This is a genomic window from Alloacidobacterium sp. (genome assembly GCF_035631355.1).
Lineage (GTDB): Bacteria > Acidobacteriota > Terriglobia > Terriglobales > Acidobacteriaceae > Alloacidobacterium.
Genome location: NZ_DASQIX010000021.1, coordinates 1 through 57671, shown reverse-complemented (window position 1 = coordinate 57671; position 57671 = coordinate 1). Strand labels below are relative to the sequence as shown.

Annotated in this window: 42 protein-coding genes (1 of these 42 running past the window's edge); 19 read left to right on the top strand and 23 right to left on the bottom strand. The window is 56.7% G+C overall.

Annotated elements, in window-relative coordinates; translation table 11 throughout:
• The 4 genes from VEV40_RS04970 to carA all read right to left on the bottom strand — a co-directional run.
• Nucleotides 1-978, bottom strand: partial view of a dihydrodipicolinate synthase family protein gene (locus VEV40_RS04970; protein WP_324830598.1) — the 5' portion only. The gene continues 81 nt to the left of window position 1, outside the view; only the first 978 of its 1059 coding nucleotides appear in the window; it begins with the start codon at nucleotides 976-978; the stop codon falls past the left edge of the window.
• Between the two features lie 78 nt (nucleotides 979-1056).
• Nucleotides 1057-1821 carry a hypothetical protein gene (locus VEV40_RS04965; RefSeq protein WP_324830597.1) on the bottom strand — a complete coding sequence of 255 codons (765 nt, stop codon included), beginning with the start codon at nucleotides 1819-1821 and terminating at the stop codon, nucleotides 1057-1059.
• 111 nt (nucleotides 1822-1932) lie between these two features.
• A complete protein-coding gene (gene carB / locus VEV40_RS04960) occupies nucleotides 1933-5217 on the bottom strand; it encodes a carbamoyl-phosphate synthase large subunit (RefSeq protein WP_324830596.1) in 3285 nt (1094 codons plus the stop codon).
• Nucleotides 5218-5285: 68 nt separating this feature from the next.
• Nucleotides 5286-6416 (bottom strand): glutamine-hydrolyzing carbamoyl-phosphate synthase small subunit, encoded by a 1131-nt coding sequence (gene carA / locus VEV40_RS04955; RefSeq protein ID WP_324830594.1) that lies wholly within the window; start codon nucleotides 6414-6416, stop codon nucleotides 5286-5288.
• 356 nt (nucleotides 6417-6772) lie between these two features.
• Between carA and VEV40_RS04950 the strand changes: the two genes are divergently transcribed.
• The 6 genes from VEV40_RS04950 (at nucleotide 6773) to VEV40_RS04925 (ending at nucleotide 18075) form a co-directional block, all read left to right on the top strand.
• Nucleotides 6773-8116, top strand: a complete 1344-nt coding sequence (locus VEV40_RS04950) for an MFS transporter (RefSeq protein ID WP_324830592.1) — start codon at nucleotides 6773-6775, stop codon at nucleotides 8114-8116.
• Nucleotides 8117-8297: 181 nt separating this feature from the next.
• Nucleotides 8298-11315, top strand: coding sequence for a M14 family zinc carboxypeptidase (locus VEV40_RS04945; protein ID WP_324830591.1), 3018 nt, complete (start codon nucleotides 8298-8300; stop codon nucleotides 11313-11315).
• A gap of 273 nt (nucleotides 11316-11588) precedes the next feature.
• A complete protein-coding gene (locus tag VEV40_RS04940) occupies nucleotides 11589-13064 on the top strand; it encodes an alpha-L-fucosidase (RefSeq protein ID WP_324830590.1) in 1476 nt (491 codons plus the stop codon).
• A 413-nt stretch (nucleotides 13065-13477) separates the two neighbouring features.
• A complete protein-coding gene (gene rpsO / locus VEV40_RS04935) occupies nucleotides 13478-13747 on the top strand; it encodes a 30S ribosomal protein S15 (protein ID WP_414637797.1) in 270 nt (89 codons plus the stop codon).
• Nucleotides 13748-14014: 267 nt separating this feature from the next.
• On the top strand, nucleotides 14015-16459 hold the full coding sequence (gene pnp, locus VEV40_RS04930) for a polyribonucleotide nucleotidyltransferase (protein WP_324830588.1): 2445 nt from the start codon (nucleotides 14015-14017) through the stop codon (nucleotides 16457-16459).
• A 125-nt stretch (nucleotides 16460-16584) separates the two neighbouring features.
• Entirely contained in the window at nucleotides 16585-18075 is a 1491-nt protein-coding gene (locus tag VEV40_RS04925) for a serine hydrolase (RefSeq protein WP_324830587.1), read from the top strand.
• Between the two features lie 30 nt (nucleotides 18076-18105).
• Here the strand turns inward: VEV40_RS04925 and VEV40_RS04920 are convergent, their stop codons facing one another.
• Nucleotides 18106-18570: a single-stranded DNA-binding protein gene (locus VEV40_RS04920; protein WP_324830585.1), complete on the bottom strand. Its 465-nt coding sequence runs from the start codon at nucleotides 18568-18570 to the stop codon at nucleotides 18106-18108.
• Between the two features lie 158 nt (nucleotides 18571-18728).
• Here VEV40_RS04920 and VEV40_RS04915 point away from each other — a divergent pair, with 158 nt between their 5' ends.
• The 4 genes from VEV40_RS04915 to VEV40_RS04900 all read left to right on the top strand — a co-directional run bounded on the left by VEV40_RS04915 (nucleotide 18729) and on the right by VEV40_RS04900 (nucleotide 22945).
• Complete coding sequence (locus VEV40_RS04915; RefSeq protein ID WP_324830584.1) at nucleotides 18729-19196, top strand: DoxX family protein; 468 nt, start codon at nucleotides 18729-18731, stop codon at nucleotides 19194-19196.
• Nucleotides 19193-19435 (top strand): hypothetical protein, encoded by a 243-nt coding sequence (locus VEV40_RS04910; RefSeq protein WP_324830582.1) that lies wholly within the window; start codon nucleotides 19193-19195, stop codon nucleotides 19433-19435. The genes VEV40_RS04915 and VEV40_RS04910 overlap by 4 nt, the downstream gene beginning before the upstream one ends.
• A gap of 140 nt (nucleotides 19436-19575) precedes the next feature.
• Nucleotides 19576-21183 carry a DHA2 family efflux MFS transporter permease subunit gene (locus VEV40_RS04905; protein WP_324830580.1) on the top strand — a complete coding sequence of 536 codons (1608 nt, stop codon included), beginning with the start codon at nucleotides 19576-19578 and terminating at the stop codon, nucleotides 21181-21183.
• A gap of 445 nt (nucleotides 21184-21628) precedes the next feature.
• Nucleotides 21629-22945: a hypothetical protein gene (locus VEV40_RS04900; RefSeq protein WP_324830579.1), complete on the top strand. Its 1317-nt coding sequence runs from the start codon at nucleotides 21629-21631 to the stop codon at nucleotides 22943-22945.
• A 278-nt stretch (nucleotides 22946-23223) separates the two neighbouring features.
• Here the strand turns inward: VEV40_RS04900 and lepB are convergent, their stop codons facing one another.
• The 3 genes from lepB to VEV40_RS04885 all read right to left on the bottom strand — a co-directional run bounded on the left by lepB (nucleotide 23224) and on the right by VEV40_RS04885 (nucleotide 25651).
• Nucleotides 23224-23772: a signal peptidase I gene (gene lepB / locus VEV40_RS04895; RefSeq protein WP_324830578.1), complete on the bottom strand. Its 549-nt coding sequence runs from the start codon at nucleotides 23770-23772 to the stop codon at nucleotides 23224-23226.
• A gap of 27 nt (nucleotides 23773-23799) precedes the next feature.
• A complete protein-coding gene (locus tag VEV40_RS04890; RefSeq protein WP_324830577.1) occupies nucleotides 23800-24597 on the bottom strand; it encodes a hypothetical protein in 798 nt (265 codons plus the stop codon).
• 118 nt (nucleotides 24598-24715) lie between these two features.
• Nucleotides 24716-25651 carry a serine hydrolase gene (locus tag VEV40_RS04885; RefSeq protein WP_324830576.1) on the bottom strand — a complete coding sequence of 312 codons (936 nt, stop codon included), beginning with the start codon at nucleotides 25649-25651 and terminating at the stop codon, nucleotides 24716-24718.
• A 49-nt stretch (nucleotides 25652-25700) separates the two neighbouring features.
• On the opposite strand from VEV40_RS04885, the gene VEV40_RS04880 reads away from it, so the two are divergent.
• The 4 genes from VEV40_RS04880 (at nucleotide 25701) to VEV40_RS04865 (ending at nucleotide 29905) form a co-directional block, all read left to right on the top strand.
• Nucleotides 25701-26807, top strand: a complete 1107-nt coding sequence (locus VEV40_RS04880) for a serine hydrolase domain-containing protein (protein ID WP_324830575.1) — start codon at nucleotides 25701-25703, stop codon at nucleotides 26805-26807.
• A 129-nt stretch (nucleotides 26808-26936) separates the two neighbouring features.
• A complete protein-coding gene (gene murQ, locus VEV40_RS04875; RefSeq protein ID WP_324830573.1) occupies nucleotides 26937-27914 on the top strand; it encodes an N-acetylmuramic acid 6-phosphate etherase in 978 nt (325 codons plus the stop codon).
• Between the two features lie 157 nt (nucleotides 27915-28071).
• Nucleotides 28072-29373, top strand: coding sequence for a UDP-N-acetylglucosamine 1-carboxyvinyltransferase (gene murA / locus VEV40_RS04870; RefSeq protein ID WP_324830572.1), 1302 nt, complete (start codon nucleotides 28072-28074; stop codon nucleotides 29371-29373).
• 58 nt (nucleotides 29374-29431) lie between these two features.
• Nucleotides 29432-29905, top strand: coding sequence for a DinB family protein (locus VEV40_RS04865; protein ID WP_324830571.1), 474 nt, complete (start codon nucleotides 29432-29434; stop codon nucleotides 29903-29905).
• Between the two features lie 351 nt (nucleotides 29906-30256).
• Here VEV40_RS04865 and VEV40_RS04860 read toward each other — a convergent pair whose 3' ends face one another.
• The 5 genes from VEV40_RS04860 to VEV40_RS04840 form a co-directional block, all read right to left on the bottom strand.
• Complete coding sequence (locus VEV40_RS04860; RefSeq protein ID WP_324830570.1) at nucleotides 30257-30667, bottom strand: hypothetical protein; 411 nt, start codon at nucleotides 30665-30667, stop codon at nucleotides 30257-30259.
• Between the two features lie 241 nt (nucleotides 30668-30908).
• On the bottom strand, nucleotides 30909-32171 hold the full coding sequence (locus tag VEV40_RS04855; protein ID WP_324830569.1) for a hypothetical protein: 1263 nt from the start codon (nucleotides 32169-32171) through the stop codon (nucleotides 30909-30911).
• A 353-nt stretch (nucleotides 32172-32524) separates the two neighbouring features.
• On the bottom strand, nucleotides 32525-34570 hold the full coding sequence (locus tag VEV40_RS04850) for a PQQ-binding-like beta-propeller repeat protein (RefSeq protein ID WP_324830568.1): 2046 nt from the start codon (nucleotides 34568-34570) through the stop codon (nucleotides 32525-32527).
• A 425-nt stretch (nucleotides 34571-34995) separates the two neighbouring features.
• Entirely contained in the window at nucleotides 34996-35529 is a 534-nt protein-coding gene (locus VEV40_RS04845) for a dihydrofolate reductase family protein (RefSeq protein ID WP_324830567.1), read from the bottom strand.
• Between the two features lie 182 nt (nucleotides 35530-35711).
• On the bottom strand, nucleotides 35712-36575 hold the full coding sequence (locus VEV40_RS04840) for a hypothetical protein (protein WP_324830566.1): 864 nt from the start codon (nucleotides 36573-36575) through the stop codon (nucleotides 35712-35714).
• A gap of 131 nt (nucleotides 36576-36706) precedes the next feature.
• Here VEV40_RS04840 and cyaY point away from each other — a divergent pair, with 131 nt between their 5' ends.
• The 4 genes from cyaY (at nucleotide 36707) to VEV40_RS04820 (ending at nucleotide 40753) form a co-directional block, all read left to right on the top strand.
• The gene (gene cyaY, locus VEV40_RS04835; protein WP_324830564.1) at nucleotides 36707-37042 is read left to right on the top strand and encodes an iron donor protein CyaY; all 336 of its coding nucleotides are present in this window, start codon (nucleotides 36707-36709) and stop codon (nucleotides 37040-37042) included.
• Between the two features lie 12 nt (nucleotides 37043-37054).
• Nucleotides 37055-37819, top strand: a complete 765-nt coding sequence (locus VEV40_RS04830) for a glycosyltransferase family 2 protein (protein ID WP_324830562.1) — start codon at nucleotides 37055-37057, stop codon at nucleotides 37817-37819.
• Nucleotides 37820-37880: 61 nt separating this feature from the next.
• Nucleotides 37881-39638: a methylmalonyl-CoA mutase family protein gene (locus VEV40_RS04825; protein ID WP_324830560.1), complete on the top strand. Its 1758-nt coding sequence runs from the start codon at nucleotides 37881-37883 to the stop codon at nucleotides 39636-39638.
• A gap of 59 nt (nucleotides 39639-39697) precedes the next feature.
• A complete protein-coding gene (locus VEV40_RS04820) occupies nucleotides 39698-40753 on the top strand; it encodes a LacI family DNA-binding transcriptional regulator (protein WP_324830559.1) in 1056 nt (351 codons plus the stop codon).
• Between the two features lie 2 nt (nucleotides 40754-40755).
• On the opposite strand, the gene VEV40_RS04815 is transcribed toward VEV40_RS04820, so the two are convergent.
• The 10 genes from VEV40_RS04815 to VEV40_RS04770 all read right to left on the bottom strand — a co-directional run bounded on the left by VEV40_RS04815 (nucleotide 40756) and on the right by VEV40_RS04770 (nucleotide 57053).
• The gene (locus VEV40_RS04815; RefSeq protein WP_324830558.1) at nucleotides 40756-41220 is read right to left on the bottom strand and encodes a DUF1641 domain-containing protein; all 465 of its coding nucleotides are present in this window, start codon (nucleotides 41218-41220) and stop codon (nucleotides 40756-40758) included.
• Between the two features lie 12 nt (nucleotides 41221-41232).
• Nucleotides 41233-44247 (bottom strand): formate dehydrogenase subunit alpha, encoded by a 3015-nt coding sequence (gene fdhF, locus VEV40_RS04810; protein WP_324830557.1) that lies wholly within the window; start codon nucleotides 44245-44247, stop codon nucleotides 41233-41235.
• Nucleotides 44248-44346: 99 nt separating this feature from the next.
• On the bottom strand, nucleotides 44347-45615 hold the full coding sequence (locus VEV40_RS04805; protein ID WP_324830556.1) for a homoserine dehydrogenase: 1269 nt from the start codon (nucleotides 45613-45615) through the stop codon (nucleotides 44347-44349).
• Between the two features lie 80 nt (nucleotides 45616-45695).
• Nucleotides 45696-47159, bottom strand: coding sequence for a sensor histidine kinase (locus tag VEV40_RS04800; RefSeq protein WP_324830555.1), 1464 nt, complete (start codon nucleotides 47157-47159; stop codon nucleotides 45696-45698).
• Entirely contained in the window at nucleotides 47149-48552 is a 1404-nt protein-coding gene (locus VEV40_RS04795; protein ID WP_324830553.1) for a sigma-54 dependent transcriptional regulator, read from the bottom strand. The genes VEV40_RS04800 and VEV40_RS04795 overlap by 11 nt, the downstream gene beginning before the upstream one ends.
• A 24-nt stretch (nucleotides 48553-48576) precedes the next feature.
• Complete coding sequence (locus VEV40_RS04790) at nucleotides 48577-50550, bottom strand: TolC family protein (RefSeq protein ID WP_324830552.1); 1974 nt, start codon at nucleotides 50548-50550, stop codon at nucleotides 48577-48579.
• A gap of 29 nt (nucleotides 50551-50579) precedes the next feature.
• Nucleotides 50580-51284 (bottom strand): ABC transporter ATP-binding protein, encoded by a 705-nt coding sequence (locus tag VEV40_RS04785; RefSeq protein ID WP_324830551.1) that lies wholly within the window; start codon nucleotides 51282-51284, stop codon nucleotides 50580-50582.
• A 201-nt stretch (nucleotides 51285-51485) separates the two neighbouring features.
• A complete protein-coding gene (locus VEV40_RS04780; protein WP_324830550.1) occupies nucleotides 51486-52205 on the bottom strand; it encodes an ABC transporter ATP-binding protein in 720 nt (239 codons plus the stop codon).
• 26 nt (nucleotides 52206-52231) lie between these two features.
• A complete protein-coding gene (locus tag VEV40_RS04775; protein ID WP_324830549.1) occupies nucleotides 52232-53527 on the bottom strand; it encodes an efflux RND transporter periplasmic adaptor subunit in 1296 nt (431 codons plus the stop codon).
• A 154-nt stretch (nucleotides 53528-53681) separates the two neighbouring features.
• Entirely contained in the window at nucleotides 53682-57053 is a 3372-nt protein-coding gene (locus VEV40_RS04770; protein ID WP_324830548.1) for a TonB-dependent receptor, read from the bottom strand.
• Between the two features lie 141 nt (nucleotides 57054-57194).
• Between VEV40_RS04770 and VEV40_RS04765 the strand changes: the two genes are divergently transcribed.
• On the top strand, nucleotides 57195-57671 hold a 477-nt coding region (locus VEV40_RS04765; protein ID WP_324830547.1), incomplete at its 3' end, for a GNAT family N-acetyltransferase.

Here is a 57671-nt window from a genome sequence, read left to right as displayed (position 1 = left end):
TCCGCCATAGTAGCCATTGAGATCGCAGGCGAACTTTATGCCGGGGATGCTGTACTGCCCGCAAACTATGCGCGACGCTTCCACGATGCGCTGCTGCTTTTCCGCTGCAAGCTTCGGATCGTTGTCTTTCCATGCGGTGTAGATTTCCTGGCTGGCCTGCGGAGCAAAACCAGCAAAAGCCAGCACGCCACCGGCTACTCCGGCATCGAGTGCGTCTTTGAACGTGTCGGCGGAGCCGCTCAAAATTTGAAAGCCGACTTCTTTGGTGCGCGTTGCAACTTTCGGTTTTGGTGGAGGAACAGCGATGGCCGTGACATTCGTTCCGAGGATGTCTACGGGGACGAATGTGGATGGCTCGAGCGGCTGGTCGAGCATCATGCGGCTTGTAAACGCTGTGAAAACATTTGTAACCGCGGTTGAGCGTTTAGGTGCGGAGCGGGTAGCAGCGACGAGTTTTTTGAGACGGTCGAGGTTGCCGCTTGAGTCCTTGATGCCAATGATGTTCGAATGCTGCGCGAGCTCGGCGATGATCTCCAGCGGCAAGTCGTAATGCGTGAACTTGGGGATGCTGTAGAGCATGACCGGCAGCGGCGAATGGTCGGCAACCATGCGATAGTATGTGAGCATTTCAAGCGGACGCATCTGCGGGCTGTAATAGTTGGGCGTGCGCACCAAAGCGACATCATAGTTCTGTGCGGCGGCGAACTCCGCGAGCTTGATAGTTTCGAGAGCGCTTTCGCGGGCAACGCCAGCAAGCAAGACTTTTTCCGGGGCAGCAGATTCACGCGCCACGCGCAGAACTTCTCGCGTCTCCTCATCGCCGAGCATGACAGCCTCACCCGTAGAACCGAGCACGACGAGGCCAGCAATAGGAGTACGGGAATAGCGGTCGACGTTGTGTTCGAGCTTGCGGGGATAGAGACGCCCGTCGGGATAAAACGGAGTGGTGATGGCGGCGAAGATGCCTTCTAACAACATGGCCTTATTTTAAGACTATCGCCGAGACAAACGCACACCGCAGAAGAAGCTGAGGGTGCGCCGGGTGCCGCAGAGAGCTTACGAGGTTTCGCCGGGAAATGGCATAGTCTGCGCATTGAGAATCTGGAGTACCTGCGCCTTTACTCCATCATAGACAGGCTTACCGGAAAACATGCGGTAGTCAACGTGCTTATCATTGCCTTCACCAGTCACCTGGAATTGGCGCTCGCCGTCGGCAGCTTTTTGCGGGTGCGCCTGCTCCCATGATTTTTCGTCGAAGTCATTACTCTCGGCGTTGATGGTCCACACGCGCCTTCCCTGCTGGTTGCGAATGATGAACCGGTAGTAGATGTGGAACTTGCCGAGCGGCTGAAAAAATTCGACCGCTTCGATGCGGTATTGCTTCACCGGAAACATATCGACGAGAAAGCCGTTTGACTCCATTGCGTCCTTCGCGTTGGGGTCGGCGTGCAGCTTGTGCAGCAATTCGCGCTCAGCATTGCGCTGTATGGGACGGTCGGCCACCGAGTACGCCACAACGAGAGTGGTATGCACTTTCCAGTTATTTGGATCGAGCTGGTGGGCCTTCTCGGCATACTGCACGGCAAGATCGCCTTTATATAGCTGAAGAGCAGCATCCGCCGCGTACAGATTCGTCGCCACATCTTTGGGGTTCGCCTGCAGAAGTTGCTGGAATGTGGAAAGCGCCTGCTGCGGCTGGTTGTTCTTTAATTGGGCGAGGCCCTGGTCAATAGTGGCCTGCGGCGCTGGGGTGGCCTGCGCTCTGGCCGCGAGCGGGTAAATGCTGATGGCTGCCGCCAGTGCGATGCCGAACCACCTCATGCGAATGCGATGACTCCCGAAGGCAACCTTAGCATATGGACCAAAGAAGGCATTAAATATTGTGCCTGGGTGCCCCACATCTCAAAGAGAGATGTGGGAGCAGGCCGTTGCCTACTTCACAGCTTCCTGCTGCGCGTGCAGATGCTGCAGCGCGTTTACCTGGGTGGTGTGCTTCTGCAACGCCTGGATACCTCCGGCAGCGGCGCGGGCCGCGGCAATGGTGGTGATGGTCGGGATGCGTTGCAGGACAGCGGCGCGGCGGATAGCCTTTTCATCGAAGAAGGGGTCCTGACCGTGCGGCGTGTTCAGGATGAGCTGGATGCGCTCGCCTTTGATCAAGTCCACGACATTCGGGCGGCCTTCCTTTACTTTGTAGACGCGCTCTACCACCATGCCGGCTTTTTCGATTACATCTGCTGTCCCTTCGGTGGCAACGAGGTGGAAACCCAGTTCGACATATTGGCGAGAGAGATCGACGAGTTGCTGCTTATCGCGGTCGTTCACACTGATAAACACCGTCCCCTTGAGCGGCAGATGCAGACCAGCGGAAAGCTGCGCCTTGGCAAAGGCTTCGCCAAAGTTGTCAGCCACACCCATCACTTCGCCGGTGGACTTCATCTCTGGGCCGAGCACGGTGTCAACGCCGGGGAATTTGTTCCATGGGAAGACTGGCGACTTGACGAAATAGTGCGTGCCAGTTTCGAGGTCCCTGCCCCTTGCAACCTGCTCCGGCAGCAACTCGCGCAGCTTGCGGCCCGTCATCAGGCGCGAGGCAATCTTTGCCAGCGGGATTCCTGTTGCCTTTGAGACATATGGGACGGTGCGCGAGGCACGCGGATTGACTTCGATGACGAAGACCTTGTCGCGCTGGATGGCGAATTGCAGATTCACGAGACCGACGACGTTCAGCGCCAGCGCAAGCTTGCGTGCGTAAGCGCGGATGGTGTCGAGCACCGCAGGCGCGAGATCGACTGCAGGCAGCACGCAAGACGAGTCGCCGGAGTGAATGCCGGCCTCTTCAATGTGCTGCATGATTCCGGCGATGACCACGTCTTTGCCATCGCAGAGGGCGTCCACATCGACTTCGACCGCGTCTTCGAGGAAGTGGTCGATAAGCACAGGACGTTCCTGCGAATACTCGACGGCCTCTCGCATATAGTGCGAAACGGCCTGATTGTCATAGGCGATGACCATGGCGCGGCCGCCAAGCACATACGAAGGGCGCACGAGCACCGGGTAGCCGATGCGCTCCGCTCCTTCGAGGGCTTCTTCGACGCTGGTAGCCATTGCGCCCGGTGGTTGCGGGATTTCGAGATCTTCGAGCAGTTTTCCGAAACGCTTGCGGTCTTCAGCGAGGTCGATGGATTCAGGCGATGTTCCGAGGATGGGCACGCCTGCGGCCTTGAGACGCAGCGCGAGGTTGAGCGGCGTCTGCCCTCCGAACTGCACGATCATCCCGACTTCGGCGCCGCCTGAGGACTCATGCTCGTAGATGGCAAGCACGTCTTCGAGAGTTAGCGGCTCGAAATAGAGGCGGTCGCTGGTGTCGTAGTCGGTGGAGACGGTCTCGGGGTTGCAGTTGACCATGATCGTCTCATAGTCGTCTTCCTTAAGTGCGAAGGCGGCATGGCAGCAGCAGTAATCGAACTCAATTCCCTGCCCGATGCGGTTGGGGCCGCTGCCAAGAATGATGACTTTGCGCTTCGCGGTTGGAGCGGCTTCGTCTTCCTCGTCGTAGGTTGAGTAGAGATACGGCGTCATGCTCTCGAACTCAGCGGCGCAGGTATCGACGAGTTTGAAGACGGGCTTCACGCCATGTCGATAGCGGAGTTGACGCACCTGCGCGATGCCTTCATGTCCTTGCAGGCCCCAAACGGAGGCGATGCGTTCGTCGGATACGCCCTGGCGCTTCGCCTTTCGTAACAGTTCTGGTGACACACTAGACGTGTTGAACTCGGCCAGCGCTGCAATCGTGTCTGTCACTTCCTTGACGTGGTAGAGAAACCACGGATCCATCGAGGTCATGCGAGCTACTTCACGCACGCTCAGGCCGCGGCGGAAGGCGAAGCGGATGTAGTCGAGCCGGTCAGGCTTGGGCGTGACCAGCATCTGCGTCAGGCGGCGCGGATCAAGCACTTCGCTCCCTGTCTTTTTGCCGGTTTCGAGTGAGCGCAGGGCCTTCATCAGCGATTCTTTGAAGGTGCGGCCAATGGCCATCACTTCCCCGACGGACTTCATCTGCGGGCCAAGATTTTCATCGGCGCCGGGGAATTTTTCAAATTGCCACTTGGGGATTTTGGTGACGACGTAATCGATGGTCGGCTCGAAGCAGGCCGGAGTCATCTTGGTGATGTCGTTCGGAATCTCGTCGAGCGTGTAGCCGACGGCGAGCTTGGCTGCGATCTTCGCAATGGGGAAACCTGTTGCTTTCGACGCAAGAGCAGAAGAGCGCGAGACGCGCGGATTCATCTCGATGACCGTCATGCGACCTGTCATGGGATGCACGGCAAACTGGACGTTTGATCCGCCGGTCTCGACGCCGATTTCACGCATGACGGCGATGGCCGCGGTGCGCATTCTCTGGTATTCGCGGTCGGTGAGCGTCTGCGCGGGCGCGACGGTGATCGAGTCGCCGGTGTGAACGCCCATCGGGTCCATGTTCTCGATGGAGCAGACAATGATGACGTTGTCAGCAAGGTCGCGCATCACCTCGAGCTCGAATTCCTTCCAGCCAAGCACGGATTCTTCAATCAGGCATTCGTGGACAGGAGAGAGGTCGAGTCCGCGAGCGAGAATTTCCATCAGCTCTTCGCGGTTGTAGGCGATGCCGCCGCCGGAGCCGCCGAGCGTGAACGATGGTCGGATGATGACCGGGAAGCCAATTTTGCTTGCGAACTCGAGGCCGTCGCGAATGTTGTTTACCAGCGCAGATTTCGGCAGGTCGAGGCCGATGCGCGTCATCGCATCCTTGAAGAGGAGACGGTCTTCCGCCTTCTTGATGGCTTCGAGCTTCGCGCCGATCAGTTCAACATCGTATTTATCGAGAATGCCCGAGTCGGCGAGATCGACAGCAAGATTGAGCGCCGTCTGACCACCAACGGTCGGCAGCAGGGCGAACTTGCCGGTGCGGCCCTCGTCGTGGAGCATTTGCGACTCGATGCGGATGATCTCTTCGACATACTCGCGCGTGAGCGGCTCGATGTAGGTGCGGTCGGCAAGCTCGGGGTCGGTCATGATGGTGGCCGGGTTCGAGTTCACCAGCACCACCTCATAGCCTTCCTGCCTGAGTGCCTTGCACGCCTGCGTGCCGGAGTAGTCGAACTCGGCGGACTGGCCGATGACGATCGGGCCGGAGCCGATCACGAGAATCTTGGTGATGTCATTCCTGCGTGGCATCGTTTATCAGCTGCCCTCTAAATCTGAAATCTTGTTCAAAAAAATGGCGGGACTCAAAGCCCGCCGCTTCACTTCTTAAATTCCTCCATCATCTTCCTGAAGTCGCGGAAGAGATAGTGCGAGTCGTGCGGGCCGGGACTGGCTTCCGGGTGGTACTGGACGCTGAAGAGCGGCAGCGACTTGTGGCGCAGTCCCTCGAGCGTGTTGTCGTTCAGGTCGATGTGAGTTAGATTGACTTCGTTGGCGTTGATTGAATCGGGATCGACGGCGAAGTTGTGGTTGTGTGCAGTAATTTCCACTTTGCCGGTATGCATCTGCTTCACCGGATGGTTTCCGCCGTGATGGCCGAACTTGAGCTTGTACGTCTTGCCGCCAAGAGCGAGACCGATGAGCTGATGCCCGAGGCAGATTCCGAAGATCGGTTTGCGGCCTGCCAGCTTGCGAATATTCTCCTGCGCGTAGGTGACGGGTTCGGGGTCGCCGGGACCATTCGAGAGGAAGATTCCGTCTGGGTTCAATCCCAGCACGTCTTCGGCAGAAGTCTGCGCCGGAACGACGGTCACGCGGCAGCCTTCGTCCGCCAACATGCGCAGAATGTTTTTCTTGATGCCGTAGTCGTAAGCGACAACGTGGAGATCAGGGCGCGGTTTTACAATTGCAGGCTCGTCGGATTCAAGGGGATCAGGGCCGTCCTGCTCCCACTGATAGCGGGCTTTGGTGCTGACGACGCTGGCGAGATCAGTCCCATCCATCTTGCGGATGGAGCGGGCCTTCTGTACCAGCAGGTCGGGATCGGTTTCAATCGACGAGATAACGCCGCGCATCACGCCATTTGTGCGCAGGTGACGGACAAGAGCGCGGGTGTCGATGTCCGAAATAACAGGTACGTTGAAGCGCTCCAGATATTCGTCGGCTACCTGCTGCGAGCGCCAGTTCGAGCTGATGGGCGAGAACTCGCGCGTAACCAGACCTTCGATATAAGGCTTATTGGCTTCGTTGTCAGCGGAATTGGTCCCGTAATTGCCGATCTGCGGGTTGGTGAGAACGACAATCTGTCCGGCATAGGAAGGATCAGTGAAGATTTCCTGATAGCCGGTTAACGATGTATTGAAAACGACTTCGCCGTAGCACTCACCTTTGGCGCCGTAGCCTTCGCCGCGGAAGATGCGCCCGTCTTCGAGCGCAAGGATCGCCTGCATCGCTTCTCCATGGAGTGGATTCAATAGATTTTAGCAGGTTTTGGCTCTAGAGTCTCGACGCTTGTACGATATTTCCCGAATGAATTTCCGGTAAGTAAGGGCTGATGGCGTTTGGCCCGAAACATATCTTCGCCTGCGCCATCATACCCTTGCTCCCTTGGCACAAGCACAGACGGATGACGCGCGACAATCGCAACTTGCCGCCATGACAAAGACCATGCGCATGGCGGGCTTGACCGAGGAGCTTTACCAGCTATGGCACCTGGAAATAAATCTGCCGAGCAACTCCATGCCGGCATCGTTTAAGAGGCCACAGCATCGAAGAATATAGAGCTAGCTAAAATACCTCTCAGCGAATGCCGCTCAACACAGAAGAAAAAATAGACCCGGAACAGCCGGCGTCGTCGCGCGACTACTCGCACGCTTGGCGGGCGCTGCGCCATCGTAATTTCCGCCTGTTCTTTGGCGGCCAGAGCATCTCGCTCATTGGCACATGGATGACGCGCATCGCCACCGCGTGGCTCGTCTATCGGCTCACGAAATCGGCATTGTTGCTGGGCACCGTCAGCTTCGCCGGGCAGATCCCGACGTTTCTGCTCGCTCCTTTCGCAGGGGTGCTGGTTGACCGCCTGGACCGCCGCAAGGTGCTCATTTGGACACAGGCCCTTGCGATGCTGCAATCTCTGGCGCTCGCCGCGCTCACACTTACGCGCGTTATCAATATTCATGAAGTGCTCTGGTTGAGCGTCTTTCAGGGAATGATCAACGCATTCGACATGCCCGGGCGGCAGGCCTTCATGGTGCAGATGGTTGAAGACCGTGGTGACCTGTCAAATGCCATCGCCATCAACTCATCGATGGTAAACCTCGCACGCCTGGTCGGACCGTCGCTCGCCGGTCTCGTCATCGCAGCCACTAATGAAGGCTGGTGCTTCCTTATCGACGGTGTCAGCTATATCGCTGTCATCATCTCATTGCTGCTGATGCCCGCTGAGATCGGCAACATAAAGCGTCATGCCGCATCGATGGTGGAACAGTTGAAAGAAGGCTGGGCCTACGTCTCGACCTTTGTCCCCATCCGCATCATCCTTTTGCTCTTCGCGCTTCTTAGCCTTATGGGCATGCCCTTCGTTGTGCTCATGCCCGTTTTTGCGGCGCAGGTTCTGCATGGCGGCCCACACACACTTGGATTCCTGATGGCGGCGCTCGGCGTCGGCGCGCTCATTTCAGCGCTTTCTCTTGTCGTCCGCAAATCCGTTCGCGGTCTCCTAAAGATGATCCCGATAGCTGCCGCCATCTTTGGCATTGGCCTTGTCAGTTTCGGCTATTCCAGTTGGCAGTGGCTGTCATTGCTGCTCATGCTAGTCACCGGATTCGGCATGATGCAAGGCATGACCGCGAGCAACACCATCATCCAGACGCTGGTGCCGGAAGACAAGCGTGGGCGCGTGATGAGCTACTACACCATCGCGTTCGTCGGCATGGCCCCGTTCGGCAGCCTGCTGGCCGGCACCTTTGCCCACGCCATTGGAGCGCCGCGCACGGTCATGGTCAGCGGCATTGCCTGCGTGGCTGGAGCGGCATGGTTCTGGTCGCGGATGAAAGCGATTCGCAAAGAGATGCGCCCGGTCTACGAGCAACTCGGCATCATCCCTCCCCGACCCTCCACGTTGGTCGAAGAAGAAGTAAGCACCGGCTAAATCAAAATTGTCATCCTGAGCAGAGTGACCGAAGAGAACGGAGTCGAAGGACCTGCGGGTTTTCCTTTCACGAGAGTCGCGCACTTTAATCTCAATTTGCGAATTCGGTCCGAATGCGTCTCTCCCACCCTCTATTTCGTCTGCTATGCTTTGTACCCATAATTGAAATTTGGAGCCAGCGATGCCATTCTCTGCTTTTTCCCGCGGAGCAGCCCTGCTCTGCGCGGCATTCTTTTGTCTGCAGGCAACAGCGCAAATCGACCAGACCTACGCCCGCGATGCAAAACAGACCGTCGATCAGGAATACACGCAGCGCATCAACAAATACACAACGCTGCCTGAGCTGAATTCGCCACTCACCGACTATCTGCCCGCATCCTCAACCGTGCCCACGCCTATGAAGGTGCTGGGCGACGTCTCCGGCGCGCCCGACATTCTTCCATATGCAGAAGACGTTTATAGCTACTTTCGCCTGCTTGAATCAGCCACTCCGCGCGTCAAGGTCTTCACCATCGGCCACACGGAGGAAGGCCGCGAAATGATTGCCGTCGCCGTGGCCGACGAGTCGCTGCTCAAGGACTACAAGGAAAACGACGCGCGTCTGGCCAAGCTGGCCGATCCGCGAACTATCAACATGAATGACGCCACGGCGGAAGGGCTGGTCAAGCAGTCCGTGCCCGTCTACTACATTACCGGCACCATTCACTCGCCTGAGACCGGCGCGCCGACCGCGCTTATGGAATTGGCTTATCGTCTCGCCGTCGATAACTCGCCCTATATCAAGTACATTCGCACGCACATGATCACGCTCATCACGCCGGTCGTCGAAGTCGATGGCCGCGACCGCATGGTCGATGTCTACAAGTGGCACAAGGCGCATCCGAATGAGAATTACCCGCGCCTCGTCTACTGGGGGCACTACGTTGCGCACGACAATAACCGCGACGCCATGACGCTGACCCTCAACCTCTCGCGCAATGTGCTTGACACTTATATCAACTGGCACGCACAGGTGCTGCACGATCTGCATGAGTCGGTGCCGTTCCTCTACGACAACACGGTCGGCGACGAGCCGTACAACGCATGGCTTGATCCGATCCTTACCAACGAGTGGCAGATGATCGGCTGGAACAACGTGCAGGAGATGACCAAGTTTGGCATGCCCGGCGTCTTCACTCACGGTAACTTCGACACCTGGAGTCCCGGCTACCTCATGTTTCTCGCTGCAATGCACAACGGCATCAGCCGCCTCTACGAGACATTCGGGAATGGCGGGGCAGACACCGTCGAGCGCATCCTCACGCCGGACGAATACTCGCGCACCTGGTACCGCCAGAACCCGCCCTATCCCAAAGTGAAGTGGTCGCAGCGCGACAACAACAACTATGAAGAGACGGCGCTGCTGGTCTCGCTCAACTACTTCGCGCAGAACGGGCAGACCTTCCTGAACAACTTCTATCTCAAGAGCAAGCGCTCGATTCTCAAACCGAATGACGCCGGCCCCGCAGCCTATGTGCTATCCGCAAATGAAGAATCGCCGGACCGCCAGCGCATGTTGCTCGACATTCTGCGCGCGCAGCATGTCGAGATCAGCCGGACGACAGAAGCCGCCACGGCGACGGTTCCAGTCAAGCCAAAGCGCGAGAACAAGGAAGATGATGCCTCGGCGAAGCCACCGCAGCCGAAGACCGAACAGCGCACTTTTCCCGCGGGCAGCTATGTCATCCGTATGGACCAGCCCTACTCGCGCATCGCCGACGCCTTGCTCGACCGCCAGTACTGGGCACCAAACGATCCGCAGAAAACTCCCTATGATGATACCGGCTGGTCGCTGCCCGCGCTCTTCAGCGTGGAAGCTGTGCGCGTTACCGATGCCGCAATTCTGAAAGCGCCCATGCAGACGGTCAAGGAAGATGGAGATTCAGGCAGCTCTTCAGGTTCAGGTTCGGTCTACCTTATTGCCAACCATGCCGATCCCGGTCTGATCACGCTCCGCTATCTGCTGAAGAATGCAACCGTATCGGTTACAGATGCGGCAACTACGGTCAGCGGTCAGCAATATCCCGCCGGATCGCTCATCATTCAAAATGCCGGCGCGAATGACATGAAGTCGGCGCTGCAAAAGACCGGGCTGGTTGCAGCAGCGGTAAGCACTGCGCCCTCCGTTGCCGCGCATACTGAAACCACACCGCGCATCGCCATGATGCACAGTTGGCTCAGCACACAGACCGAAGGCTGGTGGCGGCAGGCGCTCGACAAACTCAGAGTGCCGTTTGATTACATCAGCACCCAGACAGTAAGTAATGAAGACGACCTGCGTTCGAAATACGATGTAATTCTCTTCGCGCCGGTCGGCAATGCGCGCACACCGCAGATTATCGAAGGTCTGCCGATGTGGGGCAACGAGCTGCCGTGGAAGAAGACCGACCTCACGCCGAACCTCGGCCGCATCGATTCAACCGACGACATGCGCCCTGGCCTCGGCTACAGCGGCATCGACCACCTCCGCCACTTCGTCGAGCAGGGTGGCCTGCTCATCACCTCGCAGGACACGGCCCAGTTCGCCATCGACACCGGCCTCGCGCCAGGCGTTTCCGTGGTCACACATGGCAACCTCAAAGTTGTTGGAACTCTGCTCGCGACAGTAGCCGTCGATCAGAAGTCACCAATCCTCAATGGTTACAGCAAGCCGCTTACCGTCTATAGCGAAGACGGCCTTTCCTTTAACGTGAGCAACACCGTGGGAGGCACACGCGGGCCACGCCTTGGCGGCGACGAAGAGCGCACAACCGGCCGCGGCGGCCCAGACGATCCCGATACCCCACAAGGCCGTCCCTACATGGCGGCTGATCCGAGACCCCATCCCAAACCATGGGAAGCGATGCCCCTGAACGAAGATCAGACGCGCAACAATCCCAATGTGATCCCCGCCGAACTGCGTCCGCAGGTTGTCCTCCGTTTTGCCGATAAAGACTCGCTGCTGGTATCCGGCCTGCTCGACCACGGCGAACTGCTGGCGCAGCATGCAACGGTTGTCGCAGCGCACCTGGGTAAAGGGTCGGTCCTGCTCTTCGCCAATAACCCGATCTACCGCGGCGAAACCATCGGCAGCTATCCGCTGGTCTTCAACGCGATTCTGAATTTCGACCGCTTGGGTCGGAACGCGGGAACAACTACAAAGAGCGAGGCTGGGCAATAGAAGCTGGAAATCCCAAAGTGCTGTCATCCTGAACGGAGCGAAGATCTGCTTTTCATGTATCTGGCTTGAATTTGATTGAATGGTATGAGTGCGTCCCGTAATGTTCCTATCCAAGCTGTAGATGTTTTGATGGAAATGGCAAAACAGATCCTTCGCTCCGCTCAGTATGACAAGACTTACTCGGATATATAAGGCTAATAATAAATTTCACCCATAAGAATAATTTTTCACATACAATTCAACCCGTCTGATATTTCATCCTGGGGGAATGCATTGAAATTTGTTCATCGCACCGTAATTTCAGTCGGCGCCAGCGTCGTCCTTATCGCTGCGGGCCTGGCAGGCTGCTCGCAACAGCCCAAACAAACCGCGGAGAGCGCGCCCGCTGCAAAACCCGCAGATCAGGCCCACCCGGTTGCCGCCATTCAGGACACGGAAACGCCTGAACAGCGTGACGCCCGCATGGCATGGTGGCGCGAGGCCCGTTTCGGCATGTTTATTCACTGGGGCCTCTACTCCATCCCTGCAGGCACATGGAACGGCAAGCGTATCCCCGGCATCGGCGAATGGATCATGAACACCGCCTCCATCCCGGTGGCCGATTACAAGGCGCTGGCGCCCAAATTCGACCCTACCGGCTTTAGCGCGCATGACATCGTTGCCCTCGCCAAGGCAGCCGGCATGAAGTACATCGTCATCACCTCGAAGCACCATGACGGTTTCGCCATGTTCGACTCCAAGGCGAACGACTTTAATATCGTTGCCGCCACGCCTTTCAAACGCGATCCGCTCAAAGAATTAGCGGACGAATGTAAGAAGCAGGGAATCAAATTGGGCTTCTACTATTCACAGGATCAGGACTGGACTGCTCCCGGCGGCGCTGCCCTGAAGACCGGCGATCACCAGCCGCCCACTTATCACTGGGACAAGGCCCAGGACGGCAACTTCCAGCAATATCTCGAAACCAAAGCCATTCCGCAGCTAAAAGAGCTGCTTTCGAACTACGGCGATTTTCCAGCAGTGATCTGGTTCGATACTCCAACGCCGGATATGACTCCGAAGCTGGCGTCCGAAATCGTCTCCGTGCTCAACCAGTACCCAAAGCTCATCTGGAACAACCGTCTCGGTGGCGGTTATAAGGGCGACACCGAAACCCCCGAGCAATACATTCCCGCGCAAGGCTATCCCGGACGCGACTGGGAATCCTGCATGACCATCAATGACACCTGGGGCTACAAGTCCTATGACACAAACTTCAAATCAACGGAAACGCTTCTGCGCAACCTTATCGACATCGCCAGCAAGGGCGGCAATTATCTCCTGAATATCGGTCCCGATTCTCACGGCATCGTTCCTGCTCCTGAAGTCGAGCGCCTCCACCAGATGGGCAAGTGGCTCGACGTGAATGGCGAGGCGATCTACGGTACTCAACCGACCCTCTTCGGGCCGGAAGCTGGTAGCTTCAGCACTACCGAGAAAGACAAAGACGGCAAGCCGAAGTTCATTCCTGCGTGGAACTGGCGTTCAACCACCAAGCCCGACAAGGTCTATATTGAAATTTTTAAATGGCCTAATGGCACTTTCCATCTCGATAAGCTGCCGCGAAAAGTTACCGGCGCTTATCTGTTGGCCGACTCCGCACATAGGCCACTCAAATTCAACCAGTCTGGCGACAGCATCGACGTCCAACTCCCGTCTAAAGCTCTTGACCCGATCGCGACCGTGCTGGTTCTCGATGCAGCGAAATAAGGTCAACTACTATAAAAAGGGGTGCGATTGAGCACCCCTTTTTATGAGTCATGCAAATGTTCCACCGATGACGACCTGAAAGAGTGTTTTTGAGGAATTTCTACAAGAATATGGGTCTACATTTCAGACGAGCAGTGGATGGCGCTTTTCAATTTAGAGATGAGCTTACAAAGTATTGCGAAATAACACCTCAACACCCTGAACCAGCACCGGTGGGAAAACGTGCGCAAAAAGGCAGATGCATTCGTCGCCGCCTTCAGAAATAAGTGATCATCAAACTCAATGTCCAATAGATCAGATTGACAGAAGTCAACTTGCCCGGAACTGGCTTCAAAAAGCAATCTATGTTACTCTTGTTCCAGACACTTAGGAAGTGTAATTGAACAGAAATCTGCAATAGGAGTAACGCACGCATCGTGCTGGCACCTGCTAAAAAAACTGAAATCATTTCCCGTTATCGCACTCATGACTCCGACACCGGCAGTCCTGAGGTGCAGATTGCGATCCTGAGCGAACGGATCGGCGAGTTGACCGAGCACTTCAAGACCCACGCGAAGGATCATGCTTCGCGCCGCGGCCTTCTGATGCTGGTCAGCAAGCGCCGCCGTCTGCTCGATTACCTCAAGACGAACGATTCTGACCGCTACCGGGACGTCATCGGCAAACTGGGCATCCGTAAGTAGCTGCAAGCTCAAACCTTTGTCTCCTACGCGCACGCGACGAGAACTTCGCAAAGGGTTGGAAAGCGCTGGCCGGGTCAATGGCTGGCGTGTATCCATGCCGATCCACTCTTCCGCATCCTTGTCATCCCAACCGGAGCGGAGCGGAGTGAAGGAACCTACGGTTCCACTAGGCACAGGTGCCACACATCTCGCAGAGTTGTGGGATTGCTCAGGTCCAGCACTCAATTCCGCCGTCGCTCCTACCAAGATTCAAGAAAAGAGGACATTATGAAACACGAAGTGACAGTCGAGCTTGCCGGTGGCAAGCGGCTGACCTTTGAAACAGGCCGTATGGCCAAGCAGGCCTCCGGTGCAGCCCTGGTCACGCAAGGTGACAGTGTGGTGCTCGCAACCGCCGTGGCCGCCCCCGATCCAAAAGAGGGAATCGACTTCTTCCCTCTCACCGTCGATTACCGCGAGTACGCCTACGCCGGCGGACGCATTCCCGGCGGATTCATCAAGCGCGAAGGCCGTCCCAGCGAGCGCGAAATTCTCACCAGCCGCCAGATCGACCGCCCGATCCGCCCGCTCTTCCCTGAAGGCTTCCGTAACGAGACGCAGGTCATCGCCCTGGTCTTTTCCGCCGATAAGCAAAACGACCCCGACATCGTCGGCATCAATGCCGCCAGCGCAGCGCTCGCGCTCTCTGACATTCCCTTTGCTGGTCCCGTGGGCGCCGTTCGCGTCGGCTATGTGAACGGCCAATACCTGGCCAATCCGTCTTATTCCGAGCGCCGTGATAGCTCCATCAATATCACCGTCGTCGGCACCAAAGACGGCATCGTGATGATCGAAAGCGGCTCTACAGGCGTGACGGAAGACATCGTCGTCAACGCCATCGAGTTCGGCCATGCTGAGATTAAGAAGATCGTTGCCGTCATCGAAGAACTGGCCACCAAGGTGGGCAAGCCCAAGCGCGGCTTCACTGCTCCCGAGTTCGACCAGCCATACTATGATGCTCTCGTCTCCAAAGTTGGCGACCGCCTCAAGGACGCGCTCGACACCAAGAGCCACCCCAAGACCGAAAGCTACGCTCTGGTCAAGCAGATCAAGGACGAACTCGCCGCCGAAATCCCGGCAGACGAGAACGCCGCAGCCGCGAAGAAAAAGCTCGGCAACTACTATGAAACGCTGCGTGAGCGCATCTTCCGCGAGCAGGTCACGAAAGATCGCATTCGCCCTGACCGGCGTGCCTTCGATCAGATTCGCCCCATCACCATTGAAGTTGGCGTGCTGCCCCGCACTCATGGCTCCGCGCTCTTTACCCGTGGCGAAACGCAGGCGCTCGTCACTGCAACCCTTGGAACCGGCGACGACTCGCAGCGCCTCGAAACCTTCGAGGGCGAGCAGCGCAAGCGCTTCATGCTGCACTACAATTTCCCGCCGTTCTCGGTTGGCGAAGTCGGCCGCATGACCGGCGTAGGCCGCCGCGAAGTGGGCCACGGAGCGCTGGCCGAGCGCGCCATCAGCGCCGTTCTGCCCAGCGAAGAAGAGTCGCCTTACGCGATCCGCATCGTCTCCGACATTCTTGAGTCGAACGGCTCGTCGTCTATGGCCTCGGTTTGCGGCGCAAGCCTCGCCCTCATGGATGCGGGCATTCCGCTCAAGGCAGCCGTGGCCGGCATCGCGATGGGTCTGGTGAAGGAAGGCGATGAGTACGCCATCCTTACCGACATCGCCGGCGCCGAAGACCACTACGGCGACATGGACTTCAAAGTTGCCGGGACCCGCGACGGCATCACCGCTCTGCAGATGGACATCAAGATCAGCGGCATCACCGGCCAGATCATGCGCGAAGCGCTTGAGCAGGCCCGTCGCGGTCGCTTCTTCCTTCTCGACACGATGGATGCCGTTCTCAATGGCCCGCGCACTGAGAAGTCGAAGTTCGCTCCGCAGATCCGCACTCTGCAGATTCCGACCGACAAAATCCGCGACCTTATCGGGCCGGGCGGCAAGACCATCCGCGGCATCATCGAGGCCACGCAGGTCAAGATCGACGTCGATGACACGGGCCGCGTGAACGTAGCTTCATCCGACGCTGAAGGCTTGGACAAGGCGCTGGCGATGATCAACGATCTCACGGCCGTTCCCGAAGCCGGCAAAACCTACCTCGGCAAAGTCGTCCGTCTTGCCGAGTTCGGCGCGTTCGTCGAAATCTTCCCCGGCACCGACGGCCTGCTGCACATCAGCGAGATCGCCGAGCACCGCGTCAAGGACGTAAAAGACGAGCTGCGCGAAGGCGATCAGGTCCTCGTCAAGGTCCTCGGAATCGAAGGCAACCGCATCAAGCTCTCGCGCAAGGCTCTGTTAAAGGAACAGCGCGCCAAACTCGGCATCACCGAGCCGCAGTCCGGCCAGGTCAGTGACATGGCCGCATCAAGCGATCCGGAAGAAGGCGGTAGGCGCCATGCGCCTCGCGAAGAACGCCAGCCATCTTCAAACGCCAGCACCATCACCATCGAAGGCGGCGACGACTTCGACGATGAAGAAGGCAGCGACGAGGGAGGCGAGGAAGTCAACTTCAACCGCGCGGACGTCGCGCCAGCTCACGCAAGCAGCAGCGAGCGCCGTCCCGGCGGAGGCGGCGGCCAACGACGTCGTCGTGGCCGCGGGCGTCGTGGCCCGGGTGGACGCGGACCGGGCGGTGGTGGCGGCAACCGAGGACCCCAGTAAACCAAGCAATAAAGAGGGCTGTGCTAAAGCACAGCCCTCTTGCTTTCTACCGCGTAGAAGATGAACGCTTAACGCAACTGGAACCGGGACCTCAATGCCTGCGTACAACAAATGCAGGCAAGCAGATGCGAACCTACAAAGGAGAATCAATGCGGCAGGCCATCTTCGCAGTGATGGCAACCGTACTTTTCTCATCGATGGTCGCCGTAGGCCAGCAGCACACAATCGCGCGACCCGACGGCAGCAGCATCGAAACATCCCATATCGATGCGCAAGTGAATCAGCTTATACAGGCCGCGCACGTGACAGGTATCGGCATCGCCATCTTCCATGATCGAAAAATCGAGTACGAGAAGACCTATGGGTTACGCGACACGGAGAAAGGACTGCCACTCACTCCCAACTCCGTGATGACCTCGGCATCGCTGAGTAAAGCAGCTTTCGCCAGCGTCGTCATGCTCCTGGTTCAGGAACACGTTCTCGATTTAGACAAGCCCGTCACTCAATACCTGCCAAAACCGTTACCCGACTATCCCGGCTACGCTGACCTGAGTAATGACGATCGCTACAAAAAGATAACGCTGCGTATCCTGCTCAGCCACACCAGCGGCTTCCCCAACTGGCGCGCCTTTGAAGATGACAGGAAACTCCACATTCACTTCGACCCAGGAACGCGCTACGCCTACTCCGGCGAGGGCATCGACCTGGCGCAACTAGTGGTGGAGGCGGTCATGCATGAGCCTCTCACAAATCTGATGAGCGAAAAGCTCTTCACTCCCCTGGCCATGAGCCGAACAAGCATGGTATGGGAGCCTCAGTTCGATAGCGACTTCGCCAACGGATACGACGAGTATGGGCGGTCTCTAGGCCCCGAAAAACGGGCCACGCCAAACGCCGCGGGTTCGATGCAGACCACGCTCAATGACTATGCAACATTCCTCAGCGCGATTATGCGCCACAAGCTGCTGAGTGCTCAAACCACCGGTTTGATGTTCAGCCCGCAAATCCCCATCCACTCAGCCCATCAATTTCCTTCGCTGGCGCCCGCGACCACAACAGAGAACGACAGCATCCACTTGGGCTATGGAATCGGCTGGGCCCTCTATGCATCACCTTACAGACAAGCTTTCTTCAAGGAAGGTCATGACGAGGGATGGAGACATCTCGCGCTCTGCTTCGCAAACGGCAGCGGCATCCTCATCATGACGAACAGCTCTAATGGAGAAGGAATTTTCAAGCCGCTGATCGATTCGATTATTGGACGAACATCATTCCCGTTCGGTTGGGAAGGCTACACACCCTACAATCTGCTCCCGCCTTTACCTAAACTCAAGGAGCACAAAGCGGTATCACTTACCCCCGCTCAACTCAACCGCCTGGTTGGCAAGTATGCGCTCTCCGCCGATGCCATTCTCTCCGTCACCCTCGAAGGCGGTCACCTGTTCATGCAGGAGAACGACGAGCCGAAGCAGGAATATCGCGCAGAGAGCCCGGACGATTTCTACTCTGTCAGCTCAAGCGATGAATGCACCTTCAAGCCCACTGGAAGCGCGTCCGCACAGACGCTCGTCTTGCATCTCGACGGCAAGGATCTGGAATTGCATCGAATTCCATAACATTCCATGCGACGCACTCAACGAGAGCAACTAGAACGGAATATCGTCGTCAGTAATCTCAGCAGATTGTCCGTAGTCCTCAGCCGGGGCCTGCGAGCGTTGATCGAACGACGTTGAACTGCCTGAACGGGTATAGCTGCCGCCGCCTTCGCCTTCACCACGTCCGCTCAGCAGTGAGAGATCGTTCACGATAATCTCGGTGCGATATTTCTTTTCGCCGGTGGTCTTGTCGTCCCATGAGCGGGTCTGGATTTTGCCCTCGATGTAAAGTTTCGATCCTTTCTTCACGTAATCACGGACAATCTCAGCCGTGCGCTGAAAGGCGACAAGATTGTGCCATTCCGTGCGGTCGCTCCAGTTGCCGCTCTGATCCTTGGTGCGATCAGTGGTCGCCAGCGAAAAGTTCGCGATCATAGCGCCGCTGCCGGTTGCACGAATTTCGGGGTCCTTCCCCACGTTTCCGAGAAGAATAACCTTGTTAACGCTTTTTGCCATGACTCCTGATTTCTCCCATCACTGCCGCGCGTGTCCACGGCTAAGTTTGAAGCATAGCAGAAGGTGGCATCCCCTCAATATCACTGCTTAAAAAGATTCCCCAGTGCCCATGTAACTTTTGGATTGCAGATGCTGTCACGCCTGTATAAAGGAGTGTCATGGTTCCTTTCTTCGTTCTTGTAGGTGCGTTCGTCCTCTGCCGGATATTGGGATGGGCCGGAGTCGGGTTCTTCGCCGCATGGCAGCATTGCTTACGGGTGGCGGTGGCGGCGATGTTTCTGCTGACCGCCTCTGCGCACTGGGGCAAGCGGCGCGCTGACCTGATCCGCATGGTGCCTCCGGCATTCAAGCGCCCGGACTTGCTGGTCACACTTACCGGAATCGCCGAGCTTGCCGGCGCTGTCGGCATCCTCTGGACGCTTACTGCTAAGGCGGCATCTGTCGGGTTGGCCATCCTTCTGGTTGCGATGTTTCCGGCCAATGTCTATGCGGCGCGACGTCAGCTGACCATAGATGGTCGCAAAGTGCCCGGACTGGTCGTGCGGACCGCGTTGCAAATCGTCTTTCTCTTTGCCGTGATTTTGGCGGGATGGGGTTGCGCCCTCTGCCTTGTATCATTTTCATGATGCTTGCTTCTCTCCGCTTCATCTGGAATGCGACCCGTGGCCATCGCCTCCGGCCTTGGCGCAGCGAATATCTGAAGTGGCGGATTGAGACATATTCCGGAATGAAGGCGGAAAGCCTCCAGACGAAAGACATCTTGAACTTCTTATGGAACGAGAAGTGGAACCTTGTGCGCTTTCTTAATTGGACCGATCAGATGGACGGCTACAGAAAGCAGTCATCGCGCAGCCATCAGCCATAAAGCGCATATCAGTAACATGGACAAAAATGGCGCAAGCCGGCGTCGTAGAGCAGGGTAGCTGCATCTATAGGAAAGCGCGCTTCCAGCCTTGATGCAGGCTATCGTGACTCAAGACATAGAGAGGCTATCCCCCACAAACGATGGCTGCAACTGAAACCATTGCTGAACCAAGACTGATAGCGCAGGCGCGCTGGCGGCCCCGGGTCAATCCCTGGGCTATTGCCGCAACAGTAGCGCTGGCCGCGTTCATGGAGGTGCTGGACACCTCCATCGCCAATGTGGCATTGCCGCACATCGCCGGCAGTCTCGGAGCCAGTCAGGATGAAAGCACCTGGGTTTTGACCGCATATCTTGTTTCGAACGCAGTCGTGCTACCCATGGGCGGTTGGGCGGCAAGCGTGATAGGCCGCAAGAACTTCTTCATGTTCTGCATTGTGATTTTCACCATCAGCTCTTTTCTCTGCGGCATTGCTCCTACTCTTGGTTTTCTTCTGCTGTTTCGCGTTCTTCAGGGCGCAGGCGGCGGCGGCTTGCAACCTATGGCCCAGGCCATCATGGCTGATTCGTTCGAGCCTGCCAAGCGCGGACTGGCATTCGCTCTTTACGGAATCGTGGCGATTCTCGCTCCGTCCATCGGCCCCACGCTCGGCGGTTGGATCACCGACAACTACAGTTGGCACTGGATCTTCTACATCAATATTCCCGTCGGCATTTTTGCTCTGTTAATGGTGCAGCGCATGGTGGATGACCCACCCTGGATCAAAGGAGATCGCAAACGACTGCGGAATGCCGACGGGCTCGGCATTGCTCTGCTTGTAATTTCCATGGCCGCGCTGCAGATCACGCTCGACAAAGGCGAAGAGAAAGACTGGTTCCAGTCCGATTTCATCCGTTTCTTCGCGATTGCTTTTGTCGTTTCGTTTGCCGCGCTGCTGATATGGGAATGGTTCGCCAAGCACCCCATCATGGAACTGCGCCTGCTCAAGAACAGGAATTTCGCCACCTGCTGCTTCCTTATGCTCTTTACCGGCGGTCTACTCAACGCAACCACTGTCTTGCAGCCACTGTTTCTGCAGGCGCAGTTGGGATACACGGCCACCATTGCAGGACTTTCGCTTTCAGCCGGAGGACTGGTGCTGCTCGTCATGATGCCTCTCGCAGGGCAGGCCGTTAGCCGCTTCCCGGCGCGCAACATCATTCTGTTTGGATTCTGCTGCTTCGCGTTCTCCTATTACTTCACCGCGATGCGCATCAATCTCGGCCTCAGCTTCGGCATGGCCTCGTGGCTCAGAATCGTGCAGGTTTTCGCTATTCCGTTTGTCTTTATCTCCGTTACGACGGCGGCATATTTCGGTATGCCTGTCGAAAAGAACAACCAGATTTCCGGCCTTATCAACTTTGTCCGCAATATTGGCGGCAGCATTCTCATCTCGCTCACGAACGCGGGCATTGTCGAACTGGGCCAGTTCCACCAGAACCAGATGCTCAAGCACCTGACGCCTTCCAGCCCCAACGTGCAGAACCAGGTGAGTGCGTTGAGCAGCGTTTTCTCGCGAACAGCCGGGCCTGCCAATGCCGCCCAGCTCGCGCAAGGGCAGATCTACAACCAGATGCAGCAGCAGTCGCACGCGCTGGCCTATCAGGACATGTACTTCATTCTTTGCCTCGCATCGCTCATCATGGTCCCGCTCGCCCTCCTGCTGCGCAAAAACAAACCCGGAGTAGGCGGCGAAATCGCCATTCATTAACGGTAGAATCGCTTCATGCACAGGTGTGCTGCTGGTGTCGCAATCATGATCATGTTTCTGCTCGCGGGGACTGCGTCTTCATTCGTGTGCGACATGATGTGCATGCCCGGAACGCAGAAAGCGTCATGTTGCTCACATATGACGGTGCATTGCGCAGGCACAGCCTCCATTTCTAACGCGCGACAATGCGGTCATCCACAACAGGAACCCGCCCTTACTTCATCCGTCACGCAAGCGCTGCAACTTTGCCTGGCCATCAATGCTGATAAGCCTCTGATACCGCATCTGAGCATTGCCGCAAACGGGGTTAGCATATCGTCGCACGATAGTGTGGGCCAATCCTCATTTAATCCACCCTTGCGCATCTGAGCGCACTCTCCTCTGGCTGACAGGCAGCGCCAATCAAGCCGCTGCGCTTCATGGTGCGAATTTTTGGGGAGTTTTTGTGAAGCTGCTTTTGTCTCTATCGCTGTTGCTACGCAGCGTCACGGCTGCCGCCCAGATGACTGACATGATGGACCGCGACAGCCACACCTTCGCGCAGAAAATCGTGCACCATGCAGGCTCTGGCACGAGTTCGGAGCCAAACTCCACGCCAACGCCAATGTGGATGAACATGCGCGGCGATTGGATGCTGATGTTCCACGCCAATGCCTTCATCATTGAAGAGCAACAGAGCAGTCCGCGCGGCGGCGACAAATTTTTCTCGACCAACTGGTTCATGCCCATGGCGCAGCGCCAGCTTGGTCCCGGCTATCTCACGTTGCGAACCATGCTCAGTCTCGAACCGGGGACCGTAACGGAACGGCAGTACCCGCTGCTTTTTCAGCAGGGAGAAACCGCCTATGGCAAGCCGATTGTTGATGGCCAGCACCCACATGATTTCGTAATGGAACTGGCCGCACTTTACGACTGGAAACTCGGCGAGAAGACGCTTCTCTCGTTTTATGCCGCGCCAGTAGGCGATCCCGCCATCGGACCGACCGCATATCCGCACCGCGCCTCAGCCTTTGAAAATCCTGTCGGCACGCTTGGGCACCATCAGGAAGACTCGACTCACATTGCTGACGATGTGATCACTGTCGGCTTCACGCAGGGCATCGCGCGTGTTGAAGCCAGCGGCTTTCACGGACGCGAGCCGAACGAGCACCGCTGGCAAGTGCAGCAGGGCGCCATCGATTCATGGTCAACGCGGCTCACACTGCAACCCGGCCAGAACTGGGGCGGGCAGTATTCCTATGCGCGCATCCACAGTCCCGAAGCGCTTTTTCCTGATGAAGACCAGCAGCGTATGACCGCGTCCGCCATGTACAACCGTCCTATGCAACGCGGCAACTGGACCAGCACTATCGCGTGGGGAAGAACGCGCTCACTCACCGATAACGTTATCCAGAACAGCTATCTGCTCGAATCGACCCTGCGCTTCGCCGGAAAAAACTATACCTGGGCACGGATTGAAAACGTAGACCGCACGACAGAATTGCTCCTTGGCGAAAATTCCGTGCCGATGGGCTTTAAAGAAGAACCGGCGGGTCGCGTGCAGGCCTACACCTTCGGCTACGACCGGGACTTCAACCTGCTGCCTCATTGGGAAACTGCAATCGGCGCGCAGACAACGGTGTACACACCCGGTTCTCGCCTGCAACCCGTCTACGGAGACGACCCCATGGGCATCGCCGTATTCATCCGCCTGCGTCCAGGAGGCAGTTCACGGAGGGTCAGATTATCCCGACGCGATGGTTTATCAACTCAACCCCGGTAAGGCAACGGCGTTCGGTATCACTGGCGCATGGATGACTAATTCAATGCAAATGTTCAGCAGCGATATGAAGCCGGTTAATTCGCCGATGAAATTACTCCTTAAACGAATCAGCCCGCCGCAAAAGCCGGCATGCCGAGTGCCAGCCTCCGCGACTGCACAAAAGCATGGCTACACACTCAAGTTCGAGACAGGAAAAGATAGCAGAAGAATTCCGAATAATAGCAAGCGGTGCGGGAGGGCCTTCATGCGAAATGAATGTAGTCCGAAGACGAAGCAAGCTATCGAATGACGCCCATATTGTCCGCGGGCCAATAGATGAACGCGGCCTTGCCATAAATCAGCCTGCGGCTGACCGGGCCGAAATCGCGGCTGTCACTTGAAATAGAGCGATGGTCACCCATCACAAAGTATTCATTTGGCGGGACGACCATGTCGGCCATCGAGCGCGTATCGCGGAAGCGCCTGGGAACATACGGCTCATCAACCTTCTCGCCATTGACATACACCCGGCCATCATCGATGCGGATATTGTCCCCGGGTAGTCCAATGACCCGCTTGATGTAGCTCTTCTGCGTGTCGCGCGGGTAGTAGAAGACGACCACGTCGCCGCGCGAAATTTTCTCGAAGTTGTAGGCAAATTTATTGACGAAGAGGCGGTCCTGGTCGCGCAGTTCGGGCTGCATGCTGGTGCCTTCGACCTTTACCGGCTGATAGAGGAAGGTGATGATGAAAAAGGACGCCATCACCGAAATGATGAAATCGCGCACCCACAGTTGCAGATGGCCACGCGTGCTGTTTTGCTTTTGTTCTGTCTTATTGTCGTTCATCAACTTATTCGTTTACTTAGGATGGCTTTAAGAGCAGCCCAGGCTGCCCAAGGGACACAGTATGTTCGACTTTGGTTTGGCCATCGGTTGCTGCGCCGATGGAACAACTGCTGACTGTCCGGCAACGTCGGGCCCGGTAAGGTTGGCCTGCGTGATCGTGAGCGGACGCTGCAGGACCATCTCAATTCCCTCGCCTACGTTGAGCACCACGTCATCCCCGCGCGTAAAGAGGGTATAGATCAAGCCCGCAGCGCCGCCAGCCAGTGCGCCATATCCCGCTCCAGCACCAGGGTGGTCGGCCACTGCGCCGCCAATTGTCCCGAGACTGGCTCCTTCAATCGTGCTCTGCGCTATCGTTCCTATATCCTTGCCCTTGTTCGATGCCTGCTGAATGGTGCCTTCGTCCCCTACTTTAGGGCCACCGGAACCAGGCAAACTGTTCACCACACCGGGTATATCCACTACTGATCCGTTGGGAAAAATCATTGATGTAAAGTGCATGCGTACAGCTGCGCGCCCCTTCACCCGGCCGGGGCGAACTACCTGATCGATTACCCCCTGCACATAGACACCAGCAGGAATGACGACATGGCCGTTCACCACGACAGGAAAGCTCGACGAGAGATACACACCATCGCCCGGCTTTGCTGTCTTGGTGTTCACTGCCGACCTAAGCGCAAGAAGGACTTTGGTTCCCTGGGGGACCTCAATAGATTTTGTCTGGGCGGCGGGAGTGGCAGGTTCGGGGGCATTTTCTGTCCCAGGTGGGGGTGTCTGCTGGGCCATCGCGCTCAAAGCGAACAATCCCGCTGCGAATATTCTCATAGAAAATTTTCTGAGCATGACCATTTCGCCCTCCTACCCGAAGGCTCAGCCCACAATCCCGGCCTGCGGCCTATTCATATTGTAGACGGGTTTTGCGGGCCGAAAGTTAGGAACTAAGCTACTGCCAGCGGTCGATGATGATCTTCGCCAGCTTCGCCATCAGGACTTCGGCCTGATTGTCCGGCGTCCAGCTTTCGTCCTGATTGTCGTAGGTAAATTCAGAAATGACGACCGGACCGTTTTTATCAAACACCACGCCAACGTCGTTGCGGACCTGATTCAGCGCACCGGTCTTATTGGCGATTTTCGATTCGCCCTCGGTCGTGTCAAGCGTTTCAAGATAACGTGGAATGCTGTTGCGGTAAAACTGGTTTTTCAGCATGTGCATGGCCGCGTCGCATAGCTGCTGGTCCTGCGCCGTGGGCTTGGCTGTGCTGCCGGGCGCGTTCAGGTTACATGTGGCAAAGCGCTCCATCACGCCTGCCATCTCGCGGGCCGTAGTTTTGCCCAGACCGAACTGCTTCTGGTCGGCGGGCATGGGACCCACCGGCGGGAGAGAAACTTTCTTGTAGAGCCAGGTGTCTTTCAGGCCCAGCCATTGAATGCGGTCATCGATGTTCTTGAGGCCCAGATAGTCGATGGCGACGTTGGTTGCTGTGTTGTCGCTGACAATAATCATCATGGTGAGCACGTCTTTCAGCGTAAGGGTCTGCGGCGCGTCAAAGAACATCAGCACACCGGAGCCTTCTACCTGATTGGCTTTCGTCAGCGCCACCTTATCGTCGAAGTGGGCTTTGCCCTCTTGAATCTGCTTGAGAGCCTCAAACAAGACGGTAAGCTTGATGACCGATGCCGTAGGCACGGGCGTGTCGGCGTTGATGGCCACAGTCTTTCCGCTACTTATGTCATGCGCGTAGAGCGCAACATGTCCATGATGGACCTGGATCAAAGGTTGCAGTTGTGCCGTAAGCGCTGTGTCTTCCTGCGCGTGCAGGGTTATGGACGCCACAATCAGAGGAAGAAAGATTGGAAGTATAAATCGTATTCTCGTCATTCATTGCCCTCAGGTTCGTTACTATAACTGCACTCAGTTGCTATTTGCCATGACTCTGCCTTTTGCCAACTCAAATCAGCGAACCCGCTTTGGCGTTGCGCGCACGGTTTTGCAGCAGGCAGTCAACGACCACGTCTTTCCTGGAGCAGCCTATGGCGTCCTGCTCGATGGCCAGATCGTTGCACTCGATGCAGTGGGCCATTTTACTTACGACGACGTTTCGGCCGAGGTGATGCCGGAAACAATTTTCGACCTGGCCAGCATCACTAAAGTCATGGCGACCACTGCCATGGCCATGCTGCTGTTTGACCGCGGCATTCTCGATCTTGATGCTCCGCTGGGCGAGATGCTTCCGGGCTTTGTAATCGGAAGCGCGGCAGGAAGCGGCAGGGAGCATGTGACGATGCGCATGTTGCTGGCCCACTCCTCTGGTTTGCCGGCATATGCGCGATTGTTCGAGCAGCACACTTCTGCCAGTGGATTGCTGCGCGCCTGCCTGCAAATGCCGCTGGAAGCGACGCCCGGAATGCGGGCCGAGTATTCCGACATAGGTTTCATTCTGCTGGGTAAAGCGCTTGAAGTGCTGGCGGGGGATCATCTCGCGCAATTTTGTCAGCGGGAGATCTTTGCCCCACTCGAGCTCACCAGCGCTTGTTTCTGCCCATCTGCATCGTCGCGCCCACAACTTCCACCGACAGAGAACGACACGACTTTCCGCAAACGCGTACTTCAGGGCGAAGTGCACGATGAAAATGCCTTCGTGCTCGGCGGTTGCGGAGGCCATGCGGGACTCTTTGCCAACGCATTGGATGTATTGCGCTTTGCCTCGTGCATTCTGGCAGAAGGCTGGACAGCCCGAGGCGAGCAATTGTTTCAACCTACAACTGTGCAACTTTTTGCAACACGGCAAAGCACGCCGCCCGGCGCATCGCGTGCCCTGGGATGGGACACTCCTACCGTGCCATCTTCTTCAGGGAAAAACTTTAGCGCCTCCTCCATCGGGCATCTTGGGTATACCGGGACATCTCTCTGGATCGACCGCGATCGCAATCTGGCCGTGGTCTTGCTCACGAACCGCACATGGCCCGACCGCTCCAATAAAGCGATTCAGCGGGTTCGCCCGGCTTTTCACGATGCGATTTTCAACGGTTTGTGATGCGTTCCGATCAAAACTACGGCACAAGTCAGCGGAATTTAACTTCGACTCAACAAAAAATTGCGCGAGCTATTCTCCATCGTTAGCGCTACAATAGGAGATGGCGAACTGTCGAGATTAACCACTGAAATGGCAACCATTACACCTGCTCCACCGTCTGAAACCCACCGCTCCAGCAACGGGCATTCCGCACCAGTCACCAGACTTCAAGACCTGATCACAGAAAGCCCCAACGATGCATCGCAGGGCTTTGACACAAAGTCGGCGCTTGAGATCGCCCGCATCATCAATCATGAAGACGCCAAAGTTGCAGCCGCCGTCAAAAGGGCGCTGCCGGAAATAGCGCTCGTAATCGATGCAGTTGCTCGCAGCCTGCGCGATGGTGGAAGGCTTATCTATATCGGAGCAGGGTCGAGTGGACGCATCGCCGCGCTCGATTCATGCGAGTGTCCTCCATACTTCTCGAACCAGCCACAACAGATTCAATACATTATGGCTGGCGGACCAAAGGCGCTGGCATCGCCGGTTGAAGTCAATGAAGATTCAGAAGAACTGGGCCAGCGGGACATCGCTCGCCGCCGTCCCACTCGCAAAGACGTGGTTCTGGGATTATCGGCCAGCGGACGCACGCCATATGTTGTCTCAGCGGTCGCTTATGCCCGTGCGCGCGGAGCGAAGACCGCCTGCATTACCTGCAACCACAACACACCTCTGGAAAACGCAGCCGATATCGCGATCATTGCCGACGTTGGCCCTGAAGTCATTTCCGGCTCGACACGCATGAAGGCCGCGACCGCACAGAAGATGATCACCAACATGATCACCACTGGCGCCATGACGCGCCTCGGCTATGTTTATGAAAACCTGATGGTCAACGTCCACATGCAGAATTCGAAGCTGGTCGAGCGCGGCATCTCGATTCTGATGCGGGCCTGCAATATCGACCGCGAGACAGCCGTCCGCACCATTAAGTCCGCGGGACGCAGCGTGCCTGTTGCTCTCGTCATGCTGAAAGCAAATGTCGACAAGCCCGAGGCAGTACGGCGGCTGGCGCAATCCGACGGCAATGTGCGCCGGGCGATTGAAGATTCAGTAATGGATTTATAGTAGGCTAACTTTCTATATGTAAGCGCCCATTCGGGCGCTTTTTGCTTTTATGCTTGCACTTCTGGATCATAGACATCTAAGACGGCACCTTTCTGTCTACCACGGCTTTAGCTACTCACAGGCTGCACATTTACACTAACGATTACGGCAGGTATTGATGGACAAATTCGTTATTCGCGGGGGCAATCCCCTTATTGGAACCATTCGCGTCAGCGGCGCGAAGAACTCTGCGCTTCCCTGCATGGCGGCAGCCATTCTCACCGAGGATGAGGTCATCCTCGAAAACATTCCGCAGGTGCGTGACATTGAGACTGAACGTAAGCTGCTGGTTTCAATGGGCGCTGAGGTCGAACTGGGCTATGGCCGCGCGCAGCATCGCACTTCGATCAGTTGCCGCGTGCTTTCCGATCCTGTCGCAAAGTATGAGATTGTGAAGACGATGCGCGCATCGTCTCTGGTGCTGGGCCCGCTGGTGGCCCGTACCGGGCTTGCCCGTGTCGCCATGCCCGGCGGATGCGCGATTGGCGGACGTCCCATCGACCTGCACATCAAAGGACTGGAAACGATGGGCGCGACCATCAGCTACGAGCATGGTTACATCGAGGCCCGCGCTGAACGGTTGAAAGGCGCGCACATGGTTTTCGATAAGATCACCGTAACCGGGACCGAAGACCTGTTGATGGCTGCCGTGCTCGCCGAAGGCGAGACGGTAATGGAGAATTGCGCCCGTGAGCCTGAAGTTACTGACCTTGCCGCACTGCTGACCGCGATGGGTGCAAAGATCGAGGGCGCAGGTTCATCGAAGATTCGCGTGCAGGGCGTCGAAAAGCTGCACGGCGCGCGTCACCGCATCAATCCAGACCGGATTGAGGCAGGAACGTTCCTCATTGCCGGGGCGATCACAGGCGGCGATCTATGCGTCTCCAACTGCAACCCGACGCACATTGGCGCGGTGATTGCCAAGCTCGAAGCCGCCGGTGCTCGCGTGGACATTCTCGGCAAGGACCAGATTCGCGTGCGCAGCGAAGGCAATCTCAAGGCAGCTGATGTCTCGACGGAAGAGTATCCCGGCTTTCCGACCGACATGCAGGCGCAGTACATGGCACTGGCCACGCAGGCCGAAGGCACTTCAGTCGTGACCGAAAACATCTTCGAGAACCGCTTCATGCATGTGCAGGAACTGGTGCGTATGGGCGCGAACATCAAGGTTGATGGCCGCTCGGCCACAGTGCGCGGCAAATCGCCGCTCTCGGCGGCGGCGGTAATGTGCTCCGATCTGCGGGCCTCGGCATCGCTGGTGCTGGCCGCGATGGTGGCCGATGGCGAATCGATCCTCGACCGCGTGTATCACATGGACCGCGGGTACGAGCATATCGAAGAAAAACTGCGCGGCGTTGGCGCGCAGATCCGGCGGATGGGCAATGTCTTCGCCGACCGGCGCGAGCCGGTCGAGGTCTAAGCCCTCAAATAGTTCAGCCAATCGCCCTTCCGCGCATCGTATGAAGCGGGAGGGCTTCATGCCTACAGACGACCGCATTCTTCGCAATCAGCTTCTAGAATTTCTGCGCGGCGGCAGCGCGCACCTTGATTTCAAGTCAGCGGTTAAAGATTTTCCGCCCGCACACTACGGGACTAAGCCGGACGGGGTGCCTTACAGCGCATGGCAACTGCTTGAGCATTACCGGATCGCGCTGCATGACATTCTCAACTTCTGCGTTAATCCGAAATACACCGCGCTCGATTGGCCCAAAGACTATTGGCCTGCGGCGGCGGCCCCGCCATCCACTGAAGCATGGAAGGCTTCCATCCGGGCCATTGAGGCTGACATGGCCGAAGTTGAGCGGCTGGCCGACGATCCTGGGTCAAACCTCTACGCCCAGATTCCCTGGGGTGATGGGCAGTCTCTGCTGCGGGAGATTCTGCTGGTCGGCGACCACAACAGCTATCATCTGGGACAACTGGTGATGCTTAAGAAGCTGTTGACGGCCTGAAAGCACCCCTCCCCCGGTTCCTGTAGATTCATCATTCATATGATGGTTACGAGGCTTCGTGCCCAGTTTTAATCCATTGCTCTCCCATCCTATTGCACAAACTCCACACAATAGAATGAGACACCCATTTTTCATTCTCAGGGTCAACGAACCGCAGGTTCTTCGACTGCGCGCTGCGCGCTTCGCTCGGAATGACACTTCTTAAGGAAACGCGCGGGCCAATGGCAATTTAATTTTCTTGGCTTACTTATATTTTAGCGAAAATGAGCATAATTCCAGCTCAATCTCGAGATGGAATCTTCTCTTTGAAATGAAATGGTTACAGACTATTGCTGTCGAGGGGCTTGACAGCTATTTCCAACTCACGGCGAGCTGCCAACGGAGGTCGCGCAGGGCGGTCTTTTGCAGAACGCGCTCATACTCTTCGAGTTCGCCGATGATCGGGAGGGTATCCGAGCCGAGGGCGGAGGGGCTGTCCCGCAGAAAATCAAGGAGCGTTCCGATGGTCACGAGACCGTCGTCGGGCGAGAACCACTGCGGCGGTGGAAGGGTTTTGGCCCATTCCGGGTCGCCTGCTCCCTCTTCGAGCAGCAGCGCCATGGAGTTTTCGTCGGCAGAGAAGAATTCGAGGAGCGGCTTTACGCCAAGCCGCATAGCCAGCTTTTCCAGTGAATCCTCGTTGCGCGCGAGAGCGTGTCCGTTGACGAAGATGTCGAAACCCGGGTCTTCCCCTTCAACCACGATGTACATGGAGGCGCTCATGGTTAGCTCAGTCTATCCCACTTTAGACGTGGAATCCGATCCGTGGTGAGTCCGGTCACCCCGCAGTTAACACCGTTCGTCACATTTTTTGGGCCCCGCGCCCCCGAAAATATTCCGGATAGTCAATGAGTACATCGTCGATTCTCACCAGTTGAGAATATGCAAATCCAGGTTACACCTGCGCTTTGCAAGATCATCGGCAAGGAGACCGTGGTCTAACACAAGCGTTCTCTGCTGCCCCTTACGTGCGCGCCCACGATTGCGGATTGCGTATCACGTTCAGGCACTGAGCACAGACTATGATAAGCGATTCGATGCGTGGAGTAGGCCGGATGATCGGGGCTTCGTCCTCGATTTCGTCAACGGAATTGGAAAAGATTTTGCCGACGACGCGAAACTTCGCCGCCCAGTCTTTTTTTGCGTCAAGAGAGTGATACTCCTCCAGCAGGTCGCCCATGCTAAAAAATCCGCGGGCATGAGGCTGACGATTCTTGCGCCACCAATCGGCCGTCCACAATTCGGGTTTCTTGTGAGGCTGTGCTCCGCCGCTGGGCAGCGTAGTTCCGCGGTGCTGTTTGATCCACGATTGTAAGACGGTGAATTCGAACCGCGCGGCCAGCGTGTTCAATTCCACAATAGCGGCTCGAAGGTCTATGGCGTATTGTGCGACCTCATTGGGGAGAACATAGAATTGGGAAACGGGCTGCCTGGTGAAGGCATCGCCGCCGCCTTGTTTCAACGCGCGCATGGCAATGCCGGCGCAACTCTTTGACTTGCTGATCATTTTGTAATCGGCCCCCACGGACTGGTCGCGATAATTCGTGAACCACATCCACATCCGCGCGGCATTCACCCCAAAGTACCGATTGGAAGATCCGAGCGCGGGCACTGAGATCACCCAATCCGGCTCTTGACCCCAACGCTTGTCAGGCTCATCCTTTTTATTCTTCAAACCATACGCTGCTCCGAGGTTGACCTGGCCATCCCGAGCCTTCAGTTTACCGGCTTGCAGTCCTAGCTGGACCTTCTTGGACATCTCCGAATATAAGTCCTCCCATGCCGAGGAATTGCTAGACCCATGTAGCGTGCCGCGCATTTCCTTTATTTCGTGGCCAACGCCCTCAGATGGTGGCCACCAACTGATATGCACATGCTTGAAGGCGCCCTCTTGCGCTTCCGCTAGATAATGCCAACGGATGAACTCCGGATTCTCCCACAACTTAATCTGCCTCTTAAGCTCGATCTCTCGGTCCCATAGTCGATCCCATTCTTTGTCCATTTTGTCGAGTTCAGCCTTCATCGCGTCAGCGTCATCTTTCAGACTTTGCTCGTAAGCACCTCCGCCTGCTGTGGCGATTTTGCGCTTCGTCTTAGTGATCTCCTCCTCTATCTCATTCTTCTTTTCATCGAGCCGATCCCTGATATTTCCAAGCTCTTCTACTCGGGCCTCTTCTTTGGACAGCTCAAACCTGGCAATCTCCGGAAGCGTGTCCGTTCTCAACATGATGGATGCGTGCCCAAAACTCCCAGAACCCTTGGCAATGGTTAGAGCTGAGCCACTTTTCCAAACCAACACGGTAGCTTCGTCAGCCAATAATTGACGGACTCGGCCTTTTTTGTCCTTAAAGACCTGGCCTTGCATGAATATTCCTTTCCTTTTCCGTAAGAATCGAGGGCTATGACGTGTTGGGGGACCGTTGCGATCCGAGTAGGGAGGGGTGGTAGTAGGGGCAGTTGCCCGTCGCACCTCGAAGCAGTAACCTTATACGTGCGATCGAAGCTGTTGGCAATGATTAAAAATCCACATCCGCAAGTTCGCTCTTCCACGGCTCGGAGAGCAAGTGAGAGTTTAGTAATTTATCGGGGAACGGGTGGTGTTGGATTGGGCGTTCGAGGAAATGATCGCGCCAGATAGGCGGAGATTTCGTCGAACTCTTCGTCGGTGGCGACGGCTCCGCGGCTGGCCATAACCTGAACAAGATCGTTCCATTCTTTTGCGTCCATGCGGCGGGATGCGGACAGATTCGGCGAGTGGCAGTTGGAGCATACGCGGAGCATGAGATCGCGTCCGGGGCCGGGCGGAAAGAGCGTTGCCGGAGTCGCGTCTGGCGGGATGGCTACATACGTTTCTGCAGGAAGCGTGATGGCGGGTGGCGTTGCTTCTCCGGGCAGGCGTCCGTTCAGGATTGAGGCGGCGGGCTTTGTTCCGTTCAGAGAGTAGGCGATGACTTCATCGCTGAGAAGAGGCGCGCCGATCAGACCGCCCCCGGTAGCGACGACGGCTACATATTGGTTGCCGCGTGTGTCAGCATAGGTGATGGGTGTGGACTCGGCTGCGGCGGGAAGTCCGACGGTCCATATTTCCTTGCCTGTTTTTTCATCGAAGGCGCGGAAGCGGGCGTCATCTGTGGCTCCGATGAAGACGAGGCCACTGGCGGTAACGATGGCCCCGCCGAGGCCGGGCCGGCCGGTATTCTGCTTGCCTGCGGGCAGACTGTCGGTGACTCCGAGGGTAGAGCGCCAGGCCATCTCTCCGGTATTGACATCGACTGCCACCAATTGTCCCCAGGGAGTCGGCGTGCATGGCAAGTGGTTCGTGGGGTCCCAGAAGCGCTGAAGACCGGCGAGCGGGCCGGAGTTGACGTAGCTGCCGTCCGGATTGCGGATGATCCGCATCGGCTGCGCGAGGTTGTTGACGTTGACGATGAAGAGGCCGTGTTCGGGATCGAATGCGCCGCCGTAGTAGTTGACGCCTCCCTGCGTGCCGGGCATGGGGACGGTATAGCGGTTGAGCTCCGTGGGAGTGTATTGCACTTCGCCCAGCAGCATGTTGTTGTCGTCTACATATTTCTCGCACCAGGTTTTGTGCTCGGGCGTATCGCTGTAGAGATTGGTGCGACTGAGCGTGGTCTGCGAGAGCGGTTCAGGCAGAACGGGAAAGGGCTGAGTGGGCGATGTCTGCTCGCCGGGCACGTTGCTTTTGGGAACGGGCCGTTCCACCACGCCGTAGATCGGCTTGCCGGTGATGCGGTTGAGGATGAACATCAATCCGTTCTTGTTGACGGTGGCGACAGCGGGAATGACTTCATTGCCGCGCGTCACGTTGAATAGCGTTGGAGGCGATTCCGCGTCTACGTCCCAGATGTCGTGATGAACAATCTGGAAATACCACAGCAGCTTGCCCGTATCGGCATTGACGGCCACAAGCGAAGAGCCGAAGAGATTGTCCCCAGGGCGATCGACGCCGACGCGATCGTTGTTCGGAGCGCCGAAGGGCATGTAGAGAATGCCGCGTTGCTCATCGACGGTCATGTAGCCCCAGACATTTACGCCGGAGCGATTCTTCCAACTGTCGCCTCCCCAAGTGTCGTGCCCGGTCTCTCCGGGAAGCGGCACAGAGTGGAAGGTCCAGACCAGCTTGCCGGTCTTCGCGTCCCAGGCACGCGTGTCGCCCGCCGGGCCCAGGCCTCCGTTCTTGCCGCCGGGACCTTCGCCGGGACCTGCTCCTGTGATGATGAGGTTCTTGTAGATGACAGGCGGGGAGGGCAGGATGTAGCTCTTTTCCATGCCGGTCTTCATCACTTCGGGCGTTTTCAGGTCAACCATTCCGTTGACGCCGAAATCTGTGTTGAGCTGACCTGTTGCTGCGCTGATGGAGTACATTCTTCCATGGCGCGTGCCGAAGATGATTGCTGGGCCTGCGCCTTCTCCGCCGGGCCAGTATGCTGCTCCACGCAGGGAGGCGTTGTCGCCATCGGGAATCGTGAAGACCCATTTCTCCTGGCCGGTAGCCGAATCCAATGCGACTATGCGGCTGTAGGGTGTGACCACATACATGGTCTGACCGATCACAAGCGGCTGGTCTTCGGAAGGATGGAATCCTGATTTCGCGCCCGTTTTCATTGTGGGCTTCATGTGGTAAACCCAAGCGATTTTCAAATCACGAACATTTGCGGGCGTGATCTGGGTCAGAGGCGAATACCTGGTGCCCCCAGGATCATGGCCGACCATCGGCCAGTCTGTGGATGCGGCGCTTTGATCTCGTCTGCCTGAGGCAAGGAGCGGTAGGAACAGAGGCAGGCAGAGTATTGCGATCCACGCTGTTTCCTGGGGCCCGTTAATTTTCGCGAAGGCTGGTTTTCTGATCACGGTTGTTCGCAGCATGCCTGTTGGCAATTGGAGAAGAAAACTTTGTATATCAAGCTGTGGAATTGAGTGTCAAAAGGCTCAACCCGGATTGGAATTTTTTGTAATGTCTCAGTTTGAAATTCGGGTTTCGACCCAAGCGGACCTCTCGAGTCGGCGCAGTCCGTCGGTCGAGTGGCGGATTAAGCGGGAACGTACGTCAGCCTAATCACGTCCTCGCCAATTCGATCGCTGGCCACAAGGCGAAGCCGCGGCCGGGGGCCGGCAAAGAACGGTTGGCCACGACCAATGACGATGGGATGGATGTAGAGTCGATACTCATCAATTAGACCAAGGTTGGTCAGGCTTCCTGCCAGGTTTGGTCCGGCAACGTCAATCTCCCCGTCCAGCCGGACCTTCAACCCACGTATCACCGATTCGAAGTCATCCCCGATGAGTGTGGCATGGGGGCCGACCGACTTCAACGAGCGCGACACAACCCACTTCCGCTGGCTTCGCCACACCGCCGCGAAGTTGCGGTCCTCCGCATCCCAGTCCGGTTGGTCGTCGTCCCAATAACGCATGATCTCGTACATGCGGCGACCGTACACTGCCCCTGTCAGGCCGCGCGCCTGCTCGATGAAGTGACGAGAGAGCGCGGGATCGGGTGGCCCGATTTCCATGTGGTCGACGTAACCGTCCAGGGACTGGTTCAATGCATACACAAGCTTCGCCATGGTACAAAAACCTCCATCCCAGATTCTTCAGAATAGATTAAGCCGACGTTGCACAGGGCTGAGGTTAGACACAATCTGCGCGCCGCATCGTCGGTGTGACCAATAACCAGAGGTCCGTTTTCCACCCAAATTAGGATATTTGAAACTGAGACACTACCGAATTTTTCCGTGCTCATTTTCCTCTAGGATTTCGAACTGCTGCTCAGCTCCGCCTCATTTTGTGCGGCAGTCTGATCGAGGATATGCTTAGCGTCGCTTAGGCTTATATCGGTGGGCACGGGCCGGAAGCCAGAGCGAGCTTCATGGTGGTCTTTGCTAACACTCTTGAAAAGAATTACACGCCCGGAAACATGCACGTCCACAAGGTCCGTTTTCCAGTGAGTCGCGCTGACCTGCTCGCGATGAATGCGAAACTCTCCGCCTTTGTCCACGTAGCCGAGCAGACCGTAGCCGAAATCGATGCGATTTATCACCGTTCCGTGCATGGCAACAAAGCGCTTTAGCCGTTGATTGATCTCAATCGTCCCCGCCAATCCATGGAAAACACGCGCCTCATACGTTGGAGGATTAAAAGCGGGATTCGGCTTGAAGCGGAACGTGACGAGGTCGCCAGATGGTGGTCCATCCTGCTCATAGAGAAAGGCATTTGGCATCAGTTGGATAAGCCGCCGCAGACGCTCTTCATCCTGCAAGTGATCTTCGCGGTTTTTAGCAAGGGCGCTGGGGCTCGAGAGGAGATGCTCCAGCCGGTCCTGTTCTCTACGGCTCTCCGAATCAGTGAGTAGCTTTCCGTTCTTTTCAAGAATGCGGAAGATGGGCCCCTGCCTAGTTTCGACCTGCCGCTTCTCGAAGCTGTTCTGCCCGATCTTCTGCTCAATGTCATAGCTCCAGAAGCTATTGCGCTCGCGATCCTGCAATTCATTCCAGGCAACGTCCTTGATGAGTTGTTGTTGAGAAGAGTCTGCCGCGGCTTGCACCACGCCTGCGGGAACAAGCAACAAGCAGGAGACTGCGAGAAACACAATGGCCCGGGAAAACCACATCATTTCCTCCTGTCTTAAGTATTGATGCTGCGATTGTGCGGCACACTGCCTCGACCCGATATAAAAATCCGGCCAGTTTTGCTCACGTTAAGACGCAGTCCCAAATTAGTAACTCCGCTTGCTACACTGGTGCCATGTTGGATGAACTTACATTCCGCAGGCATGCGGATGCTGCTATTGAGTCTCTCAAGAAAAGCTTAATTGCCGCTGAAGAAGAAGGAGGCTTCGAGGCAGAGGAACAGAATGGCGTGCTCAATGTTGTCTTCGATGAGCCGCCCGGAAAGTTCGTTATTACTCCTAACACACCTGTGCGTCAGATATGGATTTCGGCGTTATCTACCAGCTTCAAGCTTGATTGGGCAGATGAAGCGCAGGGCTTCATCCTCCAAAAAGACGGCACGCTACTGAAGCCGCTGATCGCGCGCCTTATCAACCAGCATCTCGGGACAGATTCCGTAACGCTGCAATAACAGGCCCACCGGATGGGAAAGACCTTTTCAGTCGCCATCATTACCAGGAACGAAGAAGCCAATCTGCCGCGGACGCTGGAAAGCATTCGTTGGGCAAATGAGATCGTCATTGTCGATTCCGGCTCGACGGACAGGACTGTCGAACTAGCTTCAGCATTTGGCGCGAAGATCATCCGCGAAGAGTGGCGAGGATTTGGAAAACAGAAGAACCTGGCCATTGAACACTGCACCAACGACTGGGTGCTCTCGCTCGACGCTGATGAAGTCGTAAGTGAGAAGCTTGCGCAGGAAATTACGCAGCTTCTTGAAGGAACGCCAGATGTGGATGCCTACTTTGTGCCGCGACGCAATCTCTTCCTTGGCCGCTGGATCCGATATGGCGGCTACTGGCCTGATCCCAAGCTACGGATTTTCCGCAAAGGGGCTGCATGGTTTGAAGAGCGCGCCGTGCATGAGACGGTACAGTATTCCGGCCCGACGCGTACTCTGGACGGAGAGTTGATCCATTATGCCTACCCCAGTCTCGACAACTACATCGAGCACATGAACCGCTACAGCACACTTGGAGCCGAGCAGGTTGTTGCTCAAAACAAAACAAGCCGAGGCCTGACTGCGTTCGTGGGGAATGTGTTGCTTAATCCTGCGGCGACATTTTTCTACAACTATGTTCTTCGCCTTGGCTTCCTCGACGGGCGCGAAGGGTTGCTGCTGCATCTGTATCACTCGGGTTATGTGAGTTGGAAATATGCCAAGGCCTGGAAGTCGACGAAGAGCTAGCGCATTGCCAGCCATGGCTGATTTCGCCTATGCTGAAACGTTTTGTTGCCAGAGGTGATTTTTGCCTGATGCACCGCCAACTAATTCGTCGACATCAAATGCTTCCGCCGAAAAGGAGCGGTGGGAGGAGCAGACGCTCAATCCTGCACTGAAGAAAGCTTCGGAAAGGCCTATTGGCGCTGCCACAGGCGGCAATCTCGACGAGAAGGGCCGGGCGCGTTTCACCACTATCTCCGGCGTGCCTATCAAGCGCTTGTACACCGAAGCCGATCTTTCCAATGGATGGGAATCCAACCTCAATCTTCCGGGCGAACCACCCTATACGCGCGGCATCCATCCTAATGGCTACCGCGGCAAGCTGTGGACAATGCGGCAGTTTTCCGGCTTTGCTTCGCCGGAAGAAACCAATGAGCGCTACAAATATCTGCTCGCCAACGGAGGCAGCGGCCTCTCCGTCGCTTTTGATCTGCCCACGCTCATGGGCTGCGATTCAGACGATCCACGGAGCGAGGGCGAGGTCGGCAAGTGCGGCGTGGCCATCGATTCTCTTGAAGACATGGAGACGCTTTTCTCCGGCATCAACCTCGAACAGACCACCGTCTCGATGACCATCAACTCGCCTGCGAGCGTCATCTGGGCCATGTATCTTGCGGTCGCTGAACGGCAAGGCGCGGACTGGAAGAAAATTTCCGGCACGCTGCAGAATGACATCCTGAAGGAATACATCGCGCAAAAGGAATACATTTATCCGCCTGTCCCTTCCATGCGCCTTGTCATCGACACCTTTGAATTTGGATCACGCTACACGCCTCGATTCAACCCCATTTCGATTTCCGGCTACCACATTCGCGAAGCCGGATCGACGGCGCAGCAGGAACTTGCCTTCACACTCTATGACGGCATTGAGTATCTGGAATGGGCGCTGCGGCGCGGCCTGTCTGTCGATGACTTCGCGTCCCGGCTGAGCTTTTTCTTCAACTCGCACAACGACTTTTTTGAAGAGATCGCCAAGTTTCGTGCGGCGCGCAAAATCTGGTATCGGGTGATGACTGAGCGCTTCGGCGCGAAGAATCCTCGTTCTACGTGGATGCGATTTCATACGCAGACCGCTGGAGTGTCGCTTACCGCGCAGCAACCGAAGAACAACATCGCCCGCGTCGCCATCCAGGCGCTGGCTGCGGTGCTCGGCGGCACGCAATCACTGCACACTGATGCTTACGACGAAGCCCTGGCGCTGCCGACAGAAGACGCTGCCCGCATTGCGCTGCGCACACAGCAGATTTTGGCGTATGAGTCCGGAGTTGCAGATGTAGTCGATCCGCTCGGCGGCTCATATTTTGTCGAACGCCTGACGCTCGATATGGAGAAGGCCGCCTTCGACTACTTCGACAAGCTCGACGCCATGGGCGGCATGGTGCGGGCCATTGAGCACGGCTTCCCGCAGAAGGAAATTGCCCAGGCCAGTTACGACTACCAGCGCGCCGTGGAAGCCCGCGAAAAGATTATCGTCGGCGTGAATGAGTATGCGGTGGACGAGCCGCCGCCGGAAATTCTCTACATCGATGAATCAGTGCGCGAGGCGCAAACGGCAAAACTGAAGAAGCTGCGCCGTGAACGCTCTAACGATGCGGTAGCCCGCGCGCTGCTGGACCTTTGCCGCGCGGCTGAAAAGGAACCAGCGGCGGTTACAGATGGAATTTCCTCAGCGAACACTATGCCTTTTCTGCTGGATTGCGTAAAGGCCCATGCGACCATCGGCGAAATCTGCAATGCGCTGAAGAAGGTCATGGGAACCTACGAAGAAGCCGGTATCGCCTGATCGCGATAGTTTCTTAGCTGTAAACGTGCTACAAATCGCCTATGGGTGATGACCAGAAAATGAAACAAGAGCCGCCGCGCGATGGCGAGCCAATTAATCTAAAGCAGCTTGCCGCAATTCTTCAGCTCTCTCAGACCACTGTCTCACTGGTGCTGAACAATTCCCCGTCTGCTAAGTCAATCCCGGCGCGCACGCGCGAGCGCGTGCTCCAGGCTGCGCGAAAATATCACTACCGCCCGAATTATTTTGCCCGCTCGCTGCGCAAAAACCGCAGCATGTCGATTGGCGTAATGGCGCCGGACCTCAGCGAAGGCTACTTCACCATGGTCATGAACGGCGTGGAAGAGTACCTGATGCGCGCACAGTATTTTTATTTCACTGCCAGCCACTATTGGAACCAGGACCTGATGGTTGAGTATCCCCGTATGCTTGCCGAGCGCGCTGTTGACGGCTTCCTGCTCCTGAACACGCCATCGGAAATCCGCAGCCCGCTGCCGACTGTTGCTGTCTCCGCTCACAACAATTCGCCAGGTGTCACCAACATTGTCCTGGACCATCTGAAGGGAGCCGAGCTCGCACTACGTCATCTCTATGATCTCGGTCATCGCAAAATTGCCTTCGTGAAGGGCCCCAACATCATCCCCGACACGGAGTACCGCTGGCGCTCCATCCTTGAAGTAGCGCGGCAGTTGAACATCAAGGTGCAGGCAGACCACTGCATCCAACTCGACGCGGACAGCTGGTCGCCGGGAGTGGGCTACGAACCGATGCGCGACCTGCTGGCTCGTGCGCGTGACTTTACTGCCATTTTTTGCTTCAACGATATTTCCGCGATTGGCGTGATTCGCGCTATCTACGACGCCGGCCTGAAGGTGCCTGAGGACATTTCTGTCATTGGCTTCGATGACATTATGAGCGCCGCATATCACAAACCAAGCCTAACGACTGTGCGTCAACCATTGCGCGATATGGGGCGTGAAGGCGTGCAGATCCTCCTGGACATGATTGCAAACCCTGACAAGCAGTTCCCGGAAGAGATTATGATGCAGCCGGAGCTGATTATTCGCGAATCGACTGGAATTGCCGCCGCGCTACGAAGCAAACGCCGCGCCTGAAACTACTTCTTTTTATCGTCCAGTTCGCGCCCGATGCTCTCCAGTATCGCGGCGCCGGCGGCGAGCGCGCGCCTGCTTTCTTTCGAGCGAAACCGCGCCAGTACTGTCAATGTAGAAGGCGTCTCATCGGCGTCCGCCTGGCTGATCGCACTTGGCAGGGCGGTTGAAATGCGGTGCAGCATGTCAGGATCCATGGAGCCAAGAAGCTTGCCGAATAACAGTAGATTACGAATGGCCCGCACAGGCTCCGGCTGGATCAGCATATCGACAGACCGCTTCACAATGTCATCACTCGCACCTACCGCGCCGCGCAATAGGTCCAACGTTCCAGAATCATGTAGCTTCTGAAGCAGGTCATACAGTGACAGCAATGCATCGGCGTGTTCGATGGGAGCGCTGTCCAAGCGGCGCTGTAATTGCTCACGCGCATCACGTGGTTGCGGTTTCATCTCAATTGGCTTGGCCATGCTTGCTCCTGGTTACCTCTTCTGTATCTGGACCAGCCCATTGCCCGGCATTTTGTAGTCCGCCCGCTTCCATTTGCGCTCGACTTCAACACCGCTCTGCGGAGTGGGCTTGCCATAGCGAAAATTGATCCGCGGCAATGGATTCTCGCCATGCCATGGCAGCGCCTTCATCTTCACCGCAGTTTCCTTATATGCGGGCGTATGTGTTTTGCGATCGGTAAAGTCGCCAGTCAACAGATTTACGGGTTTATCCGGCGAATTCAATGGCATGTAAAGCTGGTTTCCCTTCACCCGGTCCGTCACCAAGATCCGCGTGCGAATCTCGCCATTGCGCGAAGTAACATCGACCCACTGCCCCGTAGTGATGCCGCGCTCCTCAGCCAGTTCCGGCGATACTTCCACAAAGCGGTTCGGGGTTTCTTCATTCACTCCCGCAACTCGATAGGTCATATTTCCTTCGTGGAAGTGCTCCAGCAAACGGCCATTGTTGAGGTGCAGGTCAAATTCGCCGTCCACCACCTCGCATGGCGGAATCCATTCCATGGGATAGAAGTTCGCCTTGCCATCCGGGAAATTGAACTTCTCCGTATAAAGCAGCGGCTGGTCCGTGCCGTCTACCGCAACCGGCCATTGCAGTGATTTATAGCCGGCTAGCCGGTCATACGTCACGCCGGCAAACATCGGCGCCAACGAAGCCGACTCGTGCATGATATCGGCTGGATGCTTGTAATTCCATTTCGCTCCCAGCCGGTTCGCGATCTCCTGAATGATGATCCAGTCGGGCTTACTCTCGCCAAGCGGCTCAAAAACCTGATAAAGGCGCTGAATCCTCCGCTCAGTACTGGTGAATGTTCCATCTTTTTCCAGGCTGGGACTAGCAGGCAGCACCACATCGGCAAAGCGGCAGGTCTCGCTGAAGAAAATGTCCTGCACCACGAAAAAGTCCAGCATGGAGAAGGCGGCGCCGACGCGGTTCGCATTCGAATCGGCGCTGTACATATCTTCGCCAAACAGGTAGATCCCTTTCATTTTGCCGTCATGGATCGCGTTCACCATTTCGTGGTTATCGAGACCTTTGTTCGTTGGCAGACTCACGCCCCAACCCTGCTCGTAGCGCTTTCTCGCTTCTTCGTCTTCAACCTTGTCGTACCCGGGATAATAAACAGGCATGCAGCCGAAATCACTCGCTCCCTGCACGTTATTGTGCCCGCGCAGCGGATAGGCCCCTGTGCCCGGCCGCATGTAATTCCCTGTTGCAAGCAGAAGATTCGAGATTGCCGTCGAAGTGTCCGAGCCGCCGCAGTGCTGCGTTACGCCCATTGCCCAAAGGATGCAGACTGACGGCGCCGCCGCTATCTCCTCTGCGACGGTGACCAGCGTCTCTACCGGTATGCCGGTCACCTGTGCCGCAAACTCCAGCGTGAAAGGATCCAGGCTTTTGCGATACTCATTTACTTTGTGAACCCACTGCTCGATGAAGTCCATCTTCGCCTTGCCATGATCGAAGATGTATTTTGTCACCGCCGAGAGCCATACCAGATCGGTGCTCGGCTGCGGTTTGATGTGAATGTCCGCGCGTCGCGCCATCTCGTGCTCGCGGAGATCAGCGACGATCAGCTTCTGTCCATGCAGTTTGTGTGCGCGCTTAACACGCGTCGCCAGCACCGGATGGCTCTCCGCCGTATTGCTGCCGATGATGACAACCAATGAAGCCTGGGCAATGTCGCTCATCGATCCAGAATCGCCGCCATATCCCACAGTCCTCCATAAACCGGAGGTGGCAGGCGACTGGCAATACCGCGAGCAGTTATCGACATTGTTGGTCCCAACAACCGCGCGCGCCAGTTTCTGCATCAGATAGCTCTCTTCATTCGTACATTTGGACGAAGAGATGAATCCCAGCGCATCCGGCCCATGCGCCGTCTTGATCTCGCTCAATCGGCGGGCTACCAGATCCAGAGCTTCATCCCAGCTTGCTTCGCGAAAACCATCGCCTTCGCGGATCAGCGGCTTCTGCAAACGGTCAGGATGGTTCACGAAATCCCATGCGAATTTTCCTTTTACGCAGGTCGAGATGTTATTCGCCGGTCCCTCGCTCGGTTCAACTTTCAAGATGTGCCGGTCCTTCGTCCACATATCAAACGTGCAGCCCACGCCGCAGTAGGTGCAGACCGTCTTCTTCTTCTTTACCCGAACGTCCCGCATGGCCGCTTCTGTCGCGGAAAGCTGCAAAATCGGCCCATATCCGATCTCTGGCTCAATGCCCTTAACGAACTTGATCATTCCGTTGAGCGCATCCATCGGCAAGTGTGTGAAATAGCCTGCCTCGCCCAGCATCGACTTTTCCATCAGAGCATTGCAGGGACAAACCGTGACGCAGTGCCCGCAACTCACGCAGCTTGATCCGCCAATCTGCTCGCCGCCATCCCACAGCACGCGCGGATGCTCATCTTCCCAGCGAATTGAAAGCGTCTCATTCACCTGCACATTCTGGCAAGCTTCCACGCAGCGCCCGCACAGAATGCACTGATCCGGATCGTAGCGGTAGAAGGGGTTCGAGAAATCTTTTTCATATGGCTTCGGCTTGTAAGGATGCTGCTGATGCTCGACCTTCAGCATTGCCGTCGTGTTATGTACCGTGCAGTTGCCGTTGTTGTTGTCACAGACCGTGCAGTAGAGCAGATGGTTGCCGAGGATGCGGTCGAAGGCTTCGTGTTGCGCTGCCTGCGCTTTGGCTGATTCCGTCTCGACCTTCATCCCTGGTGTGACTTTTGTTCCACACGAGCGCACCAGCTTGCCGTCAATCTCGACCATGCAGGTATCACAAGTCTGGATCGGGCCGAGGTGGTGATGGTAACAGACCTGCGGCACCTCTTTGCCTGTTCGATTGATTGCGTCGACGAGATGCTCGCCTTCGAAAGCTGCCGCCGGCAAGCCATCAATCGTAATTTCGCACGAGGGAAGATTGGCAGACGGTTCAGGCAGAGTGGAAACCAAATGGCCGGAAGAGGTTTCGGCAGCGCGCATGATTGTGTCCTTTACGACTTGGATGCAACGCAAGGCAAACGCTGCTGCCTAAGTTGCTGGCGCCGTGAGGATATCAACAGAAGCCATGCTGCGGCAAAGCTAGGCGCCGTTTTCGGGCTCAAGTATTTGCAAATCGAGTGTCGGCTCCAGCAGACAATCCAGCTTTGCAATCTTTTCGAGCGCTTTCTTCAGCGGGCCGGGCGGACACGGTTCCACAATCACCACAAACGGGAGATTCTCCTTCGTGTGTCCGGGCTTTTGTAAAATAGCGTGGATGTTAATCTCCTGCTCGGCGAGCGCGCCGGCAATCTGGGCAATAATGCCAGGGCGGTCTTTCACCACAAAGCGAATGTAGTGCCGCAGCAGGAAATCGCCGCTGACACCAATCTTCCGGCTCGGCAGGCCGACAGCACAAGAGCCGTGCGCAATGGCAAGCAGATCGGAGATGACCGCTACCGCCGTTGGATTTCCGCCCGCGCCGTGACCGGAAAAGACCACATCACCGCCGTATGCTCCGCCCACGAGCACCATGTTCTCTGTACCGTGCGACCACGCCAGCGGAGAAGCCTGCGGCACCAGCATCGGCCCCACGGTTGCGAGCACTTCGTCATTGCGCAATTCCGCACGCGAAATCTGGCGAATGGTGCATCCCATTTCGCGCGCATAGGCGAAATCTATCGCCGCGATTTCAGTAATCGACTTCGCCGGAACATCGCCTACGGTCACATCTGCACGAAGCGCAATGCGGGAAAGAATGACCAGCTTGGCACGGGCATCGAATCCGGCTACATCTTCCGTAGGATCAGCCTCGGCATAGCCGAGCGCCTGCGCTTCTTTCAGCACAGGAGCAAACTCGGCTCCGTCTTCCATCTTGCTCAGAATGAAATTGCAGGTGCCGTTCAGGATTCCTTCAATGCGCGTGATGCGGTCACCCGCCAGTCCCTGCTGCAGGCCAGGGATCACCGGCACGCCGCCCGCAACCGCTGCGCCATAAAACAAATGACAGGCTTTGCTGCGCGCCAGCTTGTCGAGCGCAATGCCATGTTCGGCAATCAATTTCTTGTTGGCTGTAACGACAGACTTGCCGGCTTCGAGAGCGCGCCGCACCCACTCGCCTGCGGGATCAAGCCCTCCGGCAAGTTCCAGTACGATGTCCGCATGCGATGACAGTACGTCTTCCACATTTTCGGTCCACTGCACGCTTGACGGAACCCAATCTACCCGCTTGCGCGCTACATTGCGGTTGAAGATGTGCGTCAGTTCCACGCCCGCAGGCTGCGAATCGAAGAGAATGCGCGCCACTGAGCTGCCTACCGTGCCAAATCCAAGAATCGCCACCTTCATCTTTGCCGCCTGCGCGTCAGACACTATTCCTGCTCTCCTAGTCTGGTTGAGTTGATAGGGGATAACTGACTTCCATCTTACCGGAAGGAATGAAGAGAGTAGCTCTACGCTCCCCGTCGAACGATCCACGACTCGTTTTCCGCGACTTCGGAACGCTGCGGCGCATCCCGTTCAGGCGAAGCAATCGGAATCCGCACCTCGGCCTGGCAGCCAATAACATCCATGCGGTTCCGCAATTCCAGTGAGCCACCATGCGCTTCGGCAATCTGCCTCGCCAGCACCAGACCAACGCCTGTGCCGCTCTTCTTCGTCGTATAAAACGGAACGAACAAGTTGCTGGGGTTCGTCAGACCCGGCCCATTGTCCTCGATCAAAATGGAAACCATGTCGCCCGCGCTCCGGCTGCGAATTCTCACCGCAGGTTTGCTTACCAATCCTGCCTCTTCGCGCTCGTCCACTGCGGCATCAACCGCATTTTTGACGAGATTGATCAGCAGTTGCTCCATCTGGTCCGGATCTGCTTTCAGGTTTACAGGCTGCGTGTCTTCCACTTCCACGACAAGCCGCGTTTCTAGCCCGGCAACCCTATCCAGCAGTGGCGAAAGCGGTACCCGCTTCAGCACCGGAGCTGGCAGCGTTGCCAACTGTCGGTATGCCTGCACGAACCTGTTCAGCGCCTCCGCCCGGCTCTCAATCACGGTCAGCCCACGCTCGAAGCTGGCTGCATTCTCAGGCGGCAATTGCGAAATCCGCGAACGCAGAGTCTCCGCAATCGACTTGATCGGCGCCAGTGAATTACTCAGCTCATGCCCCAGTACGCGAATCAGCCTGCGCCATGCCAGCCGCTCCTCCTCGCGCAGCGCAGCGCTTACATCGGAAAGCACCAGCAGCGTGTGCGGCACGCCGCGCTGACGGAAGCTGCTGCGCCGAACCATCCACCGCGCCTGCTGTCCCTGGTCTGCAATCGTGGTGATGCCTTCGTCCGGCTCATCCAGAATTTTGCGCAAACCAAGCTCGTCGGCGGTGCGTCCGAGATCGCGTCCGGCAACCAAATGCAGCACACGTTCCGCCGCCGGATTCACGACCCGCAGCGCACCCTGCTCATCAAAAGCCAGCACTGGCGCATCCATCTCAAGGATCACGCGCCGCAGCAGCGCGACGGCTTCCAGCGCACCCAGCCGTTGCGACTGCAGGGCGTCAGCCAGCTGATTGATTTCAATCGCCAACTCCCCCATCGAATCCTGCGGAGTCGCGCCGCGTGCGCGAAATGAGAAGTCCTCTTCCCGCAGTGCGGCCACCACGTTGGCCAGCGTCTGCAGCGGACGCACAACCTGTTCAAGGAAGATAGACGCCACCAGCAGTACGACAAGCGCCAGTGTGGTCAGCGACCCAATGATAAGCGAGAGGGAGACATGCTCGATCCAGAGCAGGACCGCGCAGAGCGCAAATACAGGCACGCACAGCGATGTAATCAGCAGCTTCATCCGAACCTCGAAGCTGAACCCCTCGCGCGGGATTTTGCTCGTGGCCGCCGTTCTCCTGTGGTTGTGGTCGCGCCTAGATGCCATACTTCTCCATCCGCCGGTACAAGGCGCCGCGGCTCAGGCCAAGCGCCTCGGCAGCCTGACTCACGTTGCCATTGGCGCGAGTCAGGGCCTTGCGGATGAGAATACTCTCTACGGATTCCAGGCTCATATCTTCAAGCGCCTGGCTGGATGCGCGCGTCTGGTTCAGGCCCAGATCGGACGCTTCAATTCTGTTACCGCGCGCCATGAGCACGGCGCGCTCAATGGTATGGTCAAGCTCACGCACGTTCCCCGGCCACGGATATTGCAGCATCACCTGCAATGCCGCAGGATCGATGCCTTCCATCTGCTTTCGGTAACGCGATGCGTAACGGTTGAGAAAATGCGCAGCCAGCAGCGGGATATCTTCGCGGCGATCGCGCAGTGGCGGCAGATGAATTTCGACGGTATTGAGACGGAACAAAAGATCACCGCGAAAGCGTCCCTGCTCGACTTCAGCATGTAAATCGGCATTCGTTGCAGACAGCACACGCACATTCACGCGCCGCGTCTTCGATGAACCGACGCGCTCCATCTCGCCGGTTTCAAGCACGCGCAGGAGCTTCGCCTGCTGACGCATAGGAACGTTGGCAATCTCGTCCAGAAAAAGTGTTCCGCCGTCAGCCAACTCAAAGCGCCCGATACGCTCCGCACGCGCATCTGTGAAAGCGCCCTTCACATGGCCGAACAATTCGCTTTCGAACGTGCCTTCCGGCAGAGCGCCGGTGTTGACGGCCACCAGCGAACGCGTAGCGCGCTGCGACAGCCCATGCAGCATTTGCGCTACCACTTCCTTCCCGGTTCCATGCTCGCCTGTAATCAGAACGTTGGCGTCCGATGGTCCAATGCGCGTGATCGTGCTCAATACGGGCTGCATGACAGGGGCGGTCGCAATCAGATCGGGGAGGTTTGCCCCGCGCAGCATCTGGTTCTCGGCTTCCAGCCGGTATGCGCGCTTGACTGCGTGGTGCAGGTCGATCTGCGTGCGCAGGATAGTGAGCAGGCGCGCATTGTCCCAGGGCTTCGGAATGAAATCGCGCGCACCGCGCCGCATTGCTTCCACAGCGACTTCAACGTTGGCCCATGCCGTCATCACAATTATCGGAACGTGGCTGTCGAGCGACTTGATCTGTGTCAGCAGGTCAAGACCTTCCTTGCCGGAAGTCGTATCGCGCGTATAGTTCAGGTCGACCAGCAGCGCGTCAAACGAGCCGGACTGCAGCGCCTCCAGCACCATCATGGGCGAACGCACTTTTTCCACCTGAAAGCCTTCCGGCTCCAGCAGCAGTTCCAGCGCATCCAGAATATGAGGCTGATCGTCGGCAATCAGCACACGCGGAGAGTGAGCATCGACCATGCTGTTTTCCGCTCCGCCGAGTTGTGATGTGGTGGCCATCAAAGACCTGAGTATATCGTCAGGCTATGGAGTCGAATGTGTTACGACGCCGCTTTTTGCATCATCAATGGAAACACCCATGCGATCGAGCGTCTCACCGGTGGCCCGGTCGATATCCACCTTTCTCTTTTCATATGCAGCTTGTGCTGTAAACAGAGCGGATTCCGCTACGGCAAGGTCGTGATCTGCGTTAAGCGTGTCGAGGCTTGATTTCGATCCCAATTGCTGTTCCTGCTTTGTAACATCGAAGGTCTTCTGCGCCAGATCGCGCGCTTTTTGCAGAGAATCTACGCTGGCGCGCGACTGCTGCAGAGCATATTGCGAGTTGCGCACGTCAAACCGAATATTTTTCTTCTGCTCTTCGAACGTGAGCTGGTTCTGCCGGAATTCCAGCACGGCACGGAACTGATCCGCCTTCGCGATCCGGTTGCGAAGGACGATATTAAGTTGGAAACCAACCTGATACTCTGGCGCCGTATAGTTGAATGTGTTCTGTAGCGTAGTCCCAAAATCGGGAGGAAGCGTCGTCGAGCATTGATCTGGCCCGAGACTGCAATTCGGGTTCACAGGGCCGCCAGCGCCGCTCCCGGCATAGAATCCATAGACATTGAGTTGAGGCAGCAAAGCGTTCTTGATTGCCTTTAAGCCATCCTGCGCAATTTCCATTGCAATCTGATCTTGTGAGACGTCAGGCCGGTTCTTTTCCGCCTCCGCGATCAGCGTATCAATCGGTTTGCCTTCATTTGCGTCTGGTGTTCCGATGAGGTCAAGCGGGACCACCGGCATATCTGCCAGCTGCGGGTCGTCGATCTCCTTGGTCAGGATATTCTTGATCAGCAGTTCGTTCAGCCTAAGCGTAGCCTTGGCAACGGTCAGGTCTCCCTCCCTGGTGGCGACGTCTGCTTGGTCCTTCAGCACCTGCATTGCAGGAATGGCCTGCAACTGCAATTGCTTTTGGTCATCGTCCAGCGTCTGTTGGGCAAAGGTCAGCGAGCGCTCTTTCACCTGCTCGTCCTGGTAGGCACTCACCAGGTCCCAATAGATGTCCTCCACCTGCGAGATAGTCGCAATCGCCTGTGCCTTGAATGCCAAGTTCGTCAATGTTTTGTTTTTCTTGGCGATGCGGATGTAGCGCTCATTTGTGCCAAATCCAAACCCAGCAAGCAGAGGCTGGCTGATGGTGGCCTGGAAGTTCGAAAACAGGTTTGGATTGACGGCGAAGTACGGGCTATTAATGGTGTAACGCTGCCCGATGTAGCCGACTTGAATGTTGGTCCCTAATGGAAACGATTGCGAGTACTGCGACGTAAAGTCAATCGTATTCTGCTTCAGCAACGGCACGCCGACTTGAAAGACATTCGGCTCCTGCTGCGTAGTATGGTCCACGTAAGACTTAACGCTCAGCACAGGGTCGAAGGAATTCACTGCTGTGCCCGAACCAAGCGTTGATTGCACCAGGCCGCCCGCTCCGACTGCCCCTGCTCCGCCACTAGAACTTGGCGCTCCTCCGCCCCCGCCCGTATTGGCCGCATTGAATCCGCCTTGCGTCCCCTGCACTACGCCGGTATTTACGCCGCGGACCTGGCCACCAGCTCTCGTGCGGGCGAGGTCCATGTCGGCGATAACGAGGTTATAGCGGAAGTATGCAAGATCCAGGTTGTTTTCAAGTGCCAGCGCGATTGCATCTTTCAAGGAAAGATAGATCTTTCCATCGCGAATCAGTTGCTCCAGGCGCGGCGAGTTCGTCAGACTGAGCTCCGGCACATCACTCGGCGTATAGGAACGAATCGGATTGTGCGAGTGAGGTATCTCGACGTGGAACGGCACCACGGCAGGAGCCGAACGCTGCATTTGTTCATTCTGCTGGGCAATAGTGGGAGAAGCAGGCTGTTGTTGCTGCGCGCTGGGAGCATCCGGCGGCGTCTGTGTCGTTGGCTGCGAAGGCGCCGTCTGTGCCATGCCGCTCGATGAAACAAGGCAGCAAAGAGCAACTGCCATTAACTGCTGCTGAACCGTGGACCCGCTTTTCACGATGCGCTTACCTCCGCGCCCAGTTCCGGGTGCGCTGTATCCTTCACCATCCAGCCATCGCGCACTTCAATGATGCGGTTTCCATAGGCCGCATTCGCTTCAGAATGGGTCACTTGAATGATCGTCGTCCCCTGCTGGTTCAGTTCGCGGAAAAGCTCCATGATTTCCTTTGCCTGAGTGGAATGCAGATTGCCCGTTGGCTCATCAGCCAAGAGCAGGGCCGGTTTATGAATCACAGCGCGTGCAATACCGACCAGTTGCTGCTGTCCGCCGGAAAGCTGCGAAGGGTACAGGTCCTTCTTGCCCACAATCTGGAACTGGTCAAGTGTATCGGCCACCAGTCCCTGCCGCTCTGGACGTGGAATGTCCTTATAGGACAGCGGCAGGTCAATGTTCTCCTGCACTGTGAGGTCATCGAGCAGGTGATAGCTTTGGAAGACCATGCCAATGTTCTTTTTTGCCAATTCGGCGCGTTGTTTACGATTCATCCGGTGCACCGGTTGGTCCTTGAACCAGTACTCACCCAGCCACTGATCGTCGAGCAGGGCCAGCACATTCAACAGCGATGACTTGCCCGCTCCTGAAGGTCCCATGATGGTGACAAACTCACCTTCCTGAATCTTGAGATGGATGCGGCGCAGCACCCACGTCTGCCCTGCTCCCGTCTTGTAGCTGCGTTCGATATTTTTCAGTTCAATCATGGAGTGTCACTTCCCAACAATGCATTGTCATCCTGAGCGCAATGCGTGTATTTATATTTGTCATCCTGATCGGAGCGCGCAGCGCGTAATCGAAGGACCGCGATTCGCCTCGATTGGCGCAATCACTCAAAATCAGGACAACAATCAGCCGTCAGCGCGGCTTGCTGCCGCGCCTGAGCAATCACAACTGCCAAGAAGTGTTTACCGCGCTTCCAGCACCTGTTCGAGCGCGTCTCCCTCGGCGACAACCTTGCCGTCAAAGAGATGAATGTTCCGCTCGGCATGGCGGGCGAAGCGAGGATCGTGCGTCACCATCACAATCGTCGCGCCGTCCTTGTGCAGGTTCTGCAGCAGTTCCATCACCGCTTCGCCGTTGCGCGAATCCAGGTTTCCGGTAGGCTCGTCAGCCAGCAGGATCGACGGCGAGCCGGCCAGAGCGCGCGCCACCGCCACGCGTTGCTGTTGACCGCCGGAGAGCTGTGAAGGATAGTGCTTCATGCGGTGCGCCATGCTCACGCGCTCCAGTGACTCCTGGACGCGACGCTTGCGCTCCGCAGCCGACATGCCTGTGCGATAGGTCAGAGGCAGCTCAACGTTCTCGTAGACAGTGAGATCGCCGATCAGATTGAAGCTCTGGAAGATGAAGCCGATCTCCTGGTTGCGGATGCGCGAACGCTGCGCGAAATTCAGGTTCTCGACCGCATGGCCGTTCAGCAGATACTTCCCCGCCGTCGGCGTATCCAGCAATCCGATAATCGAGAGCAGCGTCGACTTGCCGCAGCCCGACGGTCCCTGCATCGCGACGTACTCGCCCTTGTTGACGGTGAGATGGATTCCCGAGAGCGCGTGCGTCTCAATCTCGTCCGTGTAGAAGACCTTCGTCAGACCTTCAATGTTAATCAACGACTGCGTATTCTCCATGTCTACCTCGCTCCTCTGCTTTCCCGCTACTCCAAACGAACCTTATCGGTGTTGTCATACCGCGACATGTCCGACAGAATCACCCGGTCGCCTTCCTTCAGACCATCCAGAATCTGAATCTGCGTGACCGAAGCCTTGCCCACCTTCACCTGTACCCGCGTGGCCGTTTTGCCATCGGGATCATACTTGAACAGACTGATCGTGCTGTCCGGGTTTCCAAACGCTGGACGTCCGACGTACAGTACATCCTGCAAGCGCTGCAAGTCGATCGTCCCATCCACGCTCAACTGCGGGACCGCTCCTGGAGGAAGGGCCCCATCAAGCTTTACGTCAACTGTGCGCGTTCCGTTCACTACCGCCGGATCAATTCTTGTAACATGCCCGGGAACAACGCCATTATGTGTGTCGATTTCCGCCGGCTGATCCAGAAGAATGTCATGGGCCTGCGTCTCGGCGATCTTCAGCTGGGCCTTCAACTGGTTCGGCACCACGACCGTTGCCAACGTTGTGCCCGGCGCCACGTGTGCCCCCACGCCCAAAGTATTCGTGTCTGTCCCAGTCGTTGTTGTTTGCTGACCGAGCGAAATCAACACCCCATCTATGCCCGCGCGCACTTCCAGCGCGGCTTTCTGATCTTCTTTCAATTGCAGCATCGCCTTGTCCTGGTCGATCTTTGCCTGCTGCACGTCCAACTGCGTCTGGATTGCCTTTTGATTGATGTTGATCTGGTCGGTCGAAATCTGGTTCTGGGTGGTCAAGGCATCGGCGGAAGTTTTCGACTTGTTGTAATCAATGCCGCTGATTACGCCCAGGTCGTAGCGTTTTTTATCGATCTGAGCCTGCATTTCCGCCTGGCTGTAATTGGAATTGACCAGCGCAGCCGCTACCTTCTTGTCCATCAGGGCGCTATCCAGCGTCACCTGCAGGTTGTGGTAAGCCACCTCGTCGGACTTCAACTGCAGCTGTGCGGTTAGCAATTCCTGATCGAGCTGAGGGTCGGTCAGGTCCATAATGACCGTGTCCGGCGTGACCTTGGTGCCGGGCAGAACGCGGATCCGCGTTACCGTGGCCTCGGTCTGCGCGGGAATCAACCGGATGCTTTCCTCGCTGGGAACCAACGTTCCCAGTCCACGCACCTGCACAATCATCGGGCCGCGCTTGACCGTATCCGGGTACACTACGCTGGCATCCACGCTGGGGGCAGCCGGCTTCAGGCGGTAAACAGCAACCGCTGCTGCGGCAACTGCGACAAGACCAATCGCGCCGATTACGATCTGACGGCGCAGCTTCTTCTTCCTTATATCTGGGCGGGCGATATCCATCAGCTATAGATACTGCAACTACCGCGCCATTTCCCGCCCTGCCATAACTCTCTTTTCTACAAAGAGATGGATCGCAAATCCACCAGGATTCATGCGCTGCAACTGGTCATTTCCGGAACCAACTGTCCGTTTCCGGACAACTCAGGGAGGGACTTTAATAGATCAGCTTGAGCGAAAACTGAATCTGCCGTGAATTATTCGCAGTCTTGCTGATCACCCCAAAACCGGAGCCCTTAATCGTGTTCGACGGCAGACCCATATTCACAATGTTGAACAGATTGAAGAACTCCGCCCTGAATTGCAGATCAACCAGTTCGCTGCCGCTCTTGCGCGTCCCGAACGGCGTGTCCTTAATCATGGCGAAGTCATAGTTGTAGTAGGCAGGTCCACGAAATGTATTACGTCCAAGTGTGCCGAAGCGACCGCTGTTTGGCCCTGTTCCGCCTGATAGATTGATGGGGATATAAAAATATGACGCGTTCGCCTCGCCCTTTCCGAAATAGTCCTCACGAACTTTCCTCGCCGTTGACAGATCGGGCTTGCCAGTCTGATCAGGCCTGTCCGAGCCGTTCGATCCCGCTCCCGTCTGCTGGATGCCGGAATAAATCGTAAATGGCGAGCCGCTGCTGATGCTCGAAATGCTCAGTAGCTCCCATCCTCGCGTAAGCTTCTTTGTCATCGCTTGCAGAAAATCCAGGCTCTCCAGGTGCAGGTCCTGGGCCACGCTCAGAGTGAAAGAGTGCGCCACATCAAAAGTGGAGGGCCCTTTTTCCGGATGCGTATTAAAGGGATCCTGCGGAGCAAATACTACCTGCGCGCCGGTCGATCCCGTCCCGCCCCCAATTACTCCGCTCACGTCATCCAGTGACTTCGACCAGGTGTAGCTCGCCTGCACACCCGGCCCGCCATGCGCAAAGGTTCCGGAGAGCGAGGTCTGCAATGCGTTGTATGTCGAATGTGAAGTATCATCAATCACATTTTCATAACCGAAGCCGCCAATCACATTGCCTGCACTGTCGAACTGCGTGTAGGGCGCATATTCCGGGCTTGCTCCCGGAAACCCATTCGGGAAAATTATGCGCGGAAGCTTCACGCCGGCTGTTCCCACATATGCGGCATCGGCAGTGATATTCCCGAACTGCCGCTCCAGCCCCAGCGTCCATGTTTCCAGCAATCCATTCCCGAAACTTCTATCGATGCCGGCAAGATTCAGCGGTGTGATCTGATGACTCGGTGTCACTGCAGCCAGGTCATGCTCATAACGATCAACGTCAAGAACAGTGTTCGCAGGTACATCCTTTGTATTGCCGCTGGCGAAGATGTCCTGTCCAGAGGTTGAATACGCTCGGGGAAGTTGATCTGGCGTGATCTGGAAACCGTAGTGGAACTGTGCTCCGGGCGCGGCGGTCAGGTGTGGATAGACGACAAACGGCGTTGCCCCAGTCAGGAAATTGTCCTGCCAGATATTTGGCTGAATCGTCATCAGCGAGCCACCTGCGCGAACATGCAGCTTCTCTGTAGCGCGCCAGTCAAGCTGCACACGCGGTTGCCACTCGCTGTAATTCGTCTGGTATCCCGGTTGCGGATTCACAACGAATTGCTGAACGCCAGGTGTCGTGATTGGTAAAAAACCTGAAGTACGCTTCGCGCGTTCTGTAATCGGCGAATACACGTCGTAGCGAAGCCCATAATCCAGCACAAAGCGGGGTGATACCTTCCACGTGTCCTGTATGTAGATCGCGAAATTGTTCCGATTGATGGCCGCCGGACCAATGTGGTCTCCACTGGAAAAGTAAGGCGGAGCGACAGCAACGTTATACGCAAACGGAGTTCCTGTCAGCAGCCCGGAAAGCGTGTCCGGCAGTGGATCGCCCACATGGATATCATGCGTTCCGCTCTGCGAGCGAATATCGACTGGGGAATACGCTGTCCCTCCGCCAAAGTCATATTCTCCATTCGGGCTTGTCCCGAAGTAAGTCGTATCGCGGTTCAGCCGAATCTCTCCGCCGAACTTCCATGCATGACGGCCCGTTATATACGCGAAATTCTGCCGCGCCTGAAAGAGATTTCCATACGCCTGCATTACCGACCCGGCTGCCGAATTGAAGGCCTCAAACAGTCCATCATTGAACCGCACCGCTGGATCAGTGTGGTTCGGCGTCGGAAATCCAGGCGTGGTGCGCGTAAAGCTGATCGACGACTCGAATGAATACTGCGGCGAAACCGTTCGCGAATACGTCAGCACCCCGTTGCGCTGGTGGTCCTTGTACTCCACCGCAAAGCTCGGATCGATCGCCGTCTGGTCTGGATTGGTCGTCGGCCCAGTGAGATTGTCCCAGGTGAAGCGCGCAAAAATCTGCGACTTCTCATCAAGCGTCTGGTCAATGCGAAGCGAAAACTGGTTCGCATTCGTGGTCACTTTCGATGAAGTCGCATAGGTGTGCGCTCCATACGACCCCTGCGGATAGTTGGGCAGCGGATACCGCGCCAGGATGCCAGCCATCTGCGAATCCACCGGTACATATAATGTGTCACCAGGAAATGCGCTGGTATCCAGCCCGGAGCGTTCCTGCGGTGTAGGCACTGCTAGTACCTGCGTCGTCCCCAGCACCTGCCGAAATCCCTGATACTGGCCGAAATAGAACGTCTTCCCGCTTCCGTCATAAAGATGCGGAATCACTACCGGCCCGCCATTGGTAAATCCAAACTCATTGCGCCGGAACGGCGGAATTCTTCCCTCTGTCGGATGGTCGAAGTAATTTCGGGCATCGAGCGCCGAGTTGCGCAGAAATTCAAAGACCGATCCATGAAAACCGCTCTTGCCTGTACGGGTAAGGATGTTCGTGAAACCCGCCGCTCCTCGTCCAATCTCCGCAGGCATCCATCCTGAATTCGACTGGATCCCTTCAACCGCATCCACGTTGAAGTTGGTAAAGGTCCCACCGCCCATTTCCGGGTCGCTCGTGTCAGCGCCGTCCATGGCGAACGTTGCTTCCACTCCGCGCTGGCCGTTGATGGCAAATTGCTGGGTGAAATTCGTCGCGCCATTTGTGTCAGTCATCGTACCCGCTGCAAGCAGCAGAAGCGTGCTGAAGTCACGCTTGTTCAGTGGCAGATCACTGACAGCGCGGCTTGAAAGCTGTTCTCCGCCCGTAGACTCGGATTGCTCTTTCTGTTCCGCGACCGTCAAGTCGCCCTGACTGGACATCGTAACCACTACAGTTACATGATTTGCCGCAAGTAAAACTGGCCTGCTGGCATTGGTCACTTTTCCAGCGGATTCGACTGACAGAGAATAGTTGCCCGAGGGCAGGTTCCGGAAAGTAAAGATGCCAGTCTCTGAAGTGGCCGCGGCATGTTTGTGCCCTTGTTCAACCAGCCATATCGTCGCATTTGGTACCGGCTGACCAGAAGCATCGCGCAGCACCCCGCCCCAAGACGAGATGGCGGCATCCTGCGGCAGTGCGACAGCGCTCAGGGCAACACACAGCAAAAGAACCAGCAGTGCACGAAAGAATCTTCTCAAATCAGTTTTGGGGCAGACTGCCAGCAAAGAGCGGTACCTGTTTTCCTCGGAATATGTGTTGAGAGACGCTTACCTGGAAAGCACTTACACAGCTAAAGGCCCATTATATGGAGATACTCGCTCTCCCGCCTAACCGCAGTGATGAATCGCGCATTCTTGCGGACACAAGACAGGAGATTCACCGCAAACCATTACACTACGAACATGCAAGCCGCGTCCGTTACGCTCGAAGGCACCCTCGTCCGTCTCGAACCACTCAGCATGGATCATCTCGCAGCGCTCTCAGAAGCCGCAAAAGAGCCACAAATCTGGCGATGGTGGACTGACCGGATGGAAACCGAGGATGACATGCGCAGCTATATTCAATCGGCACTCGACGGGGCAGCTGCAGGTGCCGTCATGCCGTGGGCCACGCGCGCGAAAACAGATGGACGCCTCATTGGAGCGACTCGCTTCGCCGACATCCAACCCCTGCATCGCTCTCTCGAAATCGGCTGGACATGGATGAATCCCGCCTATCAACGCAGCGGCATCAATGTCGAAGCGAAGTATCTCCAGCTTTGCCATGCTTTTGAAGAAATGGGGGCACGACGTGTCGCCTTCAAGACCCACCACGAG

Coding starts and splice junctions, on each gene's coding strand:
- VEV40_RS04965 (WP_324830597.1), bottom strand. CDS start 1,821: ATGAGGTGGTTCGGCATCGCACTGGCGGCAGCCATCAGCATTTACCCG.
- carB (WP_324830596.1), bottom strand. CDS start 5,217: ATGCCACGCAGGAATGACATCACCAAGATTCTCGTGATCGGCTCCGGC.
- carA (WP_324830594.1), bottom strand. CDS start 6,416: ATGCAGGCGATCCTTGCGCTCGAAGACGGGCGCATCTTCCGCGGCGAA.
- VEV40_RS04950 (WP_324830592.1), top strand. CDS start 6,773: ATGCCGCTCAACACAGAAGAAAAAATAGACCCGGAACAGCCGGCGTCG.
- VEV40_RS04945 (WP_324830591.1), top strand. CDS start 8,298: ATGCCATTCTCTGCTTTTTCCCGCGGAGCAGCCCTGCTCTGCGCGGCA.
- pnp (WP_324830588.1), top strand. CDS start 14,015: ATGAAACACGAAGTGACAGTCGAGCTTGCCGGTGGCAAGCGGCTGACC.
- VEV40_RS04925 (WP_324830587.1), top strand. CDS start 16,585: ATGCGAACCTACAAAGGAGAATCAATGCGGCAGGCCATCTTCGCAGTG.
- VEV40_RS04920 (WP_324830585.1), bottom strand. CDS start 18,570: ATGGCAAAAAGCGTTAACAAGGTTATTCTTCTCGGAAACGTGGGGAAG.
- VEV40_RS04915 (WP_324830584.1), top strand. CDS start 18,729: ATGGTTCCTTTCTTCGTTCTTGTAGGTGCGTTCGTCCTCTGCCGGATA.
- VEV40_RS04910 (WP_324830582.1), top strand. CDS start 19,193: ATGATGCTTGCTTCTCTCCGCTTCATCTGGAATGCGACCCGTGGCCAT.
- VEV40_RS04905 (WP_324830580.1), top strand. CDS start 19,576: ATGGCTGCAACTGAAACCATTGCTGAACCAAGACTGATAGCGCAGGCG.
- lepB (WP_324830578.1), bottom strand. CDS start 23,772: ATGAACGACAATAAGACAGAACAAAAGCAAAACAGCACGCGTGGCCAT.
- VEV40_RS04890 (WP_324830577.1), bottom strand. CDS start 24,597: ATGAGAATATTCGCAGCGGGATTGTTCGCTTTGAGCGCGATGGCCCAG.
- VEV40_RS04885 (WP_324830576.1), bottom strand. CDS start 25,651: ATGACGAGAATACGATTTATACTTCCAATCTTTCTTCCTCTGATTGTG.
- VEV40_RS04880 (WP_324830575.1), top strand. CDS start 25,701: ATGACTCTGCCTTTTGCCAACTCAAATCAGCGAACCCGCTTTGGCGTT.
- murQ (WP_324830573.1), top strand. CDS start 26,937: ATGGCAACCATTACACCTGCTCCACCGTCTGAAACCCACCGCTCCAGC.
- murA (WP_324830572.1), top strand. CDS start 28,072: ATGGACAAATTCGTTATTCGCGGGGGCAATCCCCTTATTGGAACCATT.
- VEV40_RS04865 (WP_324830571.1), top strand. CDS start 29,432: ATGCCTACAGACGACCGCATTCTTCGCAATCAGCTTCTAGAATTTCTG.
- VEV40_RS04860 (WP_324830570.1), bottom strand. CDS start 30,667: ATGAGCGCCTCCATGTACATCGTGGTTGAAGGGGAAGACCCGGGTTTC.
- VEV40_RS04855 (WP_324830569.1), bottom strand. CDS start 32,171: ATGTTGAGAACGGACACGCTTCCGGAGATTGCCAGGTTTGAGCTGTCC.
- VEV40_RS04850 (WP_324830568.1), bottom strand. CDS start 34,570: ATGAAAACGGGCGCGAAATCAGGATTCCATCCTTCCGAAGACCAGCCG.
- VEV40_RS04845 (WP_324830567.1), bottom strand. CDS start 35,529: ATGGCGAAGCTTGTGTATGCATTGAACCAGTCCCTGGACGGTTACGTC.
- VEV40_RS04840 (WP_324830566.1), bottom strand. CDS start 36,575: ATGATGTGGTTTTCCCGGGCCATTGTGTTTCTCGCAGTCTCCTGCTTG.
- cyaY (WP_324830564.1), top strand. CDS start 36,707: ATGTTGGATGAACTTACATTCCGCAGGCATGCGGATGCTGCTATTGAG.
- VEV40_RS04830 (WP_324830562.1), top strand. CDS start 37,055: ATGGGAAAGACCTTTTCAGTCGCCATCATTACCAGGAACGAAGAAGCC.
- VEV40_RS04820 (WP_324830559.1), top strand. CDS start 39,698: ATGAAACAAGAGCCGCCGCGCGATGGCGAGCCAATTAATCTAAAGCAG.
- VEV40_RS04815 (WP_324830558.1), bottom strand. CDS start 41,220: ATGGCCAAGCCAATTGAGATGAAACCGCAACCACGTGATGCGCGTGAG.
- fdhF (WP_324830557.1), bottom strand. CDS start 44,247: ATGCGCGCTGCCGAAACCTCTTCCGGCCATTTGGTTTCCACTCTGCCT.
- VEV40_RS04800 (WP_324830555.1), bottom strand. CDS start 47,159: ATGGCATCTAGGCGCGACCACAACCACAGGAGAACGGCGGCCACGAGC.
- VEV40_RS04795 (WP_324830553.1), bottom strand. CDS start 48,552: ATGGCCACCACATCACAACTCGGCGGAGCGGAAAACAGCATGGTCGAT.
- VEV40_RS04790 (WP_324830552.1), bottom strand. CDS start 50,550: ATGGCAGTTGCTCTTTGCTGCCTTGTTTCATCGAGCGGCATGGCACAG.
- VEV40_RS04785 (WP_324830551.1), bottom strand. CDS start 51,284: ATGATTGAACTGAAAAATATCGAACGCAGCTACAAGACGGGAGCAGGG.
- VEV40_RS04780 (WP_324830550.1), bottom strand. CDS start 52,205: ATGGAGAATACGCAGTCGTTGATTAACATTGAAGGTCTGACGAAGGTC.
- VEV40_RS04775 (WP_324830549.1), bottom strand. CDS start 53,527: ATGGATATCGCCCGCCCAGATATAAGGAAGAAGAAGCTGCGCCGTCAG.